Origin of the sequence: Escherichia sp. WS338 (genome assembly GCF_046486405.1) — a bacterium.
Taxonomy (GTDB): domain Bacteria; phylum Pseudomonadota; class Gammaproteobacteria; order Enterobacterales; family Enterobacteriaceae; genus Escherichia; species Escherichia coli.
The window spans coordinates 1-42,237 of the sequence record NZ_JBJQLL010000029.1 but is presented as its reverse complement, the minus strand read 5'-3'; the positions used below and the strand labels follow the sequence as shown (position 1 = coordinate 42,237).

Genomic DNA, 42,237 nt, shown 5'->3' with positions numbered 1-42,237 from the left:
GCCAGTTGGTGATTTTGAACTTTTGCTTTGCCACGGAACGGTCTGCGTTGTCGGGAAGATACGTGATCTGATCCTTCAACTCAGCAAAAGTTCGATTTATTCAACAAAACCGGAATGAGGCAGACGAGAGTTTATTGCGAGATGTTCTGGAGGATGTACCGGACGATGAAATTGGTAAACACCTTTTCTGGCTGGCAGAGAAACTAGGGCGAACCCCGTACAGTGTAGCCTGTAAAGTCAGACAAATTAAGAAATTACCTGCAGAATGGAAGGATCAATTTCGTAAAATCTCTGACAGGATCCGTAGTTCTGGAATGTCAGTCAGTGAATATCTACAACGCCAGGGACTGTTAAGCCCAGAGTCAGGGGAAGAAAACAATCCTGTCAGTCATAACAACAATGTAGCTTAATCCTGAAGAAGATGAACAGTTTATACTCTTTAAACTGTTCCCTTAATTTTAGAAAAACAGTTTGTGTAAGTGCATGCTCCAACATTCTGAAGGCGTTATTTCTTACAATACATCATAATCATTGGCAGATCCTCATCTGAATCAAAACACCACAACCAATCATCACACTTTTTCTGAAAAGAGCCTTATGATGAAGATAATCACCTTACGCTGAGAAAAAACACCAGGGCCAGTTAATCACCTTATCAATCTCGCCGTTACAAAATCATCCATAAGCCATTTAACAGTGTTATCGCAAACTCACAGTAAATCGCATCAGGTTACCTCAATCGGATTTGAGTTAATTCACTGGGCTTTACGTAAAGATACTTTTCTCAAGCTAACGTCGAAACTCGAAATCTAAGGAAAGGTTAAACGTAACATCAGTAAAATCGAATAGCAGATTGATTGCTTAAACAGAAAGGTTTTACAGCAGCATTAAACTGATTTAGTTAACGTAAAGATTTACTAAACTGGATGTGTATAGCAATGCTTAACGAAAACACTTGTAGAAGTGTTTATGAAAATACGTGTATGTCTGGTAAAACACTTAGTAGAAAATACGTGTATAACACTTACTGAAATGCTTAGTAAAAATACTTAGTAAAATACGTGTATATAGTATCATACCGACATTAGCAACATTCTCAGACACTCATGCAGACTGAATGTTGATTACCCGCTTTCACATCAGGCATGGTTCTTTACTGACCAAAAAACAAACTGGTTTACTCTTGAATTATTTTCTCTACCTCAGAAAACATGGTCTCAGGAATCTGTTATGGCTTCGTAGTTTCTGTTGTTCTTTTCATAAAAGTTATAAGTTATTGTCATAATCATACGATAATCACTTTATGTTAGTTTTTACTGTCACACGCTACTGACTTTTTCAGTCATTGCCAGAAAGGGGCTCTTTTTACTTCCATTTCACCACTCAACAAATGCAAAACTTGTCCAGTAAAGCGGACCACCACTTGCTCACAAGCAACGAATCGTCTCCAGGAACAGCCCTCAAACATTGCAGAAACAAAAACAACAAAACCCTCATTATCACTGATGTTCGGAAAATTTCCATGACCCAAAAAACGAAATTTAAATGAGACGCATTATCATGCGTATGATCAAAAAGACGTTATGGTAGCTTTCAGTTAAATGGTGCTATTTCTCATAAATCCACTTAACTTTTTTTACTGATTCATCCCAGAGAACCACTTTATCAGTAAAAAATGAATTATATAGATTGACGAGTTTTTCTGTTTCAGTTATTCCCAATGCATTATGTATCAGTTGTAGATATGCTTTTATCCAGATTTCTTTACCCTCCCTCCACTTATCTATAAAGCTTTCCAACTTACTTAATCGTTGATTTATAAAAAATGAATCAACATCATGAAAAAACTCAACAAGAAAACAGCACGAGATAATCTCAACAAAAAACAAATTCTCCTTAAAAGCATTATAAAACTTTATCAACACATAACGAAAAACACCTCCTGTTAACCTTTCCTGTTCATAAAACAACAAGCCAAAAATAGGCGGAAATCTTTTAACCACACCACTTTTAATCCAGTAAGGATGATGATTAGTCTTTACTGGCAGTGAATAAAAGAACAATTCGGTTTCTCTTTTCCCACCACAAACAGACAAAACAGTCTTATAAAGACTTTTTGAATCACTATATCCTGACACTCCAGACGAATTAGCAGGGTATTTTCTTTTTACTTTTTGCCTTAATGGAGCTGGAAGGATAATAAAACGGGATGGTAGATAACAATCGCTTTCAGAAGACCTGCATTCGCACACATGAAGATTTATATTTACGTCCGGACAATTCAAAAACCACACAGAATAATTATCGCTCCGTTTGCAATATGAAACCCATGAATAAATTGCATAAAGTTCAGAAAGTACATCTAACTCTGCTTTTGATTTAAATGTGATACCGTTTCTTCGAATTCTCGTTTCCAGCGTTCTCCATGCCGGAGTTTTCAGTATCTCACGAACTTTTTTATTAAGTTCAGCCAGCGATGGTCCCTGCTCCTGTTTATGTTTCTTCCTGCTGTTAATGATTTCTCTTTCTTTTACTAATTTTTTCTTACTTTTGGGTCCTTTTATCTTTCTTGGCAATGCTTCATTTAATCTGTGAACAGGATTTTGCTCTCTTCTTTTTTTGAGCTCACAAAACCTCTCATAATGTTTTCTGCACAGTCTTTTCTCCACTGCCATTTTTACTGAGAAAACCTGATTGTTACAATTTTTTCTGACGCATTTGTTTTTACGTCCGGTCATCCTCTCATCTCCTGAAACCGCAGTATGTCATTAGTTCCCGTTCGGAAAAACTCACTTCATACTCCATTACACTTTAACGATCATGTCTGTAATTCAGACATTCCATCATTTTTCACGTCCATATTACATGAATGATAAACCGGATTAGTGTGATCCGGTTCAGCGAAATCAACAGGATAACGGTATGTCATTCAGCCATTCTTCCCTCTCCGCACAAGTGAAATCATATCTGACGTTTCTTCCTGAAGAAATTCGCCAGAAAATCCTTGAACATCTCCACTGTGTTATTCATTACGAGCCCGTGATTGGCATTATGGGTAAATCCGGTACAGGCAAAAGCAGTCTGTGTAATGCCATTTTTCAGTCCCGTATCTGCGCCACACATCCTCTGAACGGCTGCACCCGCCAGGCTCATCGTCTTACCCTGCAACTCGGTGAACGCAGAATGACGCTGGTCGATCTGCCCGGCATTGGTGAAACACCGCAGCATGATCAGGAATACCGGGCACTTTATCGTCAGCTGCTACCGGAACTGGATCTGATTATCTGGATCCTGCGGGCTGATGAACGTGCGTATGCTGCCGATATTGCCATGCATCAGTTTTTACTGAATGAAGGTGCAGATCCCTCGCGTTTTCTGTTTGTTCTCAGCCATGCCGATCGCGTGTTTCCTGCTGAAGAATGGAATGCCACAGAAAAATGCCCGTCCCGTCAGCAGGCGCTCTCACTGGCGACGGTGACAGCCCGGGTGGCAACCCTGTTCCCTTCATCATTTCCGGTACTCTCCGTTGCTGCACCTGTCGGCTGGAACCTTCCGGCGTTTGTGTCGCTGATGATCCACGCACTGCCGCCACAGGCAACCAGCGCGGTGTATTCACATATCCGGGGAGAAAACCGCTCTGAACAGGCCCGGAAACACGCACAACAGACTTTTGGTGAAACCATCGGGAAAAGTCTTGACGACGCCGTTGCCCGTTTCAGTTTTCCGGCCTGGATGTTACAGCTTCTGCGCAAAACCCGGGACCGCATTATCCACCTGCTGGTCACACTGTGGGATCACCTGTTCTGAACGCCCCGGAGTCCCCCGTGGCAACCGTATACCTTTACACGACAACGGATTACGGTAACCACTGCCGTATACCGTCTGTCATTATCAATAACACGCTCTTTAATTTCAGAGGTCAGTCATGAATACCAGAATTCTTTTTCCCCTGCTGTTCACTGTGGCATCATTCTCCGCCTCCGCCGGCAACTGGGCTGTCAAAAACGGCTGGTGTCAGACCATGACGGAAGATGGTCAGGCGCTGGTAATGCTGAAAAATGGCACGATTGGTATTACCGGCCTGATGCAGGGATGCCCGAATGGTGTACAGACGCTCCTGGGCAGCCGTATCAGTATTAACGGTAACCTGATCCCCACATCACAAATGTGTAATCAGCAGACGGGATTCAGGGCTGTTGAGGTGGAAATCGGACAGGCGCCGGAAATGGTCAAAAAAGCCGTTCACTCCATAGCAGAGCGTGATGTGTCCGTTTTACAGGCATTTGGTGTACGAATGGAATTCACCCGCGGTGATATGCTGAAGGTCTGTCCGAAATTTGTCACATCACTTGCCGGTTTTTCCCCGAAACAGACGACCACTATTAATAAAGATTCCGTCCTGCAGGCTGCCCGGCAGGCATACGCCCGGGAATATGACGAGGAAACAACAGAAACCGCTGATTTTGGCTCTTACGAAGTAAAAGGCAATAAGGTTGAGTTTGAAGTATTCAATCCTGAAGACCGTGCGTACGACAAAGTGACCGTCACGGTTGGTGCTGACGGTAATGCCACCGGCGCCAGCGTTGAATTTATCGGAAAATAGCCGGTATGTCGGACTGCCACCCTGTTTTATTGCCCGAAGGCCCTTTCTCACGCGAACAGGCGGTTGCCGTCACAACAGCTTACCGCAATGTGCTTATTGAGGATGACCAGGGAACGCATTTCCGGCTGGTTATCCGCAATGCCGAAGGGCAGCTACGCTGGCGGTGCTGGAATTTTGAACCTGATGCCGGAAAACAGCTAAATTCGTATCTCGCCAGTGAGGGAATTCTCAGGCAATAAACGTCTTCATTTCATCCATCAGGCCGCGTCTTCTCCGGGAGACGCGGCCTTTTCGTTTATACCGCTAATTCATTCATAAGGAGCAAAGTATGCAATTAGCCAGTCGTTTTGGTCATGTAAATCAGATCCGTCGGGAGCGCCCACTGACACGCGAAGAACTGATGTACCACGTCCCGAGTATTTTTGGAGAAGACCGGCACACCTCCCGCAGTGAACGGTATGCGTACATTCCCACCATCACCGTCCTGGAAAATCTGCAGCGGGAAGGCTTTCAGCCGTTCTTCGCCTGCCAGACCCGTGTGCGCGACCAGAGCCGCCGGGAATATACCAAACATATGCTGCGTCTGCGGCGGGCCGGACAGATAACCGGTCAGCATGTGCCTGAAATTATTCTGCTCAACTCCCATGACGGTTCATCCAGCTACCAGATGTTACCCGGATATTTTCGTGCCATTTGTACCAATGGACTGGTCTGCGGTCAGTCTCTGGGAGAATTGCGTGTTCCACACCGGGGAAATGTGGTGGAGAAAGTTATTGAAGGGGCTTACGAGGTGGTGGGCGTGTTTGACCGGATAGAGGAGAAGCGTGATGCCATGCAGTCGCTGGTCCTGCCGCCACCGGCACGCCAGGCGCTGGCACAGGCGGCACTGACTTACCGTTATGGTGACGAACATCACCCCGTCACCACCGCCGACATTCTGACGCCACGACGCCGGGAGGATTACGGTAAGGACCTGTGGAGTACTTATCAGACCATCCAGGAGAATATGCTGAAAGGCGGAATTTCCGGTCGCAGTGCCAGAGGAAAACGTATCCACACCCGTGCCATTCACAGCATCGACACCGACATTAAGCTCAATCGCGCATTGTGGGTGATGGCAGAAACGCTACTGGAGAGCCTGCGCTGATGCAATCTGTCCCTGAAGGCGTGATTCAGGCACCAGAATCACCCGACGCCCCGGAGAACTCAGTCTGTGCAGACTGAGTACAGGCAATGGCATCTTCTGGCCATCCGTCTGTGACCGGAACGGTTACGCGTACGGCTGTCCGGAATTTCAGCCGAATATCATTCATCCCTGATATTGCCGGGTCTCACGGTCAGTGATGAACGTGATGTTGTCAGCCCCCGGCCTTTATTTCCTCTCATTTATACACATTGTAAGGATTTCACTCATGAAAATCGTTTCTCAGAACACAACTGCTCTTTCTTCAGCCACAGCACCAGGGAATAACCAGCCCCAACTGGTTGCTACTCCCGTCCCTGATGAACAACGTATCAGCTTCTGGCCGCAGCATTTTGGCCTCATTCCACAGTGGGTGACCCTGGAGCCCCGTGTCTTCGGCTGGATGGACCGTCTGTGCGAAGACTACTGCGGGGGCATCTGGAATCTGTACACCCTGAACAACGGTGGCGCATTTATGGCACCTGAACCGGATGACGATGATGACGAAACATGGGTGCTGTTTAACGTCATGAACGGTAACCGCGCTGAAATGAGCCCGGAAGCCGCCGGCATTGCCGCCTGTCTGATGGCGTACAGCCATCACGCCTGTCGTACAGAGAATTATGCCATGACGGTTCATTATTACCGGCTGCGGGATTATGCCCTGCAGCATCCGGAATGCAGCGCCATTATGCGCATCATCGACTGAATGGAGGCAGGGACAATGCAGCAGCTTTCCTTTCTGCCCGGAGAGATGACACCCGGCGAGCGCAGCCTCATTCAGCGGGCCCTGAAAGCCCTGGACCGCCATCTTCATGAACCCGGCGTGGCCTTCACCTCCACGCATGCGGCACGGGAATGGCTGATTCTGAACATGGCGGGACTGGAGCGTGAAGAATTCCGGGTGCTGTATCTGAATAACCAGAATCAGCTGATTACCGGTGAAACCCTCTTCACTGGCACCATCAACCGCACAGAAGTCCATCCCCGGGAGGTGATTAAACGCGCCCTGTACCACAATGCCGCTGCCGTGGTGCTGGCGCACAATCACCCGTCCGGTGAAGTCATCCCCAGCAAGGCAGACCGCCTTATCACCGAGCGTCTGGTACAGGCACTGGCCCTGGTGGATATCCGGGTACCGGACCATCTGATAATCGGTGGCAGCCAGGTTTTCTCCTTTGCGGAACACGGTCTGCTTTAACCCGTCACCGTCACAATCACCTTCATATCACTTCAGTTTCTCTTTCTCAGCTGTTTCTTACTTTCACATTCAGGAGGACTATTCTCATGAAAATCATCACCCGTGGTGAAGCCATGCGTATTCACCGTCAGCATCCTGCATCCCGTCTTTTTCCGTTCTGTACCGGTAAATACCGCTGACACGGTAGCACGGATACATATACCGGCCGTGAAGTACAGGATATTCCCGGTGTGCTGGCTGTGTTTGCAGAACGCCGGAAGGACAGTTTTGGTCCGTATGTCCGGCTGATGAGCGTCACCCTGAACTGAGTCTGGAAGGGCATTCAGAAGAGCAGAATTATCGCCACCACCGGACCATTCTTAACCAATTTTCTGTGAGGATTTTATCGTGTCAGACACACTCCCCGGGACAACGCTTCCCGACGACAATAACGACCGCACCTGGTGGGGACTGCCCTGCACCGTGACGCCCTGTTTTGGTGCCCGTCTGGTACAGGAAGGCAACCGGTTGCATTACCTTGCCGACCGCGCCTGTATTAGAGGGCGGTTCAGCGACGCGGATTCGTACCACCTGGACCAGGCCTTTCCGCTGCTGATGAAACAACTGGAACTCATGCTCACCAGCGGTGAACTGAATCCCCGCCATCAGCATACCGTCACGCTGTATGCAAAAGGGCTGACCTGCGAAGCCGACACCCTCGGCAGTTGTGGCTACGTTTATATGGCTGTTTATCCGACGCCCGAAACGAAAAAGTAACTCTCCAGAATAACCTTCTGCTCCGGCCTGGTGCTTTCACCACGCCACTGTCCCATTTTTTATCTCTGCATATCAGGAAAATCTTCATTATGAAAACATTACCCGACACGCATGTACGGGAGGCATCGTGCTGCCCGTCTCCCGTCACCATCTGGCAGACACTGCTCACCCGGTTACTGGACCAGCACTACGGCCTCGCGCTGAATGACACACCGTTCGCTGATGAACGTGTGATTGAGCAGCATATTGAAGCGGGCATTTCACTGTGTGATGCGGTGAACTTTCTCGTTGAAAAATACGCGCTGGTACGTACCGACCAGCCGGGATTCAGCGCCTGTACCCGTTCTCAGTTAATAAACAGTATTGATATCCTCCGGGCACGCCGGGCAACCGGCCTGATGACACGCGACAACTACAGAACGGTAAATAACATTACCCTGGGTAAACATCCGGGGGCGAAACAATGAAACTGGCCCTGACGCTGGAAGCCGACAGCATTAATGCGCAGGCGCTGAACATGGGGCGCATTGTCGTTGACGTCGATGGTATTAAGCTCGCTGAACTGATTAACAAAGTCGCTGAAAACGGTTATTCACTCCGCGTGGTGGATGAACATGACGCTACCGAAACACCGGCGACTTCTGCCAGCCCTCATCAGTTGCCGGAAGACAATACAGTGATACAGAGCGTGATGCCATTAACCACTGAAACAGCGCTGGATATCCTCATTGCGTGGCTGCAGGACAATATTGACTGCGAATCGGAAATTATCTTTGACAACGATGAGGACAAAACGGATTCGGCAGCACTGTTGCCCTGTATTGAACAGGCCAGGGAGGATATCCGTACCCTGCGCCAACTGCAGCTTCTGTACCAGAACCGGTGAGTCTTACTCACCAGACTTCATTCCACTGACGCCAGCCTGAACAGGGCAGGCGTTTTCATTTATCTGCAAAAAGGAATATCGATTATGTCTGAAATCACAGCCCCCCGTCCGGAAGTGGTCAACGGGCATACGGACGTTATCTGCTCAACCAGTATCCGCCACATTCTGGCTGTACGAAAGAGTACACTGCTGCAAATCGACACACTTATCCGGCAACTGGCTGAAATATCAGCAATGACAGAAAGTATTGGCGGTAAAGCCGCCCCGGGCTGGGCCATGAAACAGGATTTTCGCTACGGCTGCTGGCTGATGGAGAAACCGGAAACCGCAATGAAAGCCATCACACGCAATCTCGATCGCGAAATCTGGCGTGACCTGATGCAACGTTCAGGGATGCTTTCCTTAATGGATGCACAGGCCCGTGATACATGGTACCGGTCACTGGAGTACGATAATTTTCCGGAAATCAGTGAAGCGAACATTCTGATCACATTTGAACAACTACACCAGAATAAGGATGAGGTGTTTGAGCGAGGGGTGATCAACGTCTTCAGGGGACTGAGCTGGAATTACAAAACCAATTGCCCCTGCAAATTTGGCAGTAAAATTATCGTCAACAACCTGGTGAGGTGGGACCGGTGGGGGTTTCATCTTATCACCGGGCAACAGACTGACCGACTCGTCGACCTGGAAAGAATGCTACATCTGTTCAGCGGCAAACCGATCCCCGACAACCGGGAAAACATCACTATTCGTCTGGATGGTCACATCCAGTCCGTTCAGGGTAAAGAGCGCTATGAAGACGAGATGTTCATCATTAAATACTTTAAGAAGGGATCTGCACACATCACTTTCAAAAGGCTGGAACTGATTGACAGAATTAACGATATAATAGCCAGGTACTTTCCTTCTGTGCTCTCAGCCTGATCCCGAGTGTGATTCCCTTTCGATATCAAAAGGGACTGCGGGTATAATTGAGGGTACATTTTTAATCAAACCAAATAAATTATATTAATATCAATATGATAAAAGAAATTTTCGATTCCGAGTCCGGCACCACTAATTCTTAAGAACCCGCCACAAGGCGGGTTTTTGCTTTTGGCTCTGACAATAACCTTCACGAAAAAAATTAGCTTATAAAGTCTGGGGGAATTACTCTCGCCACGTTAACGAGAGTAATTTTATTGATATTAATCTCCTGATACTTTATCCCCGTCCAAATTCCAGCCGCTGCACATTCACCATTCCAGGCTTCTCACCTGCGCTGACATCAATTTGTGTCACCCGCAGCGCATACTTTTCATCCAGTGCTTTTAACCAGTTCAGCAGGTCATTAAACACCACCGGATCTATCCAGACCTGAATATTCTCCCCGCGCTCGGCTATCCGCTTGATAACCACTGAGTGCGCAGAAGCACTATCGCTGATGACCCGCGATACCTGTGCAGGCGTTGTTGTGGCGGATTTTCGCGCCGCAATAATATCCGGCGCGGCGCTCTTCAGTCGCGCGTTCATCGCCACCATCTGTTGCAACATCGTCTCCTGTTGCTCAATCCGTTCGCTCAAAGGCTGCCAGATGAGGACGTAATATCCGGCGCTAAACAGAAACACCGCCGCTGCCAGTAACATGCCCTTTTCACGCGGCGAACGCCCCGCCAGGTGTTGTGTCAGCCAGTGTTCGCCACGGCTTAACTGGCGTTCACGCCATTGCTGAAAATAGTGAATAAATTTATCGCGTAACATGTTATTTCCTCCGCAACGTTACGCCGCCGGAAACCGCATCACCCTCTTTCTGTAACGCGTCCTGTTGCACAACATAATCTACCGCCAGTGCGCTACGCAGTTTGTCGAAGCTGGCAAAGTTCGCAGCCCGTAGCTGGAGGTGAAGCGTCTGGCGTTTTTGATCAAAGGTGAAACCACGCATCTCAATGTCGGAAAGTGATGCGGATTTCAGGGTACTGGCGATCGCAGACAACTCGGCAAGCAGATCGGTATCATCAGCCTGTGGGCGATATTTTTTCAGCGCCATCGTCACCTGCGAGCGTAAATTCACAATCCGCTTCTGCTCCGGGAATAGCGTTAAGAACTGTTTCTCCGCCTGGGTGCGGCTTTGCGCCACCTGTTCGCTGACGCTCCATAACGTCACGCCCCGTTCCACTACCAGCGCAACCAGAATCAGCAATATCGGCAGAATCATCACCCGCCAGCGCGCCCACTGTTTTCGGTAGCTAACACGAGGCTGCCACGGCCCTGTTAGCAGGTTCCCTTCCGGTTCGCCATAAGTGGTAATGGCGGGCAGAGCCGTAACGGTCAGGCGTTCGGCGTCCGCACCAGCCCATGCAGACAGTTCTTCCGGTGCAATGCCGACCACAGTTAGTGAAATCGGTAAATTCTGCTCATTGAGCTGTGCGCGGAACATGACCGGAGCCAGCGCCCGCCCGGCGCTCCATCCCCGGCATTCATCGATACGGCAGATAACCCGTTGCGCATCGCCAGCCATAAACCCACAAGGAATGGACATCCAGTCCGGCGCGACGGTAGCGCGGGCGATGCCGTTTGCCTGCAACCACTGCGCAATGTTGCGCATATGCTGCTGGTGAATCACAGCTACGGTTGCCAGTTGCTGGTCGATTTTCAACGGGGCGAAATGCAGTTCATCGATATCCTGGTTCAGCTCTTCTTCCAGCAAGGCGGGCAGAATCGTCGGTATCTGCTTGCGGGGCACATCAGGCAGTTCAACCTGCCAGACGCTGATCCATTCGCCGGGAATGTAGAGTCGAATCGCATCAGTTTGCAGCCATTGCTGGAGACGTTCGTCAGCAACGTCAGGCCAGATACCGTGCTCCACGTCGGGTGTATGGCGCTGCCAACGGATGGGATCAGCGGCGCAAAGCGGGAAAAAAATCTCAAGCATGGAACTCACTCACTTTCTCCTGTCTGATGCCAGAGAACAGAAAAGTGTTGTGGGCCCATGCGGACAATTAACGAATTCATCGTCAGTTCAATCTCATTCACGGTGATATCTGAACGCAGCCAGAAGTAATTGCTGTCCACGCTCAGGATGGTTTTTAGCTGTTTTTTAGTACGCTCATCGACGTCTGCAAGTAGCGGCTGAGCAAGAAACTGATCGACATCTTCCCAGCCCTTCGCCGGACGTTGTTGTAATAACGCCCGCGCCTGAACAGGGCTTAACCACGGGTCAAACAGCGCCTCAAGAATCACACTTTGCGTGACGTCTAAGGTATTGATGTTGATTTGCTGGCGGGTCATCGGCAGCGCACAGACCAGCGGTTTCAGTTTTTGATAAAGTCCGGCGTCCATTCCCTGTACCACGCGCATCTCACTGATATCGGCCAGCGGTTGATTGGCGGCGTAGAACGGCACCGAGCGGGCGAGATACTCGCTGTCTTCACGCCCCAGACGCGTCTGCACGCTGCGGTCCTCGTCAATAAACTCCCACAGGCTTTCGGCTATCAGTTCGGCCCGATAAGCAGGCACATCCAGGCGCGAGATCAGGGCAATCAGTTGTTGTACCGCGATAGGACGCGACGCCGTTGTCGGCTGAGCGAGGGCATTCAGGTTAAAGCAGGCCTGGGCGTCACGCAGGGTGACGGCAATTTGCCCCTGCGGCAGTGGGAAAAAACGAGGGCCGGAAGCCCACGGCTGCGCCAGATGCACGCGCTTTTCATTTTTCAGGCTCAGACTGAGTGCGCTCAACGCCAGGCTTTCCGCACTGGCGCTGTACCACAGCGCCTGCTGGTACTCCTGCTGGCTGCGCGTTCGCCCAAGTTGTTGCTGCATTCGCCCGGAAAGCGTGATGGTCACCAGCATCATAACCGCCAGCAATACCAGCACCACGACCAGTGCCATTCCGCGTTTTGGTGGTGAGGTGATCATGATAATTGCGGCCCGCGTAACAACCAGATGCGTTCAATCTCGCCCCATTGCGGCGAATGCAGGGTCATGCGCACTGCCACAGGGATCGCCTGTACTGACGACCAGCTCTCCTGCCAGCGCGTGCCGTCGTAGAACTGCAAGCGGAGCGAATCCGCCGGAATCAACTTTTGCATTGTCGGCTTCACGCTGCCTGCTGCGTCGGTCAGCGGCCAGGCTAACCGTTCGAGATAGCCGTCATGAATGCGGTAACCGACGGTGAGCAGATTGCTGCGTGGCAGACGCATCAACGGGTTAACCACACCGCCGCGCACAAAACGCATTCCTCCACTCTCAGACGCCAGCACGCCAGGGCCAGCCAGTAACGCTGGTTCACGCTGGCCCTGATCGCTTCTTACCGGACGCGGCATTATTTGGGTCAGATCGTGGGTCAGAAAACTCATCGTTTGCTGCATGAGGTTTAGTTTTTGATCGTGATCGGCGACGGCGCTATTCACGCGTGCGACGCCGTTAGTCACCTGCTGCGCCATCAGTGCCAGCGAGGCAAAAATGGCTATCGCCACCAGTATTTCCAGTAACGTGAAACCAGCGCGAGTCCTTCTCACTGTTGGCCTCCCACGGCGCTAAACCAGGCGCGTCGTGACTGAATCACCGGCGAAAAGTCTTCGTGAAGGCTGACTTCAATATCCACCGCCTGGAGCAGCGCGTTGCCTGTACTCAGCGGTGTGGTTCGCCAGTACCAGCGGCTTCCTGCCATATCACTCTCGCCCTGGTGCCTGACCGCTCGTTGTTCACGGGTCATCAGGTAAAGCAGCGCGGTCTGGTTTTCAGCTACCCAGCCCGCTACCGTTTTCTCCTCAAGAATCTGCTGATTACTCAGCGCACCGCTGGCAATCTGTAACACCGCCATGGCGGCCAACGCAAAAATCGCCAGCGCGAGCATCACTTCCAGCAAGGTAAATCCGCGCTTCATGGCATCCTCTCATCACATTGATTGAGGGATAACACGCCATTGTGCGCCAGCTTTACCGCCCAACATGCGTTTTGCGCCGCCGAGTAGAAGCGCAGCGTAAACGGCGTGGCGGGTTCAAAAGGCGAAAAACGGATCTGCGGTGTCTTCTTTTTCGCCTCTTTTTGCAGCTCCAGTTCAATATCGTGCAGCGTCAGGCGGCGACGCTGCAGCTCCAGCGCATATTCCTTCTGCCAGATATCACTTCCGGGTTGTAACAGCATCTGCACCTGTTTCGGCACCGTAACCTGTGCCGATAACCGGGTCGCAGAAACGGGCAACCACTGCCCCTGACGACGCTGCATAAACTGGTATCCCGGCGGGTCGATTAGTACACCGAGTGTCTGCCCTTCGATCACTGCCCTGTCTTTAAACTGCGCAAAGCGAGTCAGAAAATCCTGCGCCGCTTTTTTCGCGGGCGATTCAGAATCGGTCGCAAACGTCTGTACCACGCCCGCACTGGCAAGGCCGATAAGGAAAATCACCAGCATGATTTCCAGAAGAGTGAATCCGCGTTCAGGCACTGCTTACTGAAACTCCTGCAAATTCCAGTTACCGATATCTGCGCCAGCGCCTTCCCCGTTTTCCTGACCATCCGCCCCCAGGGTGTAAACATCAAACAGTCCTTTTTCACCCGGACTGAGATACTGATAATCATTGCCCCACGGATCTTTTGGCAGTCGTTTAATGTATCCACCGGTACGGTAGTTACGGGAATCCGCCATATTGGCCGGTTGCTGGATCAGCGCCTCAAGCCCCTGTTCTGTGGTCGGATAACGCCCGTTATCCAGTCGGTACATATCCAGCGCATTCTCCAGCGCCACGATATCGCTGATGGCTTTTTGCCGATCCGCTTTCTCTTTGTTGCCCAACAGGTTAGGCACCACCAGACTTGCCAGGACGCCAAGAATAACAATCACCACCATCACTTCCAGCAGGGTAAAACCTGCCCGTGGTTTTTGTGTGCGGGATAACGAATTCATGTGATAACTCCGTAAATTACATTCCAACCATATTATTCAGTTGCAGCATCGGCTCGAGGATGGCGATGACAATAAACAGCACCACGCCCGCCATCATCACCACCAGCGCAGGCTCAAACAGCCCCAACGCCAGCCCCACCTGGGTATCAAATTCTCGTTCCTGGTTAACTGCGGCTTGCTCAAGCATGGTTTCCAGTTCGCCGCTCTGTTCGCCGGAAGCGATCATGTACAGCATCATTGGCGGGAACAGCCGCAACTCCGCCAGCGCGGCGCGCAGACTGCTTCCTTCGCGGACGCGATCTGCCGCCAGCAGCAGTTGTTGTTCGACATAGCGATTTGCCGACACGGCGGCAGCGGTCTGAATGCCTTCCAGTAGCGGAACACTGCTGGCGGTGAGGATGCTTAACGTGCGGGAAAAACGCGCCGTATTCAGCCCGCGCGCAACACGCCCCGTCACGGGCAAACGCAGCAAGGTTTTATCCCAGCGCAGGCGCATCGCAGGATTTTTGAGTAGCCGTTGCCCCAGCACCAGAAGCCCCAGCAAACCCGCCAGCCAGTACACGCCGCTGGTCTGTAACGTGTCGCTCATGGCGATGAGCATTCGGGTGGAGGCGGGCAGCGCGTGTCCGAGATGATCAAACTGTTCGATAATTTTCGGCACTACTGCCGTCAGCAAAATAGTGACCACGCCCGTTGCCACCACCAGCAGTACCAGCGGGTAGAGCATGGCCTGCAGCAGGCGTGATTTCAGACGCTGCCGCTGTTCGGTGTAATCCGCCAGGCGATTGAGCACCACGTCGAGATGTCCGGATTTTTCTCCGGCAGCGACCATCGAACAAAACAGGGAGTCAAAGACGCGGGGATGTTCGCGCAGGCTGTCCGACAGGGTATAACCTTCCTGAATCCGGCTGCGCAGCGCCATTCCGAGGCTTTTTACATGCAGTTTTTCGCTTTGCTCACTGACCGCCTGTAAGCAGGTTTCCAGCGGCATTGCTGCCTGCACCAGCGTTGCCAGTTGACGAGTGAACAGCGCAAGATCTGCCGCCGCCACGCGACGATGTGCGTGCCGCCGACGCTGCAACATTCCCCCTGCCGATGCATTCATCCGGGCTTCAATGTGCACGGGAATGAGGTCTTTACCACGCAACAATTGACGGGCATGACGCGCGGAATCCGCCTCAATCATGCCTTTGGTTTTGCGACCATTACGCTCCAGCGCCTGATAGTAAAACAGTGCCATTACGCCTCCATGGTTACCCGCAGAACTTCATCGAGAGAGGTTTCTCCGGCGAGCACTTTCTCAATGCCGTTGCTGCGGATACCCGCAGAGTGTTGCCGGACATAACGTTCCAGCTCCAGTTCCCCGGCCTGACGGTGGATCAAATCACGCAATGTGGCGTCCACCACAATCAGTTCATGGATAGCGGTGCGTCCGCGAAAACCTTTGTGATTACAGGCGGGGCAGCCCTGCGGATGGTACAGCGTGACGGTACGCGCATCGGTAATCCCCAGCAGGCGTTTTTCTTCGTCAGTGGCAGGCACGGACTGGCGGCAATCGGGACACAGCGTGCGAACCAGTCGCTGCGCCATCACGCCCGTCAGACTGGAAGAGAGCAGGAAAGGCTCCACGCCCATATCCTGCAAACGCGTGATCGCCCCCACCGCTGTGTTGGTATGCAGCGTGGAAAGTACCAGGTGTCCGGTCAGTGAAGCCTGAACAGCGATTTCTGCGGTTTCGGTATCGCGGATTTCACCGACCATCACCACATCCGGGTCCTGACGCAAAATCGCGCGCAGGCCACGGGCGAATGTCATGCCGACGCGGGTGTTAACCTGCGTCTGACCGATCCCTTCAATCATGTATTCGATAGGGTCTTCAACCGTGAGAATGTTACGCGAGTGGTTGTTCAGCTCCTGCAATCCAGCGTACAGCGTGGTGCTTTTGCCGGAACCGGTCGGCCCCGTCACCAGAAAAATGCCGTGCGGTTTGTGTAACAGCTGGCGCAACTGCGCAGTCAGTTCAAGACTTAAACCCAGACGCTCCAGCGTCAGGCGAGCCTGGTTTTTGTCCAGCAGTCGCAGCACCACCCGTTCCCCCCAGGCGGAAGGCATGGTAGATACACGGACGTCAATCGCCCGACCGCCCAGCAGCAGCGCAATACGGCCATCCTGCGGTACGCGCTTTTCGGCGATATCCAGCCGCGCCATCACCTTGATACGCGAGACCAGCAGCGAGGCCAGTTTACGACCGGGGCGCAACATTTCATGTAATGTGCCGTCAACACGAAAACGGATCACCAGACTCTTTTCAAACGTCTCGATGTGGATATCCGAAGCGCCTTCTTTGATTGCCTCTGCCAGCATGGCGTTGATCAGTTTGATGATCGGCGCATCGTCGTCACTTTCCAGCAGATCTTCCGTTTCCGGCAGTTCTTCAGCGAGGGTAAAAAAGTCCTCGGCGGAACCGAGATCTTCCATCAGCTGGCGAGCTTCGGAAGAGTCCCGCTGCCAGACCGCATTCAGCCGCTGTTCAAATTCAGCCTCGTCGATTTGCCGCAGTGTAAAGGGCGCATTCAGCCCCCGCTGTAGCTCCTGTAAAACAGAGAGCGACAACGGATGAACATGGAGGATCTCCAGCGACGCTTCGCACCATGCCACCAGGCCAAACCGACGGCTGAAACTGTAGGGCAGACGCACGGTGTTAGCGGTGGTTTCCTGTGCTACAGGCACCATTAACGCGTTCTCCCGGCATTGAGGAACGCGCGTACTTCCGGCGGTAAGGCCTGATTTTGCGCTGGCAATATCGGCTGCGCGGTGTGCGGCATCAGGGTTAAGCCTTGCTCATCGCGGTAGATTTGCTCAGCGCGCATGTAGTTATATTTGCGCTGCGACACGCCGTCTGCCGCCATACCGTCACGCAAAATGGTCGGGCGGATAAACACCATCAGGTTACGTTTTTCTTTTTTATCCGCCGTCGATTTAAACAGGTTACCAATCAACGGGATATCACCCAGCAGCGGCACTTTCGCCACGCTTTCTCCCGCCTGGTCGTCCATCAGACCGCCAAGCACGATCAGCTCACCATCGTTAGCCAGCACGGTGGTTTTCAGTTTGCGCTCGCCAAACACGACATCGAGGCTGGTCTGCCCTTCCACTTTCGAGACTTCCTGCTCAATCACCATCTGTACCGCGTTACCTTCGTTAATCTGCGGCGTGACTTTCAGCATGATGCCGACTTTTTTCCTCTCTACCGTATTGAAAGGATTGCTGTTATTGGAACCAACGGTAGAGCCGGTTAATACCGGAACGTCCTGGCCCACCATGAAGAAGGCTTCCTGGTTGTCCAGCGTGGTGATACTCGGCGTGGAGAGCACGTTCGAGCTGGAGTCGTTTTTGACCGCCTGTACCAGCGCCATCCAGTCGCCTTTCACCACGCCAACCGCCGTACCACTAAAGCCAGAAAGGAGCTGAGCGAGCGTGGAGAGATCGCCGTTAGTATCCGGATTTATGGTGGTAGCACCGTTTTCGCTGATCACCGTGGAACCTTTCTGCGGCTTGGCTGCAGAAATCGCTGCCCCCAGCGTACCAATAGGGATTTGCGTACCGTTGGCAAACTGCATTAATCCAGCATCTTTTGACCCCCACTGCACGCCGAAATTGATATTGCTACCTTCGGCAACTTCCACGATTAACGCCTCGACATGCACCTGAGCACGGCGAATATCCAGTTGTTCAATCACGCTTTGCAGCGACTGCATAATGTCCTGCGGCGCAGTAACAATCAGGGCATTACTGTGTTTGCTGGCAGCGATGGAGACAACCTCACGCCCGCTACCGACCGTGCCTTCCGCCTCTTCTTTAGCCGCCGTGAGCGTACCGCTGACCTGCTTCAGCACATCGACCAGATCTTCCGCTTTGCTGTATTTGAGATAGAACACCTGGCTGTTGCCGCTGCGCTCCATTTCTGAATCCAGCCGACGGATCAGGCGGCGCATTTTGTCTCGCGTGGCGGGGTCACCACTGACAATCACGCTGTTGGTGCGTTCATCGGCGACAATTTGAGACTTCAGCGTTGCTGGCTGGTTCTCGCCGCTGTTTTTGGTCAGGCTTTCCAGCACGCGGGCAATTTCCGAGGCTGAGGCGTTATCCAGCGGGATCACCTCTTCGGTGCGATTACCCGCGTGATCCACGCGCTGGATCACTTCCGTCAGGCGCTCCACAACGGAGGCGCGTCCGGTAAGCATAATCACGTTGGAGGGATCGTAATTAACAACGTTGCCTGAGCCTGCGCTGTCAATCATCTGGCGCAGAATCGGTGCCAGCTCGCGTACCGACACATTGCGTACCGGCACGACTTTGGTAACCATTTCATCGCCCGCGTAGTTGTCGCTGCCTTCACCGACCAGCGGCAGCGGCTCGACTTTCGCGGCGCTTGATTTCACCACCTTCAGCACGTCGTTTTCCATCGGTACGACCGCATACCCCTGTGCTTCCAGCAGGTTAAGGAATAACTGGTAATACTGGCGTTCATTGAGCGGAGTCATAGTGCGAATACTCACTTTCCCCTGAACGCCCGGCCCCATAATGATGGTTTTATTAAGGTTAGCGCCGACGGTTTCGATGAACGATTTCAGGTCAGTATCTTTAAAATTAGCGGTGAAAGTGGCTTCTTCCGCCCAGACCGGTGAACTACACAATGCCGCTGCCAGCATCAGCGGCAGTAAACGCTTTTTTGTTTTGAGGCCAGTTGTCTTCTTACGCCAGATAGACAACGTCATATCACGCCAAAACACGATGAATGATTCTCCTGGATTAAATGCGGTTAGCGCAGTGCGATGGAAATGTCGTAGCGCGCACCCTTGCGTAAAACCGTAAGTTGAATGGAATCCATTGAAGGTAACTGCCGCATCAGAGCAATCATTGCTCGTGGATCAGTGAAATCCTGCTGATTTAGTGCAATGGCGATATCGCCTTCCCTGAAACCGCTGGCATCGAACAGAGAACGATCTGCCCCCGGCTTCACTGCATAACCGACAATTCCCTCCTTACGCACAGGCGTAAGCTGGATATAGTTAAAAATTTTCTGCGGATCTTTCGCCAGTGCCTGACGCACGGCAGCCGGGATCTCAACTGGCGCACTGGCAGCAGGCTCAGCAACAGCTTGCTTTGCTTCGTCGCTGACGGCTTTTTTGCTGGTGACCGCCACAGGGGGGCGTTCCTCCTCTGCCAGACTCAGACGTTCCATTTTCCCCTGATAGCGCAGCATCACATGGTCGCGGTTGATTTCCTCAATCACTGCGTTGTGAGAGCCAAGCCGTTCACCCTGCAAATAGACCTGCTGTTTGCCGCCTTCTTCAATCACCGCGCCGGGTCTGGCACCAAAGGCGATCCCACGCAGCACCACATTAAGACGCGTTTCTGCCACAGGCGCAGATTCAGGTTGTTTTACCGGTGCGGCGACGGGTTGATATTTGCCAAACCAGTTTTGTTGGCTGACTAATTGCACGTCATTTTTATCGAACGGTTTTGCATCCGCACGGAGCGGTTTATTCGCCGATGAGGAAACCACCGTATATTCCGCAGAAAAGGAGAAATAGCGCCAGAGTGAATACGCCATTTTTGCAGAAATAATAAGCAGCATGAGCCAGAACATCCCGCGCACCATTTTTCGCAGATGCTCTTTGTCTGTATTAAGAGATTGTCTCTGGCTAAGAATGTGACGAATTTTAGTCAGCCATTGAATGAGATAAATTCGTGCGTCACGAAAAACAACCCGCGCCAATTTATATCTACCCGACGTTATGCTTTGACTATTCCACAGGTGGTACGATCCAGTTTCCGCTGATACTGGTTACCTGTACGTGTATCATTAATCGTTATGCTGTAATTAATTCCCTCGGTGATCATTAATTTCACCGTTGGGTCAGCGCACATTTGTCGTTGATAGCTGGTTAAAAAGGCGTCAGGTGTCTGCGTGGTCTGAGTACCCGATTCGCTGATAATGGTCATTTTTACCGTCGTGCCACTACTTTGCGCCAGCACTAAGGTATATCCCGCAGATTTAATCGGCAGGTTTTGGCTGATATTTTGCGCCTGTTTTTTCGCCAGTAAACTGGCGTTTTCATTATGGCTGGCGCAGCCACTTAATAATCCTGTAACGCTCAACAATAGCGATATTAATACCCTCCCTGGCATTTGTTTTATCGACATGGTAAATAATCTCTAAGGTTATTAATAAGAGTTAAAATGTCACTTTGATAATGACGTTGTTATCATTAAAACAATGCCTGTAGATAAAGTGTTGCTATACCGCCCAGACTTAAACACGGTCCAAAAGGCAGTGTGGTTGATCCTCTTTTTGTAATAACGGCATATATCAGGCCGCAGCATGAGGCGATTAAAGCAACGTTGGGCAGTGATAACGCCCCCACCCAGCCACCTAAAGCGGCGAAGAGTAATACATCGCCCATGCCTAATGCTTCTTTACGCAGAACTATTCCGGCTATCCAGCGCAGGGAGTAAAAAGTGATAAATCCCACCAGTACGCCGGTGACTGCGTCTTGTAGCGTGAGCGGACTCTGCTGCGCCCATGCCGCAATTAGTCCCGTCCACAATACGCCCTGAGTAAAAACATCGGGCAGCCATTGGTTATCGAGGTCAATGACGCTCGCGGCAATCAGCCAGGCGGATAATATCATCACCGCCAGCGCCCATCCACTTTCCGGCCACACCAGGCTCGCCAGCAAAAAAGCGAGTGCCGTCAATAACTCCACCAGCGGATAACGCTTGCTGATTTTCGCCTGACAGTCGCGGCAGCGCCCTTTGAGCATCAACCAGGAGAGCAGCGGAATATTGTCACGAACGCGGATAGTCTGCTGGCAATGCGGACAGTGCGAGCGTGGCAGCGCCAGGCTTATTTTTGACTGCGTACTCGGCGTTTCACCATGAAACTCCGCCATTTGTTGGCGCAGCATGATGGGGTAACGCCAAATCACCACATTCAAAAAACTGCCGATGATCAATCCTCCGACGGTTGCCAGTATGGGCATCGCCGCGGGGTATTGCTGAAAAACATCAAAAAGCATGGTTAAAGGTTGTTTGTTGTAACTTGCCGGATGCGGGCCTGCGGGTGTATGCCATATGGCTTTCCTCCAGGCCGATAAGCTGGCGCATCGGGCATATGTGTTGACCCGATGCGCCTTATATCATGCCGGATGCGGCGTGAACGCCTTATCCGGCCTACAGGCTTACTCGGCAGACATCTTATGCTCGGTAACCTTGTTAATGGTTTCCGGCCCTTTTTCCGGTTTCGGCAGCTTGAGTGACGCCAGCGTGCTGTAAGCCGAAGAGCTCACACCGCCCTGGAAACTCATCTCCGTTGCTCCCGGCAACTGGTAAGCACTTGCACCCGGATTCCATTTCTTAAAGAACTCCGAAAGATCCGTCTGGGCGACCCAGGAGGCACACAGCATCAGCGTGTCGGCAGCGTTACCATTGGATTCAGCACAGTAATTCTTGCCACCAAAGGTGCTGTTACCAACATCATCGCCGCGTGCTTTACGATGCATCAACTGGAACAGGTTCCAGCCTTTCATCCCTTCACGCTCGCTGTAGAACGCTGGCAGCTTGCCATCTGGATACCACTTCGTGATATCAAAGTTTTCCTCTGCCCACTCCTTCAACTGTGCGTACATCAGCAGACGGTCACCCGCACCGCCGCGCGCCCATGCCTGACCGTTGCTCTCCTCCAGATATTCCGGCGCGACAGTAATATCGTCAGCGACACGGTTCATCTTGCCGAGATAGCGATCCTGCATGTACAGCGCCAGCACGTTGTTCGCTACTTCAGTTGCGCCAGGAACAGTCAGCGGCGTTTCGGCGGCGTTGTGACCAACTTCGTGCCAGATCAGCCAGTCGTTCAGCGGCGTCGTCGGCAGCGTGGTGCTGTTCGTCGAGAAGCTGCTGTTCATTACCGGATAACCCGAATGCGCATCACCGATGGAGATCTGCACATCGTTGGTGAAACGATGCTTGTGGCCCGTCAAGTTTTTATAGGTAAACATCCGGTGCTTACCGTCTTCATCATTACGACCGTAGAAATCATTCATCGAGCTGGCAAAGGTATCCAGATCTTTAGCGAATTCTGCTACACCACCAGTGAAATTGCTGGCCTCAAGGTTCTTCTTCGGCGTGGTATAGACGAACGACGCAGACTCCAGCTCGCCCAGCGGCGCCGGTGAGTCCAGATCGTTTTTCCATTCGCCGTCTTTATAGAACGGCGCTTTTACTACACCGGTAAAGGTGAAGTTAGCAGAAACATCATCCTTACTGTCGCCCTTGATATAAATCAGACCACCATAAGGCACCTTGAAGGTCACTTCACCGTTAGCCTCCAGAGTATACGTTTTAGTCACTCTTGGCGGACGGTTCAGCGCAACTTCATGCTTCTCACGTCCAGTCAGGTCGTCAGCCAGCGCCACGGTAACAGTCACTGGGACTGACGCCGAAGACTTAATGGTGACGTCCTGCTGGGCCGGTGCCCACAGGCCGGTTGACTGCATGTTACCCGCAAACCATTTGGTCGGATTCGAGTACAGGCTGATGTTTTCCGTAACGCTCTCACCCTTTGCCGATACGGATCCTGGGTACTTCTCCACATCAACCTTAATGTTCAGATCCCACCAGGAACGGCCCAGCATCAGACGCGTCAGCGGTTTTTCCATATAGTTGAGCGGATAGCTTGGGTTCATCATGCCCGCTTTGCTGCTACCGTCACCGTAGATCATGTTGTTATCGACCAGCGATTTTTTCAGATCTGCAGAGCACTTGGTGCCGCCTGCATAGGCATCATTGGCGTAGCAGTTCAGGAACTCGGTGAACGTTTTAAAGCCCAGCTCATCTTCCTTGCCCTCTTCGTAACGATATTTCGTATCGTTCCACAGCCAGACCGACATGTTCTGGTACAGACGTTCCAGATCAACACTGTTCAGACGCTCACCTTTACTGCCTTTGGTACGGAAATAAAGCTCATGCTGATACAGGCGCTGAATGTTGGTGCCTAAATCCGCCGCCTGCACCATCGCTTTCGCGGTGTCGGCGTCAAGATTCAGTTGCGTATAGCGCGGAACATACATGCCACCTGTTACCGGAACATCCGTGCCTGGGCGGCGCTCCAAACAGTTAATCTCGTAATGGTAAGTCGAGTCCTTACACTCCTGTAACCCAGGAAACTTCTCAAAGATTTTTGCCTTTGCCGCTTCCAGAGATTCTTCTGTTGTGTATTCCGCTTCATCAATAAAGGCATAACGCGTTACCTGTTTGCCCTCAACTTCCTCCTGCCAGCTCGCAACTTCCAGTTTCGGCTTGTCATCAGGCTTGTTGTCTTGCTGGTATTTCCAGGTCACTTCCCCTGTATTTGGGTCGATGGTGTACGGCGGTTGCGCGCCGTCTGCAGCAGGATAACGTTCATAAACCCAAATGCCAGTCGCGCGACGCTGACGAACGCGATCCGGATACCCTTGCGGATCGTTGTTCACCACCGATTTGTTCAGAGCCATTGACAGACCCGCGGCATCCAGCAGACGCACAAAACTGGACGCGCTCTCTTCCTTAAGATTGCTCATCACGTTTTCCATGATCAGCACCGAGCCACCTTTGTTCAGATAAGCGATCAGATCGGTCACATCCTGCTGAGTCAGCTTCGGTTTGCTGGTATCTGCACGCAGAGGCACAGCATAGGGATCGCCAGACCACTGAGTCACATATTCAAAGCCGTTGAGGATCAGCAACGGAATCTCTTCCGGATTCAGATCGCCATAGCTGGTCAACTGTTTAACCGTGATACCAGTGAAATCCTCATGGAAAGCAAATGGTGCACTATTTCCCAATACCTGGCCCGCTTTTTTGAAATAAACGTTCTCCAGGTTGGTGCCGACAGTCATGATGCTCTTGGTATTTGGCTGCCAGATGTCATTTGACAAGTAGCGCAGGACGTTCTGCATAAAGTGCTTCATGTCATCAGAATCACCGCTGAGCGTACACTCACCTTTACTATTAACACCACCGCCCCAACTGTAACCGTTCGGGCAACGCAGGATGCTGTTGTAGTGCGGGTTACCGATAACCATCAGTTTGCCTTCACCGACTTGCCCCAGCGAAATAAACGGCAGGTTGAAAGTCGCAGTATCGCGCGTAACGTTCTCTGGCTGCACAATGGAAGGCGCTTCCGTAATGTACGCCAGCTCATTTTTATCCCAGGCGCGTTTTTCGCCAAACGCCAGCCAGTAGTTTTTATCATTACGCGCCATCAGAATCGGGAATGCCGAGTTGGAGATATTTACCACCGCCTGACCGCGCGCGTTACCGGTGCTGCCATAGAAGTTGGTAGAGTCATGGAAGACGTGGAACTTGCTGACAGATTTGTAACTTGTATCCACACCCCACAGCTTGTTGATAACGCCCTGAATCTGGCCGTCATTAACATTGCGCGTCGTCAGCGAGAACCAGCGAGCCTCGTTACAACCGTCGGTTTTCGCACAAATCGCGGTATCGATCTCTTTGGCTTGACCCGTCTTAAACTGCTCAATAAATTCGTTTGGCAGATTAACAACTTGCTCACCTTCATCCAGCGTCGCACCGTTGGATAACGAGAGATTGATAATCTCGTTGATCACGTTGGGATATTCGGCAAAGACCTTGCGTACATCGTCCGGCACAACACGGGTATTATTTTGCCCGGTCGTCGAATAGCGATGAATAAGCTGATCAATATTCGCGCCGCGAACTTCGTCGCCCAGCTCAGTCAACGCAATGGTCGACTTATTGCCGCGTACTGAGCCCAGTTCAAAGGTGTCGATACCAAAGGAGATGGTTTCGCCCCAGCTGAAGTTGAATTTGCCGTTTTCGCCAGTTACGCCACGGCCTGAGCTGGTGTAGTAATTTACGCCAACCACACCATTGCCCATGCTATCTACCAGTCGGCCTTCAGAGAGAATGATTTCCGTAGGTTGATACTGATAAAACTGTTCCGCGTTAGCCGACACGAAGGAAGCGTTCAGATCCGGTTTTGTTCCCGGAGTGGTGACGGGCACGACCGGTGAAGTATGAGTGGATGGCGCTTTATCGGTCGCGGCATTGTTTTCCACCTCTTCATTGACCAGCTTTTTGAACTCTTCCGGTGCCAGATCGATTTGCTTATACAGCGAGTCGAAGCGTTTACTCTCGATCACTGAGGAGAACTCCAGGCACACCTGTTCTGTATCCGCCGGGCAACTGTTCATGGAGGTGACTAGCGAGAGCGCATTGCTTTTCTTGTCATCGGAAGCCGCCAGTTCTTGCGCGTCCTCAAGACTAAACGACACTTTTTCAACCGCACGCAGGCTACGCGCAGCTTCTGACTGAGTGTTGAAGGTGGCAATTGTCGTGTTACCCGCCACGCAAGTAACGTCCTCACCAGGTGTAAATGTAAAGCCATCGCTGGATTCACCATTACAGGTAGCACCAGTTACCCGCTGGCTTCCGCCCAGGGTCAGATAACCCGTTTTCGTAGGAACAGGTTCTGGCTCCGGTTCTGGCTCTGGATCAGGTGTCGGTTCCGGCGTTGGTTCTGGGTCCGGCGTTGGCTCAGGCGTCGGCTCCGGGTTTGGTGTTGGATCAGGTTTCACTTCCGGCAAAGACCCTGTTCCAGAATCTACAGGCGGCGTATCGGAGGAAGATCCGGAGCCACCGCCATCACAACCGGCTAACAGGGTTGCGCTCAAAATAGCCGCTAAAAGCGATTTCTTATATTTAAATTTCTTATTCATTAATAACGCAAGTGACAAAACAATGTTAAAAAATTCGTAACTGGGAGAAATAGTTTTATGCTTTATCTTCTTTAATAACTTCCTCCATTCTTAAGAAAACGGCATCATTGATAGAAAAACAGGTAAAATTTATAAGAATAACCCCTATTCGATGTCTGGATGGTTATTTTTACGAAATTTCAATAAACAAAAAATTAACAACCATTCACAACGTAACTATATAAATTTGTTGGTAGTTTTAACGATTAAGATTGCAAAAGCAACAGATAGAACGGTGTTTGCTCATCAAGCGAACATAATTAGTACAGACTTGTTTTGCGTGATAAAAAATAGATGTTCTCACGATCTTAATTATTTAGCAGGTTATCTAAACACAAAATATTATTGCCGCATGGATAATAAAGCGAGAAATAATTTTCAATTAATAAGACAGAATAATGTAAATGAAGCCGGATGATATTAACGATCATCCGGCATTATTGATTTACGAGACTAACATCCCAGTAAACACATACGCCTGCAACAGCGTGATAATGCCGATAACGCTGGCAAAAATCAGACTGTGCTTCACGGTGTAGCGGAACAGTTCAGATTCCCGGCCCACCATGCCCGTCGCGGCGCAGGCCACGGCGATAGATTGCGGGGAGATCATCTTGCCAGTTACGCCGCCGCTGGTATTTGCTGCCACCAGCAGTGTGTCAGAGACGTTGATTTGCTGCGCCGTGGTCGATTGCAGTGAACCAAACAGGGCGTTAGAGGAGGTGTCCGAGCCGGTAAGGAATACCCCCAGCCAGCCGAGGAATGGCGAAAAGAACGGGAACATCACGCCTGTACCTGCCAGTACCAGCGCCAGCGTGGTGGACATACCGGAATAGTTGGTGACGAAGGCGAACGCCAGCACCATGCCAATCGACAATATCGGCCACTTCAGACTAATTAGCGTTTCGGCAAAGACGCCAATCCCTTTCTTGATGCCCACGCCGAGGATGAAGATAGAGATAATCGCCGCAATAAAAATAGCGGTGCCGCCAGCCGAGAGAGGGTCGAATTTAAACACCGCATCCATTGGCGTTGGTTGGGCGACAATGGGTGCCGCTTTCAACACTTGTTGATGCAAATGAGGGATCTGGAAATTAATCACCAGTGAATAAAACGCGCCGCCCGGAGCAAATAACGCTTTAAACGGCTTCATGGTCCAGATGGTGACCAGCACCGTTAAGATTAAAAACGGTGACCACGCACGAATGATTTGCCCCAGACTATATTCTGAAGGCACGGGACCGCCAGAAGATGGTTTATTCACCACCATCGCTCCTGCGGATTGTCCCATGCTGATTGCCGTTTCGGTATTTTTCGGCCGCCAGACTTTAAGGAATAAAGCGAGTGAGACGATACTCACCAGCGCCGAAGTAATATCCGGCAGTTCCGGACCAATATAGTTAGAGGTAAAGAACTGCGTGACAGCGAAGCTTCCCCCAGCAACCAGCGCCGCTGGCCACGTCTCTTTCACCCCTTTCCAGCCGTCCATCATTGCTACCAGCCAGAACGGTACAAGAACCGACAGGAACGGTAACTGACGTCCCGCCATTGCGCCAATGTGGAACGGATCGATTCCCGTTACCTGACCGGCGACCAGAATCGGCACGCCCAACGCACCAAACGCCACCGGCGCAGTATTGGCAATCAGACACAGCCCCGCCGCGTATAACGGTTTGAAGCCCAGGCCCACCAGCAGCGCACCGGTAATCGCCACCGGCGCGCCAAAGCCAGCCGCCCCTTCCAGCAGCGCACCAAAGGAGAAACCAATCAGTAACACCTGCAAACGCTGATCGTCGGTGATGGAGATAACCGAGCTGCGGATAATATCGAACTGGCCGCTGGCAACGGTTAATTTATACAGGAATACCGCCGCGACAATAATCCACGCAATAGGCCATAAACCATAAATAAAGCCATAGCCCGCAGCAGCAAATGCCATATCAATCGGCATTTTAAAGGCGAATATCGCAATCAGAATAGATAATATAAGGGTTATTGCTCCAGCGACATGTCCTTTCAGACGTAATACCGCGAGTGCAACGAAGAAGAATATTATTGGGATCAGGGCGACCAGAGCGGATAGCCCCAGTCCTCCCATCGGCATATACATTTGGGTCCAGGTAACCATATTGTTCAGTCTCTTATTATCTTTATATGCTTGATATACTTAAGGTTGTAATAAGCAAAAGAGGACTGAACTGTAAAATATAGGCGTTATACTTTACAGCAACAGTACGCCGCTAACGCAATTGCTACCTCTGGCATAACAAGTATATCGGGTAAGGGTTTCTGTTCCGCACACGCAGGCGCAGAGTATCGTTAAGATGTCCATATTGTTGTTTTAATCCCGCTAGTGATGCGCTACGGGTATTTAATATTGTTAACCCCTGATAATCGCTCCGGTTATTTCCGGGATAAATGTACTACCGCAGTTACTATCATAGCCCCGACAATAAATCTTGCCGGGGCTTTTTTTGACGCTATTAATGATTTTCTTTTTCGCGTAAACGCCATGCGTGTAATAACGGTTCGGTATAGCCGTTTGGCTGTTTCACTCCGAGGAAGATCAAATCGCAGGCAGCTTTAAAAGCACACGAGTTAGCGAAATTCTCCACCATTGGACGATAAGCCGGATCGCCAGCGTTTTGCTGATCAACCACTTTCGCCATATTCTCCAGCGACGCCTGCACCTGATCTTTGGTCAGAATACCGTGACGTAACCAGTTGGCGATATGCTGGCTGGAAATACGCAGCGTTGCGCGGTCTTCCATCAACGCCACGTTGTGAATATCCGGCACTTTTGAACAACCAATCCCCTGCTCCACCCAACGCACCACGTACCCCAGAATCCCCTGCACGTTGTTATCCAGCTCTTGTTGGATCTCTTGCGCCGACCAATTAGCGTTTTCAGCAACCGGAATAGTCAGCAGATCGTCCAGCAGCGGTTCAAATTCAGCATTGAACTCGGTCTGGGCAATGTTGGCTTGCACGCTCTGTACGTTGGTTTGGTGGTAGTGTAGCGCATGGAGCGTAGCGGCAGTTGGCGACGGAACCCAGGCCGTGTTTGCCCCGGCACGCAATTGGTCGCCCTTCTGGCTGTACATGTCTGCCATCAGGTCCGGCATTGCCCACATGCCTTTACCGATTTGCGCTTTTCCACGTAGCCCACAGAACAGACCGGAAAGCACGTTATTACGTTCGTAGGCTTTGATCCACGGCGTCGATTTCATCTGGTTTTTACGCAGCATCGGGCCCGCTTCCATCACCGAATGCATTTCATCGCCGGTACGGTCGAGGAAACCGGTATTGATGAACGCCACGCGGTTGCGCGCCTGAGCGATACAGCTACGCAAGTTCAGCGAGGTCCGGCGTTCTTCATCCATAATGCCCATTTTCAGGGTATTCGGTGCCATACCGAGCATTGTCTCAACGCGGGAAAACAGTTTGTTGGCGAACGCCACTTCCTGCGGACCGTGCATTTTCGGTTTCACAATATAGACGCTGCCAGTGCGCGAGTTTTTCTGCACTTTTAAATCATAGAGGGCAATCGCGCCAGTCATGACGCCATCAAGAATGCCTTCCGGGATTTCATTGCCTTCGCTGTCCCAAATCACAGGAATGGTCATCAAATGACCCACGTTGCGGATAAACAGCAACGAGCGTCCGTGCAGAGAAATTTCAGATCCATCGGCGGCAGTGTACTGACGATCGTCATTCAGTTTACGCACGATTTGCCGACCGTTCTTCTCCATTTTCTCTTGCAGAGTCCCCTGCATCAGGCCCAGCAGGTTGCGGTACAGCAGGATTTTATCTTCCGCATCAACCGCCGCAACCGAATCTTCGCAGTCGAGAATGGTACTGATGGCCGCTTCGACGATAACATCGTTGATGTGCGCCGAATCGTCTTTGCCAATCCGCCCGTTGGCATCGATTTGTAGCTCAATATGCAGGCCGTTATTTTTCAGCAAAATGCAGGTCAGCGCAGCAGTATCGCCACGGTAACCGACAAACTGTGCTGGAGTACGTAACGTGGTTTCTTTACCATTTTTCAACTGGATGCGTAATTGTTTATCGACCACCTTAAACGCCACCACATCCTGATAGCTGCCGTTTTCCAGCGGTAGTGATTCATCGAGGAAACGCCGAACCCAGGCGATAACCTGCTCACCACGCTGCGGATCGTAGCCGCTGACCATCGCCCCTTCCTGCGGGATGATGTCACTGCCGTATAACGCATCGTACAGTGAGCCCCAGCGAGCGTTCGCCGCGTTCAGCGCGTAGCGGGCGTTCATCGCCGGAACCACCAGCTGTGGCCCCGCCTGACTGGTGATTTCGCTGTCGATGCCCGTGGTTTCCACCGTAACGTGGTCAGGCTGTGGCACCAGGTAGCCCAGTTCACGCAGGAAAGATTTATAGGCCGCTTTATCTTTTACCGGCCCCGGATTGCTGCGATGCCACTCATCAAGCGCCGCCTGAATGCGATCACGCTCTGCCAGCAACTGACGATTCTCTGGCGCCAGATCGTGAACGATCTCATCAACATTGCGCCAGAACGCGGCAGCGTCCAGTTCCACGCCCGGCAAAACTTCTTCATCCACAAAACGTTTAAAATTGGCGTCAATGCGTAAACGGCCCTGGGTTATGGTTTGACTCATTGTTTCTCTCCTCGTTTTCGCTTATTTCGCCAACACCGCTGCTGCCGCTTTCGCGACCTGCGCATCCTGTGCTCCGGTTAAACCAGAAACGCCCACGGCACCAATAATTTGCCCATCAACAACAACCGGTACGCCGCCTTCCAGCGACGTCAGTAACGGCGCAGTCACGAACGCGGTACGTCCGTTGTTCACCATCTCTTCATAGCCCTTAGTTTCACGACGCCCCAGCGCGGCGGTACGCGCTTTCTCCTGGGAGATGTAAGCCGCAATCGGCGCGCAATCGTCCATGCGACTTAACGCCAGCAGATGACCGCCGTCATCGGCAACAGCAATGGAAACAGACCAGTTGTTTTTCTGCGCCTCTTCCTGACCTGCGGCAATAATTGCACTCGCCATTTGCTGGCTAAGAATGACTTTAGTTTTCATTTTGTTATTCCTTTTCAAGGGCTTGTTCTACAATTTCAATCCAGTGACGCACAGAGGTACGACCGGCGCTCGCCAGATGCGTCTGGCAACCAATGTTGGCGGTGACGATCATTTCCGGTTTGCCGCTTTCCAGCGCATTCATTTTGTTATCCCGCAGCTGGCGTGCCAGATCGGGATGCGTTAACGCATATGTTCCCGCTGAACCGCAGCACAGATGGCTGTCGGGAACGTCCGTTAAGGTAAATCCAAGACGAAATAACACTTTTTCCACTTCGCCGTTCAGCTTTTGCGCATGTTGTAGGGTACACGGGCAGTGGAAGGCCAGTTTTTTATCGCCGCGAATTGCCAGTTTTTCCAGTGGTTCCTTGCGCAGAAGTTCGACTAAATCGACCGCCAGCTCACTGACCTGACGCGCTTTATCGGCATACAACGCATCGTTTTTCAGCATCTGCCCATACTCTTTAACGAACGCGCCGCAACCGCTGGCGGTTTGCAAAATTGCCTCGGCACCTGCTTCAATCGCGGGCCACCAGGCATCAATATTATTGCGCGCCCGCGCTAACCCTTTCTCTTGCGCATTAAGATGATAGTCCACCGCGCCACAACAGCCTGCTTCGTTAGCTGGCATGACGCTGATCCCCAGACGATCCAGCACTCGCGCAGTTGCCGCGTTGGTGTTGGGCGAAAGCGTAGGCTGGGCGCAGCCTTCCAGCATTAAAACCCGACGCTTATGGCGCAGCGGTGGACGCGGTTTAGCTTTCACGGTTTCAGCAGGCAGTTTTGCTCTGACCTGTTCCGGTAAAAACGGTCGCAGCACCAGCCCTACCTGCGTCAGCGCACGGAAGACCGCCGGACGCGGCACTACCTGGCGCAATCCTTCGCGCAGCATTCGCTCCGGCAGTGGGCGTTTCACTTTCTGCTCGACAATATCACGCCCGATATCCAGCAAATTGTGATAACACACACCAGAAGGACAGGTGGTTTCACAATTGCGGCAAGTGAGACAGCGATCGAGATGCTCCTGTGTTTTAAGCGTGACTTCGTTGCCTTCCAGTACCTGTTTAATCAGATAGATGCGCCCGCGCGGCCCGTCCAGTTCATCGCCCAGAAGCTGATAGGTTGGGCAGGTTGCGGTACAAAATCCGCAGTGAACACAGGCGCGCAGGATGCTGTCGGCTTCCAGCGCGCGCGCGTTCTGCCGCATCTCTTCTGTTAATCGGGTTTGCATAGCCTGCTCCTCAAAGTTCCGCGTACATGCGACCGGGGTTAAACACGCCGCAAGGGTCGAGCTGCTGTTTAAGCTGCTGGTGATAGCGGAATAAAGGAGCCGGTAGCGGGGCAAAACCACCATCTCCGGCACTAAAGCGGGTCGCATGACCGCCAGCGTTGCGGGCGATGCGATGGATTTGATTGTCATCGGCTGTCGATTTCAGCCAGCGTAGCGCCCCGCCCCAGTCGATCAGTTGCTCGCCGGGTAAATCTATCATCGGCGCATCGCTGGGTAAGGAAATGCGCCATAAGGTACCTGGTAACGAGAAGAACGGCAGTTGTTGTTCACGCAATTGCTGCCAGAACTGACCCGCAACCTCTTCGCCCCCCAGCAGTTCACGCGCTGCTTTTACCGATCCACCGCCGCCCTCAAGGCGGATCCACAACGCATTGTCGAAGTAACATAAGCCACTAATGGGTAATGGCTGGAGTTGCCACTGGGCGATTTCATTCATGGCTTCTTGCAGGCTGATTTCCCGACGCAGACTCAGGGTGGCGCGTGGTCGCGGTAACACTTTCATCGAGATTTCAGTGAGCACGCCAAGACAACCGTAGCTTCCGGCCATTAACCGTGAGAGATCGTATCCGGCAACGTTTTTCATCACTTCGCCACCAAAACGCAGATGTTTTCCAGTGCCGGTAATGATGCGCGTGCCGAGGACAAAATCGCGGACCGAACCACTCCACGGGCGACGCGGCCCCGCCAGCCCGCAAGCGACCATCCCGCCCCAGGTGGCTTCTTCACCATAATGCGGCGGCTCGCAGGGGAGCATTTGCCCGGCGCTCTCCAGCGCTGCTTCAATCGCCACCAGCGGCGTTCCGGCACGCGCGGTTATCACCAGCTCGGTCGGGTCGTAATTAACAATGCCGCGATGACAACGCACATCCAGCGTTTGCCCGGTGACAGGGCGACCTAAAAAGGCTTTGCTATTGCTGCCCTGAATCACCAGCGGCGTTTTATCGCTAATCGCCTGATTCACCTGCTCCAGCAGCGCCTGGCTGTAATCACACTCGCGTAGCATCAGAAACGCTCCAGTTCAGGAAAAGGTAAATGACCGTGATGCACATGCATGGCACCAAATTCAGCACAGCGGTGTAGCGTGGGAATGTTTTTTCCTGGGTTCAGCAAACCATCGGGGTCAAACGCCGCCTTGACCGCATGGAAGGTCGTGATTTCATCGCTGTTGAACTGGGCGCACATTTGATTGATTTTTTCGCGCCCGATGCCATGTTCCCCACTGATGCTGCCGCCAACTTCAACGCAGAGTTCGAGGATCTTCCCGCCCAGTTCTTCCGCGCGGGCAAATTCACCGGGTTCGTTGGCATCGAAAAGGATTAACGGGTGCATGTTGCCGTCTCCGGCATGAAAGACGTTGGCAACGCGTAAATCATATTGCTGCGATAAACGGGCAATGCCTTCCAGTACGCCAGGCAGGGCGCGGCGCGGGATGGTGCCATCCATGCAGTAGTAATCCGGGGAGATACGTCCTACCGCCGGGAACGCATTTTTGCGACCGGCCCAGAAACGTACTCGCTCTGCTTCGTCCTGTGCCAGACGGACGTCAGTCGCACCCGCGTTCAACAAGATGTCGTTAACTCGCTCGCAGTCTTCCTGTACGTCAGACTCCACGCCGTCCAGTTCGCATAACAAAATCGCTTCGGCATCGACGGGATAACCGGCATGAATAAAATCTTCCGCCGCGCGAATCGACAGGTTATCCATCATCTCCAGCCCGCCGGGGATAATGCCATTGGCGATGATGTCACCAACCGCAAGTCCGGCTTTTTCTACCGAGTCAAAGCTGGCTAACAGAACCCGCGCCACGGGCGGCTTCGGCAGCAGTTTTACCGTCACTTCGGTGGTCACGCCGAGCATACCTTCCGATCCGGTGAACAGCGCCAGCAGGTCAAAACCAGGCGAATCCAGCGCATCCGATCCCAGCGTCAGCGCCTCGCCGTCCAGCGTTTGCACTTCAATTTTCAGCAGGTTCTGTACGGTCAGACCATATTTCAGGCAGTGAACGCCACCGGCATTTTCCGCCACATTGCCGCCAATTGAACAGGCGATTTGTGAGGAAGGATCCGGCGCGTAATAGAGATTATGCGGCGCAACGGCCTGGGAGATCGCCAGGTTACGCACGCCCGGCTGCACGCGCGCGCGGCGACCAACGGGGTTAATGTCGAGGATCTCTTTAAAGCGCGCCATCACCAACAACACACCTTTTTCCAGAGGCAGCGCGCCACCAGAAAGCCCGGTGCCTGCACCACGGGTCACGACCGGTACACGCAGGCGGTGGCAGACAGCCAGAATCGCCGTCACCTGTTCCATCTGCTTTGGCAAAACAACCAGTAATGGACGCGTGCGATACGCGCTCAACCCGTCACACTCGTAAGGAATGATCTCCTCATCGGTATGCAGGATCTCAAGTCCAGGGACATGCTCACGCAGTGCCATCAGTACCGATGTGCGGTCGACATCGGGTAAAGCGCCATCAAGACGCTCTTCGTACAAGATGCTCATGAATAGGCTTCGCTTTGTTGTGTTGTGTGGCAGCTGATTTTTGCGCGCTGCTTCTGTGAACAGTTATTAAGCGGGCTTTTCGTTTTCGTCTATCTCTTTAGCTACCGGTCAGACCATTTTTTTTCCAGCTCTGTGACCTTGCCTTGGTTAACTTAATGTTAAATTGATGTAACATAATCACTTGCGTGATGTGCGTGTTTTGCGAGTTAAGAACAGAAAAATTGGTCCTACCTGTGCACGAGGTCCGGGAATGAAAGATGAACGTCGCCCTATTTGCGAAGTGGTTGCAGAGAGTATCGAACGGTTAATTATCGACGGCGTGTTGAAGGTCGGTCAGCCGCTTCCCTCGGAACGTCGACTGTGTGAAAAGCTCGGCTTCTCACGCTCCGCACTGCGTGAAGGGCTGACCGTGCTGCGCGGGCGCGGGATTATTGAAACGGCGCAGGGTCGCGATTCTCGTGTCGCACGGCTTAATCGGGTGCAGGACGCCAGCCCGCTGATCCATCTGTTCAGTACGCAGCCGCGAACGCTGTACGATCTGCTCGACGTTCGCGCATTACTGGAGGGCGAATCGGCAAGGCTGGCGGCAACGCTGGGAACCCAGGCTGATTTTGTTGTGATAACCCGCTGTTATGAAAAAATGCTCGCCGCCAGTGAGAACAACAAAGAGATTTCGCTGATCGAACATGCGCAGTTGGATCACGCTTTCCATCTCGCCATTTGTCAGGCTTCTCACAATCAGGTGCTGGTGTTTACGCTGCAATCATTGACCGATCTGATGTTTAATTCAGTGTTTGCCAGCGTAAATAATCTCTACCATCGACCACAGCAAAAAAAGCAGATCGATCGCCAGCATGCGCGGATCTACAACGCGGTGTTGCAGCGGCTGCCGCACGTCGCCCAGCGCGCAGCACGTGATCATGTGCGGACCGTGAAAAAGAATCTCCACGATATCGAGCTGGAAGGCCACCATTTGATTCGCTCGGCGGTGCCGCTGGAGATGAAGCAGGGGTGACTGCCATCAAATCTGCTTTTCATACAATCGGTAACGCTTGTACGGCTCCGCCCCAATGCGTTCCAGCATGTTATTCATGCCTGTATTGGTTTCGAGGATCCATGACATCTCCAGCGCATCGATCTTCCGACGGGCAAACGGATCGCGTAAGGCTTCAATCAATAACAGCGCAATTACCGGGCCGATGCGGCTGAACTGATACTCGTCCCGCACGCCCATCAGCGGCACTCGCGCAGTTCGCACACCGCTGACTTTCAAACGCCACAGCAATTTTGCCCAGCCGAAGGGAAAGAGCGATCCGTTCAGATCGGCAATCGCCTCGTTGATGTTCGGCAAGCCAACAATAAACGCGCAGGGTGCAGAATCAATCTCAGCGATGTAGATCATATCGTCCGGCACCAGATATTTAAGTTGATCGCCCATGGTCGCGAATTCATGTTCGGTAAACGGCACAAATCCCCAGTTGTGCTGCCAGCCAGAATTGAAAATCTCACGCAGGATCTGTATCTCTTCGGCAAACCGCTGGCGATTGATGCAGCGAATGGTCACTTTTTTGCGCACCTGATCCATCAGTTTTTTTAGCGCCGGAGAGAAAGTGAGATCGGTTCGCTGCATCCACCACGCCAGTAAATCAATGCCTTTGTGATAACCCAGTTGTTCAATATGCGCGGCATACCACGGTTTACCGTGTGGCATCATCGCACTGGGTGGTGTATCGAAACCTTCAATCAGTAATCCGCTTTCCTGATTGATATTCAGGCTGAAAGGACCGCTGATCTTACTTGCACCTTGTGACTTCAACCACGCTTCCGCTGCGCCAAACAACGCGGCAAAAACCTGCGGATCATCAATGGCGTCAATCATGCCGAAATGACCGGTATCTTTGCCGTAACGCTCGCGGTGCAAGGTATCGATTTGCGCGGTAATACGCCCAACTATCTGCCCCGCTTTTTTTGCCACCCACGCCTGCCAGATGATATGGTCCGTCCCCGGATTTTTCGCAGACAAATGCTCGTTGCGTTCAATGAATAAAGGGGGTATCCAGTTTGGATCGTCGGGATAAAGTGATGACGGAAAAGCGATAAATGCCTTAAGGTCATTTTTATTAATTACTTTTTCAATTTTAATCATCAGCAGATCGCATTCCATAGTTCTGTGGGTAACAAATAATTAACGGTGACAAACAGGTTGCAACAGCAACGAACGGCACCTTAACAATCAACCCAATGAATACAAACGACGAATAAATAGTATTATTAATGATTACGATAAGGTCAGAGACTACACAGAAGCGCCACAATGCCTTTTGTCGATTTAAGGCGACCGGACAAGGCTTCTTCTTAATATATTCATAAATTAAATATCATTCACAATAAAAACAAAAAAACTCAAACTCATTATTTAAATCAATGTTCATTTTCACACTGATGAAAATACTATCTCATTTATCTTTTATGCCTATATAATCCACCGCATTATTGTCATTTTATTTTTGATATCCAATTTTTTCGTGGTGTATATGTCTAATAAAATCTTTACGCATTCCCTACCTATGCGCTATGCCGATTTTCCAACGCTGGTTGATGCTTTGGACTACGCCGCTCTGAGTAGCGCCGGAATGAATTTTTATGACAGACGTTGCCAACTTGAAGATCAACTGGAATATCAGACGTTAAAAGCGCGTGCCGAAGCTGGTGCGAAGCGGTTGTTATCGCTGAACCTGAAAAAAGGCGATCGCGTGGCGCTGATTGCCGAAACGAGTAGCGGGTTTGTAGAGGCTTTTTTTTCCTGCCAGTGTGCCGGCTTAGTCGCCGTCCCGTTGGCGATTCCAATGGGCGTCGGTCAGCGGGATTCCTGGAGCGCCAAACTGCAGGGTTTACTGGCAAGTTGCCAGCCCGCAGCCATTATCACTGGTGATGAGTGGTTACCGCTGGTCAATGCCGCGACGCATAACAACAACCCCGAATTACATGTTTTAAGCCACGCCTGGTTTAAGGCATTACCGGAAGCCGATGTTGCGCTCCAGCGTCCAGTTCCGAACGATATCGCCTACCTCCAGTACACCTCCGGCAGCACCCGTTTTCCCCGTGGCGTCATTATCACCCATCACGAAGTGATGGCTAATCTACGTGCTATAAGCCACGATGGCATTAAATTACGCCCTGGCGACCGCTGCGTCTCCTGGCTGCCTTTCTACCATGATATGGGACTGGTCGGCTTTCTCCTGACCCCCGTCGCCACGCAGCTTTCAGTAGATTATTTGCGCACTCAGGATTTTGCCATGCGTCCTCTGCAATGGCTTAAATTGATCAGTAAAAATCGCGGCACCGTTTCCGTTGCACCGCCGTTTGGCTATGAATTGTGCCAGCGCCGCGTGAATGAAAAAGATCTCGCTGAACTGGATCTTTCCTGCTGGCGCGTCGCTGGTATTGGAGCAGAACCGATCTCCGCAGAACAACTCCATCAATTCGCTGAATGTTTTCGTCAGGTTAACTTTGACGATAAAACTTTCATGCCGTGCTACGGACTGGCAGAAAATGCGCTGGCTGTCAGCTTCTCTGATGAAGCCTGCGGGGTTGTGGTTAACGAAGTGGATCGCGACATCCTCGAATACCAGGGTAAAGCCGTCGCGCCGGGTGCTGAAACACGCGCCGTATCGACTTTCGTCAACTGCGGTAAAGCGTTGCCGGAACATGGCATTGAAATCCGCAATGAAGCAGATATACCTGTCGCGGAACGTGTGGTAGGCCATATTTGCATCTCCGGCCCCAGCCTGATGAGCGGGTACTTTGGCGACCAGGTTTCGCAAGACGAGATTGCCGCGACGGGCTGGTTAGACACCGGCGACCTCGGTTATCTGCTGGACGGTTATCTGTATGTCACCGGACGCATTAAAGATCTGATTATTATTCGTGGCCGTAATATCTGGCCGCAGGATATTGAATACATTGCGGAACAGGAACCGGAAATTCATTCTGGCGATGCGATTGCTTTTGTTACCGCCCAGGAAAAAATCATTTTGCAGATCCAGTGTCGGATCAGCGACGAAGAACGTCGTGGGCAGCTTATCCACGCACTGGTAGCACGGATCCAAAGCGAATTTGGCGTGACCGCGGCTATCGATCTGTTGCCGCCCCACAGTATTCCCCGAACGTCCTCCGGCAAGCCTGCCCGTGCGGAAGCGAAAAAACGTTATCAGAAGGCTTATGCTGCAAGCCTTCATGTGCAGGAATCCCTGGCATGAATCAAACTGTCGCGGTGACGGGCGCTACCGGGTTTATCGGTAAATATATTATCGATAACCTGCTCGCCCGCGGCTTTCACGTTCGCACATTGACGCGTACTGCCCGCGCTCACGTCAATGATAATCTCATCTGGGTGCGCGGTTCGCTGGAAGATACACATTCGCTTAGCGAACTGGTTGCCGGAGCCAGCGCGGTGGTCCATTGCGCCGGACAAGTGCGCGGACACAAAGAAGAGATTTTTACCCGCTGTAACGTTGACGGCAGCCTGCGCCTGATGCAAGCGGCAAAAGAGAGCGGCTTTTGCCAACGTTTTCTGTTTATCTCTTCGCTGGCGGCGCGCCATCCCGAACTCTCCTGGTACGCAAATTCCAAACACGTCGCCGAACAACGACTGATCGCAATGGCTGACGAAATTACGCTGGGCATTTTTCGCCCGACAGCCGTGTATGGTCCCGGCGATAAAGAGTTAAAACCGCTGTTTGACTGGATGCTGCGCGGCCTGCTGCCACGACTTGGTGCGCCAGATACACAACTCTCTTTCCTGCACGTCACCGATTTTGCGCAAGCAGTGGGTCAGTGGTTAAACGCCGAAACTGTACAGACGCAAACCTATGAATTATGCGATGGCGTCGCTGGCGGCTATGACTGGCAACGCGTACGACAGCTTGCCGCCGAAGCCCGTTGTGGTTCTGTGCGGATGGTTGGCATTCCTCTGCCGCTACTCACCTGCCTTGCGGATATCAGTACTGCGTTGAGTCGCCTGGCAGGTAAAGAACCTATGCTGACCCGCTCGAAAATTCGTGAATTAACCCACGCCGACTGGTCGGCAAATAATAACCGTATTTCTGAAGATATTAATTGGTTTCCCGGGATTAGCCTGGAACACGCATTACGCAACGGGCTATTTTGATTGTCTTGTTTAAAGGTGTGTTAACGTTTCTATGGTAAATCGTGAAATAGTAATGGATTACATCCTTTCCTGTTTACAGGATTTGGTCGAAAACGGTGTGGAAATTAAGCCCGACAGCGATCTCGTCAACGATCTTGGCCTGGAGTCGATCAAAGTGATGGATCTCTTAATGATGCTGGAAGACAGATTCGATATTTCCATTCCTATTAATATTCTGCTGGATGTCAAAACCCCTGCGCAATTAATGGAAACTCTACTTCCATGGCTGGAGAATAAATAATGGGGCTATACGATAAATATGCGCGCCTTGCTGGCGAGCGCCTGCAATTTAGTGACAACGGGTTAACACCATTTGGCACCTGTATTGATGAAGTGTATTCCGCCACCGAAGGCCGGATCGGCAATAAAAAAGTGATTCTGGCCGGGACCAATAATTATCTCGGTTTAACCTTTAATCATGATGCTATCCGCGAAGGTCAGGCAGCGTTAGCGGCCCAAGGCACTGGCACCACCGGTTCTCGTATGGCAAACGGCAGTTATGCGCCGCATCTGGCGTTAGAGAAAGAGATTGCCGAGTTTTTCAATCGCCCTACCGCTATCGTTTTTTCAACCGGTTATACCGCTAATTTAGGTGTCATCAGCGCACTTGCCGACCATAACGCCGTGGTGTTACTGGATGCCGACAGCCACGCCAGTATTTATGACGCCTGTTCTCTCGGCGGCGCAGAGATTATTCGTTTCCGCCATAATGACGTCAACGATCTGGAACGGCGCATGGTCCGCCTCGGTGAACGGGCGAAAGAGGCGATTATTATCGTTGAAGGCATCTACAGTATGCTCGGTGACGTTGCGCCGCTGGCAGAAATTGTTGATATCAAACGTCGTCTCGGTGGTTATTTGATTGTCGATGAAGCACATTCGTTTGGCGTGTTAGGCGCAACAGGCCGCGGACTGGTTGAAGCCGTTGGCGTTGAAGACGACGTGGATATTATCGTCGGCACCTTCAGTAAAAGTTTGGCTTCCATTGGTGGTTTTGCCGTGGGTTCAGAAGCGATGGAAGTGCTGCGCTACGGCAGCCGCCCGTATATTTTTACCGCCTCTCCTTCTCCGTCCTGCATTGCGACCGTGCGCTCGTCGTTAAGAACCATTTCCACACAACCAGAGCTGCGGCAAAAACTGATGGATAACGCCAACCATCTGTATGACGGTCTGCAAAAACTGGGTTATGAGTTAAGTTCACATATTAGCCCGGTAGTGCCAGTAATAATCGGTTCGAAAGAGGAAGGTTTACGCATCTGGCGCGAGCTTATTTCGCTGGGCGTTTATGTGAATCTTATCCTGCCACCTGCCGCGCCTGCAGGCATCACGCTGCTGCGCTGTAGCGTAAACGCTGCCCACAGTCGTGAGCAAATCGATGCCATCATTCAGGCATTTGCTACTCTGAAGCAGTAATGTGAGCCCGCTGTGGTGTTGCGCCACGGCGGGTTTAATGTTGTCTGTCATACCAATACACCAGGCTCAACGCCACCAGCACAAACGCTACCGGTAAACCGAGCGCGGTAACAGGTGCGCTCAACGCAAATAACAATCCCAGATTGACCATGATTTGATAGCTGATCCAGGTGAGTAAGCCAACGATGACGCCTACAGCGAGACGGCTACCCATCCCAGGCGAACGCGGGGCGCTAAAGGTAAACGGCACAGCCAGCAAAATCATCGCCAGGGTCGGTGATGCTGCCAACTTACTGATTTAGTGTATGATGGTGTTTTTGAGGTGCTCCAGTGGCTTCTGTTTCTATCAGCTGTCCCTCCTGTTCAGCTACTGACGGGGTGGTGCG

At 51.7% G+C, this 42,237-nt stretch carries 39 protein-coding genes and 3 pseudogenes; 18 read left to right on the top strand and 24 right to left on the bottom strand.

Annotated elements, in window-relative coordinates; genetic code table 11:
* Positions 1–79: hypothetical protein (locus ACJHWT_RS19860; protein WP_223602324.1), on the bottom strand; the 79-nt coding region annotated here is incomplete at its 3' end.
* Between the two features lie 1,528 nt (positions 80–1,607).
* Positions 1,608–2,738 carry a hypothetical protein gene (locus ACJHWT_RS19855; protein ID WP_021572008.1) on the bottom strand — a complete coding sequence of 377 codons (1,131 nt, stop codon included), beginning with the start codon at positions 2,736–2,738 and terminating at the stop codon, positions 1,608–1,610.
* 184 nt (positions 2,739–2,922) lie between these two features.
* On the opposite strand from ACJHWT_RS19855, the gene ACJHWT_RS19850 reads away from it, so the two are divergent.
* The 12 genes and pseudogenes from ACJHWT_RS19850 to ACJHWT_RS19795 all read left to right on the top strand — a co-directional run bounded on the left by ACJHWT_RS19850 (position 2,923) and on the right by ACJHWT_RS19795 (position 9,556).
* Positions 2,923–3,807, top strand: a complete 885-nt coding sequence (locus ACJHWT_RS19850) for a GTPase family protein (protein WP_410232351.1) — start codon at positions 2,923–2,925, stop codon at positions 3,805–3,807.
* A 118-nt stretch (positions 3,808–3,925) separates the two neighbouring features.
* Complete coding sequence (locus ACJHWT_RS19845) at positions 3,926–4,603, top strand: hypothetical protein (protein ID WP_001097368.1); 678 nt, start codon at positions 3,926–3,928, stop codon at positions 4,601–4,603.
* A 5-nt stretch (positions 4,604–4,608) separates the two neighbouring features.
* The gene (locus ACJHWT_RS19840) at positions 4,609–4,842 is read left to right on the top strand and encodes a DUF905 family protein (protein WP_001278287.1); all 234 of its coding nucleotides are present in this window, start codon (positions 4,609–4,611) and stop codon (positions 4,840–4,842) included.
* Between the two features lie 89 nt (positions 4,843–4,931).
* Positions 4,932–5,750, top strand: coding sequence for a DUF932 domain-containing protein (locus tag ACJHWT_RS19835; protein ID WP_001175153.1), 819 nt, complete (start codon positions 4,932–4,934; stop codon positions 5,748–5,750).
* 265 nt (positions 5,751–6,015) lie between these two features.
* Positions 6,016–6,495: an antirestriction protein gene (locus ACJHWT_RS19830; RefSeq protein WP_001696591.1), complete on the top strand. Its 480-nt coding sequence runs from the start codon at positions 6,016–6,018 to the stop codon at positions 6,493–6,495.
* A 15-nt stretch (positions 6,496–6,510) separates the two neighbouring features.
* A complete protein-coding gene (locus ACJHWT_RS19825; protein ID WP_001696592.1) occupies positions 6,511–6,987 on the top strand; it encodes a RadC family protein in 477 nt (158 codons plus the stop codon).
* Between the two features lie 86 nt (positions 6,988–7,073).
* Positions 7,074–7,295, top strand: a pseudogene (locus ACJHWT_RS19820) (DUF987 domain-containing protein).
* A gap of 79 nt (positions 7,296–7,374) precedes the next feature.
* Positions 7,375–7,743: a type IV toxin-antitoxin system YeeU family antitoxin gene (locus ACJHWT_RS19815; RefSeq protein WP_001285605.1), complete on the top strand. Its 369-nt coding sequence runs from the start codon at positions 7,375–7,377 to the stop codon at positions 7,741–7,743.
* A gap of 89 nt (positions 7,744–7,832) precedes the next feature.
* A complete protein-coding gene (locus tag ACJHWT_RS19810) occupies positions 7,833–8,210 on the top strand; it encodes a TA system toxin CbtA family protein (protein WP_000854694.1) in 378 nt (125 codons plus the stop codon).
* A pseudogene (locus ACJHWT_RS19805) lies at positions 8,207–8,383 on the top strand (DUF5983 family protein); the annotation flags it as partial. The gene ACJHWT_RS19810 and the pseudogene ACJHWT_RS19805, both read left to right, overlap by 4 nt.
* Positions 8,384–8,431: 48 nt before the next feature.
* Positions 8,432–8,629: a DUF957 domain-containing protein gene (locus ACJHWT_RS19800; protein WP_086795284.1), complete on the top strand. Its 198-nt coding sequence runs from the start codon at positions 8,432–8,434 to the stop codon at positions 8,627–8,629.
* 84 nt (positions 8,630–8,713) lie between these two features.
* Positions 8,714–9,556: a DUF4942 domain-containing protein gene (locus tag ACJHWT_RS19795; protein ID WP_021572009.1), complete on the top strand. Its 843-nt coding sequence runs from the start codon at positions 8,714–8,716 to the stop codon at positions 9,554–9,556.
* 279 nt (positions 9,557–9,835) lie between these two features.
* Here ACJHWT_RS19795 and yghD read toward each other — a convergent pair whose 3' ends face one another.
* The 20 genes from yghD to glcD form a co-directional block, all read right to left on the bottom strand.
* Complete coding sequence (gene yghD, locus ACJHWT_RS19790) at positions 9,836–10,372, bottom strand: GspM family type II secretion system protein YghD (RefSeq protein WP_000942807.1); 537 nt, start codon at positions 10,370–10,372, stop codon at positions 9,836–9,838.
* A gap of 1 nt (position 10,373) precedes the next feature.
* On the bottom strand, positions 10,374–11,552 hold the full coding sequence (gene gspL, locus ACJHWT_RS19785; RefSeq protein ID WP_000097200.1) for a type II secretion system protein GspL: 1,179 nt from the start codon (positions 11,550–11,552) through the stop codon (positions 10,374–10,376).
* Positions 11,549–12,526 (bottom strand): type II secretion system minor pseudopilin GspK, encoded by a 978-nt coding sequence (gene gspK / locus ACJHWT_RS19780; RefSeq protein WP_000633196.1) that lies wholly within the window; start codon positions 12,524–12,526, stop codon positions 11,549–11,551. Before gspK ends, gspL begins: the two co-directional genes overlap by 4 nt.
* Positions 12,523–13,128, bottom strand: coding sequence for a type II secretion system minor pseudopilin GspJ (gene gspJ / locus ACJHWT_RS19775; protein ID WP_001318033.1), 606 nt, complete (start codon positions 13,126–13,128; stop codon positions 12,523–12,525). The genes gspK and gspJ overlap by 4 nt, the downstream gene beginning before the upstream one ends.
* Positions 13,125–13,496 carry a type II secretion system minor pseudopilin GspI gene (gene gspI / locus ACJHWT_RS19770; RefSeq protein ID WP_000820091.1) on the bottom strand — a complete coding sequence of 124 codons (372 nt, stop codon included), beginning with the start codon at positions 13,494–13,496 and terminating at the stop codon, positions 13,125–13,127. The genes gspJ and gspI overlap by 4 nt, the downstream gene beginning before the upstream one ends.
* Positions 13,493–14,056 carry a type II secretion system minor pseudopilin GspH gene (gspH, locus tag ACJHWT_RS19765; protein ID WP_001115149.1) on the bottom strand — a complete coding sequence of 188 codons (564 nt, stop codon included), beginning with the start codon at positions 14,054–14,056 and terminating at the stop codon, positions 13,493–13,495. Before gspH ends, gspI begins: the two co-directional genes overlap by 4 nt.
* 3 nt (positions 14,057–14,059) lie before the next feature.
* Complete coding sequence (gene gspG, locus ACJHWT_RS19760) at positions 14,060–14,515, bottom strand: type II secretion system major pseudopilin GspG (protein ID WP_001087296.1); 456 nt, start codon at positions 14,513–14,515, stop codon at positions 14,060–14,062.
* Positions 14,516–14,531: 16 nt separating this feature from the next.
* On the bottom strand, positions 14,532–15,755 hold the full coding sequence (gspF, locus tag ACJHWT_RS19755; protein ID WP_001173415.1) for a type II secretion system inner membrane protein GspF: 1,224 nt from the start codon (positions 15,753–15,755) through the stop codon (positions 14,532–14,534).
* Entirely contained in the window at positions 15,755–17,248 is a 1,494-nt protein-coding gene (gene gspE, locus ACJHWT_RS19750; RefSeq protein ID WP_000249319.1) for a type II secretion system ATPase GspE, read from the bottom strand. Before gspE ends, gspF begins: the two co-directional genes overlap by 1 nt.
* Positions 17,248–19,308, bottom strand: coding sequence for a type II secretion system secretin GspD (gspD, locus tag ACJHWT_RS19745; RefSeq protein ID WP_001318034.1), 2,061 nt, complete (start codon positions 19,306–19,308; stop codon positions 17,248–17,250). Before gspD ends, gspE begins: the two co-directional genes overlap by 1 nt.
* 29 nt (positions 19,309–19,337) lie before the next feature.
* Positions 19,338–20,297 (bottom strand): type II secretion system protein GspC, encoded by a 960-nt coding sequence (gspC, locus tag ACJHWT_RS19740; protein ID WP_001696202.1) that lies wholly within the window; start codon positions 20,295–20,297, stop codon positions 19,338–19,340.
* 17 nt (positions 20,298–20,314) lie between these two features.
* Positions 20,315–20,725 (bottom strand): type II secretion system pilot lipoprotein GspS-beta, encoded by a 411-nt coding sequence (gspS2, locus tag ACJHWT_RS19735; protein WP_001298257.1) that lies wholly within the window; start codon positions 20,723–20,725, stop codon positions 20,315–20,317.
* A gap of 65 nt (positions 20,726–20,790) precedes the next feature.
* On the bottom strand, positions 20,791–21,600 hold the full coding sequence (gene pppA, locus ACJHWT_RS19730; protein WP_001318036.1) for a prepilin peptidase PppA: 810 nt from the start codon (positions 21,598–21,600) through the stop codon (positions 20,791–20,793).
* A gap of 162 nt (positions 21,601–21,762) precedes the next feature.
* Positions 21,763–26,319 carry a lipoprotein metalloprotease SslE gene (sslE, locus tag ACJHWT_RS19725; RefSeq protein WP_001034482.1) on the bottom strand — a complete coding sequence of 1,519 codons (4,557 nt, stop codon included), beginning with the start codon at positions 26,317–26,319 and terminating at the stop codon, positions 21,763–21,765.
* A 484-nt stretch (positions 26,320–26,803) separates the two neighbouring features.
* Entirely contained in the window at positions 26,804–28,486 is a 1,683-nt protein-coding gene (glcA, locus tag ACJHWT_RS19720; protein WP_000259302.1) for a glycolate permease GlcA, read from the bottom strand.
* 355 nt (positions 28,487–28,841) lie between these two features.
* A complete protein-coding gene (glcB, locus tag ACJHWT_RS19715; protein WP_000084114.1) occupies positions 28,842–31,013 on the bottom strand; it encodes a malate synthase G in 2,172 nt (723 codons plus the stop codon).
* Positions 31,014–31,034: 21 nt separating this feature from the next.
* Complete coding sequence (locus tag ACJHWT_RS19710) at positions 31,035–31,439, bottom strand: GlcG family protein (RefSeq protein ID WP_000853256.1); 405 nt, start codon at positions 31,437–31,439, stop codon at positions 31,035–31,037.
* Between the two features lie 4 nt (positions 31,440–31,443).
* Positions 31,444–32,667 carry a glycolate oxidase subunit GlcF gene (glcF, locus tag ACJHWT_RS19705; protein ID WP_001194810.1) on the bottom strand — a complete coding sequence of 408 codons (1,224 nt, stop codon included), beginning with the start codon at positions 32,665–32,667 and terminating at the stop codon, positions 31,444–31,446.
* A 10-nt stretch (positions 32,668–32,677) separates the two neighbouring features.
* Positions 32,678–33,730, bottom strand: coding sequence for a glycolate oxidase subunit GlcE (glcE, locus tag ACJHWT_RS19700; protein ID WP_000943091.1), 1,053 nt, complete (start codon positions 33,728–33,730; stop codon positions 32,678–32,680).
* Positions 33,730–35,229: a glycolate oxidase subunit GlcD gene (glcD, locus tag ACJHWT_RS19695; RefSeq protein WP_001696208.1), complete on the bottom strand. Its 1,500-nt coding sequence runs from the start codon at positions 35,227–35,229 to the stop codon at positions 33,730–33,732. The genes glcE and glcD overlap by 1 nt, the downstream gene beginning before the upstream one ends.
* A gap of 250 nt (positions 35,230–35,479) precedes the next feature.
* Between glcD and glcC the strand changes: the two genes are divergently transcribed.
* A complete protein-coding gene (gene glcC, locus ACJHWT_RS19690) occupies positions 35,480–36,244 on the top strand; it encodes a transcriptional regulator GlcC (protein WP_001314155.1) in 765 nt (254 codons plus the stop codon).
* 6 nt (positions 36,245–36,250) lie between these two features.
* Here the strand turns inward: glcC and yghO are convergent, their stop codons facing one another.
* Positions 36,251–37,393, bottom strand: coding sequence for a protein YghO (gene yghO, locus ACJHWT_RS19685; protein WP_001318038.1), 1,143 nt, complete (start codon positions 37,391–37,393; stop codon positions 36,251–36,253).
* Positions 37,394–37,763: 370 nt separating this feature from the next.
* Between yghO and ACJHWT_RS19680 the strand changes: the two genes are divergently transcribed.
* The 4 genes from ACJHWT_RS19680 to spt are packed head-to-tail and all read left to right on the top strand — an operon-like array spanning position 37,764 to position 41,851.
* Positions 37,764–39,488, top strand: a complete 1,725-nt coding sequence (locus ACJHWT_RS19680) for a fatty acyl-AMP ligase (RefSeq protein ID WP_206746051.1) — start codon at positions 37,764–37,766, stop codon at positions 39,486–39,488.
* Positions 39,485–40,399, top strand: a complete 915-nt coding sequence (locus tag ACJHWT_RS19675; protein WP_001077189.1) for an NAD-dependent epimerase/dehydratase family protein — start codon at positions 39,485–39,487, stop codon at positions 40,397–40,399. The genes ACJHWT_RS19680 and ACJHWT_RS19675 overlap by 4 nt, the downstream gene beginning before the upstream one ends.
* A gap of 31 nt (positions 40,400–40,430) precedes the next feature.
* A complete protein-coding gene (locus ACJHWT_RS19670; RefSeq protein WP_000248097.1) occupies positions 40,431–40,679 on the top strand; it encodes an acyl carrier protein in 249 nt (82 codons plus the stop codon).
* Positions 40,679–41,851: a serine palmitoyltransferase gene (spt, locus tag ACJHWT_RS19665; protein WP_000524954.1), complete on the top strand. Its 1,173-nt coding sequence runs from the start codon at positions 40,679–40,681 to the stop codon at positions 41,849–41,851. The genes ACJHWT_RS19670 and spt overlap by 1 nt, the downstream gene beginning before the upstream one ends.
* 34 nt (positions 41,852–41,885) lie before the next feature.
* On the opposite strand, the pseudogene ACJHWT_RS19660 reads toward spt, so the two are convergent.
* A pseudogene (locus ACJHWT_RS19660) lies at positions 41,886–42,125 on the bottom strand (hypothetical protein); the annotation flags it as partial.
* 56 nt (positions 42,126–42,181) lie between these two features.
* Between ACJHWT_RS19660 and ACJHWT_RS19655 the strand changes: the two are divergent.
* A partial coding sequence (locus ACJHWT_RS19655; RefSeq protein WP_097491765.1) for an IS1 family transposase occupies positions 42,182–42,237 on the top strand: 56 nt, incomplete at its 3' end.

Bases quoted from the DNA above. Each gene is read 5' to 3' on its own strand.
- ACJHWT_RS19855 (WP_021572008.1), bottom strand. From the start codon at position 2,738: ATGACCGGACGTAAAAACAAATGCGTCAGAAAAAATTGTAACAATCAG.
- ACJHWT_RS19850 (WP_410232351.1), top strand. From the start codon at position 2,923: ATGTCATTCAGCCATTCTTCCCTCTCCGCACAAGTGAAATCATATCTG.
- ACJHWT_RS19845 (WP_001097368.1), top strand. From the start codon at position 3,926: ATGAATACCAGAATTCTTTTTCCCCTGCTGTTCACTGTGGCATCATTC.
- ACJHWT_RS19840 (WP_001278287.1), top strand. From the start codon at position 4,609: ATGTCGGACTGCCACCCTGTTTTATTGCCCGAAGGCCCTTTCTCACGC.
- ACJHWT_RS19835 (WP_001175153.1), top strand. From the start codon at position 4,932: ATGCAATTAGCCAGTCGTTTTGGTCATGTAAATCAGATCCGTCGGGAG.
- ACJHWT_RS19830 (WP_001696591.1), top strand. From the start codon at position 6,016: ATGAAAATCGTTTCTCAGAACACAACTGCTCTTTCTTCAGCCACAGCA.
- ACJHWT_RS19825 (WP_001696592.1), top strand. From the start codon at position 6,511: ATGCAGCAGCTTTCCTTTCTGCCCGGAGAGATGACACCCGGCGAGCGC.
- ACJHWT_RS19810 (WP_000854694.1), top strand. From the start codon at position 7,833: ATGAAAACATTACCCGACACGCATGTACGGGAGGCATCGTGCTGCCCG.
- ACJHWT_RS19795 (WP_021572009.1), top strand. From the start codon at position 8,714: ATGTCTGAAATCACAGCCCCCCGTCCGGAAGTGGTCAACGGGCATACG.
- yghD (WP_000942807.1), bottom strand. From the start codon at position 10,372: ATGTTACGCGATAAATTTATTCACTATTTTCAGCAATGGCGTGAACGC.
- gspK (WP_000633196.1), bottom strand. From the start codon at position 12,526: ATGATCACCTCACCACCAAAACGCGGAATGGCACTGGTCGTGGTGCTG.
- gspI (WP_000820091.1), bottom strand. From the start codon at position 13,496: ATGAAGCGCGGATTTACCTTGCTGGAAGTGATGCTCGCGCTGGCGATT.
- gspG (WP_001087296.1), bottom strand. From the start codon at position 14,515: ATGAATTCGTTATCCCGCACACAAAAACCACGGGCAGGTTTTACCCTG.
- gspF (WP_001173415.1), bottom strand. From the start codon at position 15,755: ATGGCACTGTTTTACTATCAGGCGCTGGAGCGTAATGGTCGCAAAACC.
- gspE (WP_000249319.1), bottom strand. From the start codon at position 17,248: ATGGTGCCTGTAGCACAGGAAACCACCGCTAACACCGTGCGTCTGCCC.
- gspS2 (WP_001298257.1), bottom strand. From the start codon at position 20,725: ATGTCGATAAAACAAATGCCAGGGAGGGTATTAATATCGCTATTGTTG.
- pppA (WP_001318036.1), bottom strand. From the start codon at position 21,600: ATGCTTTTTGATGTTTTTCAGCAATACCCCGCGGCGATGCCCATACTG.
- sslE (WP_001034482.1), bottom strand. From the start codon at position 26,319: ATGAATAAGAAATTTAAATATAAGAAATCGCTTTTAGCGGCTATTTTG.
- glcA (WP_000259302.1), bottom strand. From the start codon at position 28,486: ATGGTTACCTGGACCCAAATGTATATGCCGATGGGAGGACTGGGGCTA.
- glcB (WP_000084114.1), bottom strand. From the start codon at position 31,013: ATGAGTCAAACCATAACCCAGGGCCGTTTACGCATTGACGCCAATTTT.
- ACJHWT_RS19710 (WP_000853256.1), bottom strand. From the start codon at position 31,439: ATGAAAACTAAAGTCATTCTTAGCCAGCAAATGGCGAGTGCAATTATT.
- glcF (WP_001194810.1), bottom strand. From the start codon at position 32,667: ATGCAAACCCGATTAACAGAAGAGATGCGGCAGAACGCGCGCGCGCTG.
- glcE (WP_000943091.1), bottom strand. From the start codon at position 33,730: ATGCTACGCGAGTGTGATTACAGCCAGGCGCTGCTGGAGCAGGTGAAT.
- glcD (WP_001696208.1), bottom strand. From the start codon at position 35,229: ATGAGCATCTTGTACGAAGAGCGTCTTGATGGCGCTTTACCCGATGTC.
- glcC (WP_001314155.1), top strand. From the start codon at position 35,480: ATGAAAGATGAACGTCGCCCTATTTGCGAAGTGGTTGCAGAGAGTATC.
- yghO (WP_001318038.1), bottom strand. From the start codon at position 37,393: ATGGAATGCGATCTGCTGATGATTAAAATTGAAAAAGTAATTAATAAA.
- ACJHWT_RS19680 (WP_206746051.1), top strand. From the start codon at position 37,764: ATGTCTAATAAAATCTTTACGCATTCCCTACCTATGCGCTATGCCGAT.
- ACJHWT_RS19675 (WP_001077189.1), top strand. From the start codon at position 39,485: ATGAATCAAACTGTCGCGGTGACGGGCGCTACCGGGTTTATCGGTAAA.
- ACJHWT_RS19670 (WP_000248097.1), top strand. From the start codon at position 40,431: ATGGTAAATCGTGAAATAGTAATGGATTACATCCTTTCCTGTTTACAG.
- spt (WP_000524954.1), top strand. From the start codon at position 40,679: ATGGGGCTATACGATAAATATGCGCGCCTTGCTGGCGAGCGCCTGCAA.